This window comes from Microbacterium hatanonis, from assembly GCF_008017415.1.
GTDB lineage: Bacteria > Actinomycetota > Actinomycetes > Actinomycetales > Microbacteriaceae > Microbacterium > Microbacterium hatanonis.
Genome location: NZ_VRSV01000001.1, coordinates 112,931 through 168,313 on the forward strand (window position 1 = coordinate 112,931; position 55,383 = coordinate 168,313).

55 protein-coding genes and 1 pseudogene (2 of these 56 only partly in view) are annotated in these 55,383 nt (G+C 70.9%); 33 read left to right on the forward strand and 23 right to left on the reverse strand.

Going from position 1 to position 55,383, the window contains the following annotated elements; all coding sequences use genetic code 11:
• Positions 1–1,578, reverse strand: the 5' portion of a protein-coding gene (locus tag FVP77_RS00550) for an NAD(+) synthase (RefSeq protein ID WP_147892770.1). 477 nt of this gene lie to the left of the window's left edge; the window shows 1,578 of its 2,055 coding nt (coding positions 1–1,578); its start codon is at positions 1,576–1,578; its stop codon lies beyond the left edge, outside the window.
• A 98-nt stretch (positions 1,579–1,676) separates the two neighbouring features.
• Here FVP77_RS00550 and FVP77_RS00555 point away from each other — a divergent pair, with 98 nt between their 5' ends.
• On the forward strand, positions 1,677–5,216 hold the full coding sequence (locus FVP77_RS00555; protein WP_147892771.1) for a TM0106 family RecB-like putative nuclease: 3,540 nt from the start codon (positions 1,677–1,679) through the stop codon (positions 5,214–5,216).
• Between the two features lie 37 nt (positions 5,217–5,253).
• Here FVP77_RS00555 and upp read toward each other — a convergent pair whose 3' ends face one another.
• On the reverse strand, positions 5,254–5,886 hold the full coding sequence (upp, locus tag FVP77_RS00560) for a uracil phosphoribosyltransferase (protein ID WP_116647733.1): 633 nt from the start codon (positions 5,884–5,886) through the stop codon (positions 5,254–5,256).
• 42 nt (positions 5,887–5,928) lie between these two features.
• Between upp and FVP77_RS00565 the strand changes: the two genes are divergently transcribed.
• Positions 5,929–6,393 carry a nucleoside deaminase gene (locus tag FVP77_RS00565; RefSeq protein ID WP_187266760.1) on the forward strand — a complete coding sequence of 155 codons (465 nt, stop codon included), beginning with the start codon at positions 5,929–5,931 and terminating at the stop codon, positions 6,391–6,393.
• Between the two features lie 19 nt (positions 6,394–6,412).
• On the opposite strand, the gene FVP77_RS00570 is transcribed toward FVP77_RS00565, so the two are convergent.
• Entirely contained in the window at positions 6,413–6,754 is a 342-nt protein-coding gene (locus FVP77_RS00570) for a carboxymuconolactone decarboxylase family protein (RefSeq protein WP_147892772.1), read from the reverse strand.
• 299 nt (positions 6,755–7,053) lie between these two features.
• Between FVP77_RS00570 and FVP77_RS00575 the strand changes: the two genes are divergently transcribed.
• From FVP77_RS00575 to FVP77_RS00605, 8 genes are all read left to right on the forward strand, one after another.
• Positions 7,054–8,184, forward strand: coding sequence for an LLM class flavin-dependent oxidoreductase (locus FVP77_RS00575; RefSeq protein WP_147892773.1), 1,131 nt, complete (start codon positions 7,054–7,056; stop codon positions 8,182–8,184).
• Positions 8,181–9,368, forward strand: coding sequence for an amidohydrolase (locus FVP77_RS00580; protein ID WP_222707683.1), 1,188 nt, complete (start codon positions 8,181–8,183; stop codon positions 9,366–9,368). The genes FVP77_RS00575 and FVP77_RS00580 overlap by 4 nt, the downstream gene beginning before the upstream one ends.
• 72 nt (positions 9,369–9,440) lie before the next feature.
• Positions 9,441–11,018, forward strand: coding sequence for an ABC transporter substrate-binding protein (locus FVP77_RS00585; protein ID WP_147892774.1), 1,578 nt, complete (start codon positions 9,441–9,443; stop codon positions 11,016–11,018).
• A 10-nt stretch (positions 11,019–11,028) separates the two neighbouring features.
• Positions 11,029–11,988: an ABC transporter permease gene (locus FVP77_RS00590; RefSeq protein WP_147892775.1), complete on the forward strand. Its 960-nt coding sequence runs from the start codon at positions 11,029–11,031 to the stop codon at positions 11,986–11,988.
• Complete coding sequence (locus FVP77_RS00595; protein ID WP_147892776.1) at positions 11,985–12,869, forward strand: ABC transporter permease; 885 nt, start codon at positions 11,985–11,987, stop codon at positions 12,867–12,869. Before FVP77_RS00590 ends, FVP77_RS00595 begins: the two co-directional genes overlap by 4 nt.
• Positions 12,866–13,789, forward strand: a complete 924-nt coding sequence (locus FVP77_RS16970) for an ABC transporter ATP-binding protein (protein WP_246133921.1) — start codon at positions 12,866–12,868, stop codon at positions 13,787–13,789. The genes FVP77_RS00595 and FVP77_RS16970 overlap by 4 nt, the downstream gene beginning before the upstream one ends.
• The gene (locus tag FVP77_RS16975; RefSeq protein WP_246133922.1) at positions 13,773–14,489 is read left to right on the forward strand and encodes an ABC transporter ATP-binding protein; all 717 of its coding nucleotides are present in this window, start codon (positions 13,773–13,775) and stop codon (positions 14,487–14,489) included. The genes FVP77_RS16970 and FVP77_RS16975 overlap by 17 nt, the downstream gene beginning before the upstream one ends.
• A 4-nt stretch (positions 14,490–14,493) precedes the next feature.
• Positions 14,494–15,360 carry a LysR family transcriptional regulator gene (locus FVP77_RS00605; RefSeq protein ID WP_147892777.1) on the forward strand — a complete coding sequence of 289 codons (867 nt, stop codon included), beginning with the start codon at positions 14,494–14,496 and terminating at the stop codon, positions 15,358–15,360.
• Positions 15,361–15,375: 15 nt separating this feature from the next.
• On the opposite strand, the gene FVP77_RS00610 is transcribed toward FVP77_RS00605, so the two are convergent.
• The 3 genes from FVP77_RS00610 to FVP77_RS00620 are packed head-to-tail and all read right to left on the reverse strand — an operon-like array spanning position 15,376 to position 18,385.
• Positions 15,376–16,308, reverse strand: coding sequence for an LLM class F420-dependent oxidoreductase (locus tag FVP77_RS00610; protein ID WP_147892778.1), 933 nt, complete (start codon positions 16,306–16,308; stop codon positions 15,376–15,378).
• A gap of 12 nt (positions 16,309–16,320) precedes the next feature.
• Positions 16,321–17,250 carry a cation diffusion facilitator family transporter gene (locus tag FVP77_RS00615; RefSeq protein ID WP_147892779.1) on the reverse strand — a complete coding sequence of 310 codons (930 nt, stop codon included), beginning with the start codon at positions 17,248–17,250 and terminating at the stop codon, positions 16,321–16,323.
• 22 nt (positions 17,251–17,272) lie between these two features.
• On the reverse strand, positions 17,273–18,385 hold the full coding sequence (locus FVP77_RS00620; protein WP_147892780.1) for an alpha/beta hydrolase: 1,113 nt from the start codon (positions 18,383–18,385) through the stop codon (positions 17,273–17,275).
• A gap of 133 nt (positions 18,386–18,518) precedes the next feature.
• Between FVP77_RS00620 and proC the strand changes: the two genes are divergently transcribed.
• Positions 18,519–19,364 carry a pyrroline-5-carboxylate reductase gene (gene proC / locus FVP77_RS00625; protein ID WP_147892781.1) on the forward strand — a complete coding sequence of 282 codons (846 nt, stop codon included), beginning with the start codon at positions 18,519–18,521 and terminating at the stop codon, positions 19,362–19,364.
• A 3-nt stretch (positions 19,365–19,367) separates the two neighbouring features.
• Here proC and FVP77_RS00630 read toward each other — a convergent pair whose 3' ends face one another.
• The 3 genes from FVP77_RS00630 to FVP77_RS00640 form a co-directional block, all read right to left on the reverse strand.
• The gene (locus FVP77_RS00630; RefSeq protein WP_147892782.1) at positions 19,368–19,745 is read right to left on the reverse strand and encodes a nuclear transport factor 2 family protein; all 378 of its coding nucleotides are present in this window, start codon (positions 19,743–19,745) and stop codon (positions 19,368–19,370) included.
• Between the two features lie 79 nt (positions 19,746–19,824).
• On the reverse strand, positions 19,825–20,496 hold the full coding sequence (locus tag FVP77_RS00635) for a potassium channel family protein (RefSeq protein WP_116647738.1): 672 nt from the start codon (positions 20,494–20,496) through the stop codon (positions 19,825–19,827).
• Complete coding sequence (locus FVP77_RS00640; protein WP_147892783.1) at positions 20,489–21,931, reverse strand: TrkH family potassium uptake protein; 1,443 nt, start codon at positions 21,929–21,931, stop codon at positions 20,489–20,491. Before FVP77_RS00640 ends, FVP77_RS00635 begins: the two co-directional genes overlap by 8 nt.
• Positions 21,932–21,998: 67 nt before the next feature.
• On the opposite strand from FVP77_RS00640, the gene FVP77_RS00645 reads away from it, so the two are divergent.
• The 6 genes from FVP77_RS00645 (at position 21,999) to FVP77_RS00670 (ending at position 23,870) form a co-directional block, all read left to right on the forward strand.
• The gene (locus FVP77_RS00645; protein ID WP_116647740.1) at positions 21,999–22,391 is read left to right on the forward strand and encodes an ArsR/SmtB family transcription factor; all 393 of its coding nucleotides are present in this window, start codon (positions 21,999–22,001) and stop codon (positions 22,389–22,391) included.
• Between the two features lie 120 nt (positions 22,392–22,511).
• Positions 22,512–22,703: a helix-turn-helix domain-containing protein gene (locus tag FVP77_RS00650; protein WP_116647741.1), complete on the forward strand. Its 192-nt coding sequence runs from the start codon at positions 22,512–22,514 to the stop codon at positions 22,701–22,703.
• A gap of 83 nt (positions 22,704–22,786) precedes the next feature.
• On the forward strand, positions 22,787–22,885 hold the full coding sequence (locus tag FVP77_RS00655; protein ID WP_003792170.1) for a 30S ribosomal protein bS22: 99 nt from the start codon (positions 22,787–22,789) through the stop codon (positions 22,883–22,885).
• Positions 22,886–22,961: 76 nt separating this feature from the next.
• The gene (locus FVP77_RS00660) at positions 22,962–23,255 is read left to right on the forward strand and encodes a rhodanese-like domain-containing protein (protein WP_116647742.1); all 294 of its coding nucleotides are present in this window, start codon (positions 22,962–22,964) and stop codon (positions 23,253–23,255) included.
• Between the two features lie 37 nt (positions 23,256–23,292).
• The gene (locus FVP77_RS00665; protein ID WP_147892784.1) at positions 23,293–23,571 is read left to right on the forward strand and encodes a glutaredoxin family protein; all 279 of its coding nucleotides are present in this window, start codon (positions 23,293–23,295) and stop codon (positions 23,569–23,571) included.
• A complete protein-coding gene (locus FVP77_RS00670; protein WP_147892785.1) occupies positions 23,568–23,870 on the forward strand; it encodes a Dabb family protein in 303 nt (100 codons plus the stop codon). The genes FVP77_RS00665 and FVP77_RS00670 overlap by 4 nt, the downstream gene beginning before the upstream one ends.
• Here FVP77_RS00670 and FVP77_RS00675 read toward each other — a convergent pair.
• Positions 23,858–25,048: a mechanosensitive ion channel family protein gene (locus FVP77_RS00675; protein WP_147892786.1), complete on the reverse strand. Its 1,191-nt coding sequence runs from the start codon at positions 25,046–25,048 to the stop codon at positions 23,858–23,860. The two genes, FVP77_RS00670 and FVP77_RS00675, sit on opposite strands and share 13 nt — an antisense overlap.
• A 159-nt stretch (positions 25,049–25,207) precedes the next feature.
• On the opposite strand from FVP77_RS00675, the gene FVP77_RS00680 reads away from it, so the two are divergent.
• Positions 25,208–25,612 carry a hypothetical protein gene (locus tag FVP77_RS00680; protein WP_147892787.1) on the forward strand — a complete coding sequence of 135 codons (405 nt, stop codon included), beginning with the start codon at positions 25,208–25,210 and terminating at the stop codon, positions 25,610–25,612.
• A gap of 69 nt (positions 25,613–25,681) precedes the next feature.
• On the opposite strand, the gene aspS is transcribed toward FVP77_RS00680, so the two are convergent.
• From aspS to FVP77_RS00700, 4 genes are all read right to left on the reverse strand, one after another.
• Positions 25,682–27,025, reverse strand: coding sequence for an aspartate--tRNA(Asn) ligase (aspS, locus tag FVP77_RS00685; protein WP_147892788.1), 1,344 nt, complete (start codon positions 27,023–27,025; stop codon positions 25,682–25,684).
• Positions 27,026–27,096: 71 nt separating this feature from the next.
• Positions 27,097–27,945, reverse strand: coding sequence for a carbohydrate ABC transporter permease (locus tag FVP77_RS00690; protein WP_147892789.1), 849 nt, complete (start codon positions 27,943–27,945; stop codon positions 27,097–27,099).
• Positions 27,942–28,889, reverse strand: a complete 948-nt coding sequence (locus tag FVP77_RS00695; RefSeq protein ID WP_147892790.1) for a carbohydrate ABC transporter permease — start codon at positions 28,887–28,889, stop codon at positions 27,942–27,944. Before FVP77_RS00695 ends, FVP77_RS00690 begins: the two co-directional genes overlap by 4 nt.
• Positions 28,889–30,124 carry a sugar ABC transporter substrate-binding protein gene (locus tag FVP77_RS00700; RefSeq protein WP_147892791.1) on the reverse strand — a complete coding sequence of 412 codons (1,236 nt, stop codon included), beginning with the start codon at positions 30,122–30,124 and terminating at the stop codon, positions 28,889–28,891. Before FVP77_RS00700 ends, FVP77_RS00695 begins: the two co-directional genes overlap by 1 nt.
• 213 nt (positions 30,125–30,337) lie before the next feature.
• Here FVP77_RS00700 and FVP77_RS00705 point away from each other — a divergent pair, with 213 nt between their 5' ends.
• Entirely contained in the window at positions 30,338–31,399 is a 1,062-nt protein-coding gene (locus FVP77_RS00705; protein WP_187266761.1) for a nucleoside hydrolase, read from the forward strand.
• Between the two features lie 34 nt (positions 31,400–31,433).
• Here FVP77_RS00705 and FVP77_RS00710 read toward each other — a convergent pair whose 3' ends face one another.
• From FVP77_RS00710 to FVP77_RS00725, 4 genes are read right to left on the reverse strand one after another with little or no spacing between them, the layout of a single operon-like run.
• Positions 31,434–32,807, reverse strand: coding sequence for an NtaA/DmoA family FMN-dependent monooxygenase (locus tag FVP77_RS00710; protein WP_147892793.1), 1,374 nt, complete (start codon positions 32,805–32,807; stop codon positions 31,434–31,436).
• A complete protein-coding gene (locus FVP77_RS00715; RefSeq protein WP_147892794.1) occupies positions 32,794–34,110 on the reverse strand; it encodes an amidohydrolase family protein in 1,317 nt (438 codons plus the stop codon). The genes FVP77_RS00710 and FVP77_RS00715 overlap by 14 nt, the downstream gene beginning before the upstream one ends.
• A 32-nt stretch (positions 34,111–34,142) precedes the next feature.
• Positions 34,143–35,402: an adenosylhomocysteinase gene (locus tag FVP77_RS00720; protein ID WP_187266762.1), complete on the reverse strand. Its 1,260-nt coding sequence runs from the start codon at positions 35,400–35,402 to the stop codon at positions 34,143–34,145.
• Positions 35,399–36,190 carry a Rossmann-fold NAD(P)-binding domain-containing protein gene (locus FVP77_RS00725; protein ID WP_187266763.1) on the reverse strand — a complete coding sequence of 264 codons (792 nt, stop codon included), beginning with the start codon at positions 36,188–36,190 and terminating at the stop codon, positions 35,399–35,401. The genes FVP77_RS00720 and FVP77_RS00725 overlap by 4 nt, the downstream gene beginning before the upstream one ends.
• Before the next feature lie 80 nt (positions 36,191–36,270).
• Here FVP77_RS00725 and FVP77_RS00730 point away from each other — a divergent pair.
• The 7 genes and pseudogenes from FVP77_RS00730 to ccsB form a co-directional block, all read left to right on the forward strand.
• Positions 36,271–36,687, forward strand: a pseudogene (locus FVP77_RS00730) (DUF6264 family protein); the annotation flags it as partial.
• Between the two features lie 123 nt (positions 36,688–36,810).
• Positions 36,811–37,506 (forward strand): DedA family protein, encoded by a 696-nt coding sequence (locus FVP77_RS00735; RefSeq protein WP_147892798.1) that lies wholly within the window; start codon positions 36,811–36,813, stop codon positions 37,504–37,506.
• A gap of 71 nt (positions 37,507–37,577) precedes the next feature.
• Positions 37,578–38,222, forward strand: coding sequence for a histidine phosphatase family protein (locus FVP77_RS00740; RefSeq protein ID WP_147892799.1), 645 nt, complete (start codon positions 37,578–37,580; stop codon positions 38,220–38,222).
• A complete protein-coding gene (locus FVP77_RS00745; protein WP_147892800.1) occupies positions 38,222–38,812 on the forward strand; it encodes a TlpA family protein disulfide reductase in 591 nt (196 codons plus the stop codon). Before FVP77_RS00740 ends, FVP77_RS00745 begins: the two co-directional genes overlap by 1 nt.
• On the forward strand, positions 38,809–39,561 hold the full coding sequence (locus tag FVP77_RS00750; RefSeq protein WP_147892801.1) for a cytochrome c biogenesis CcdA family protein: 753 nt from the start codon (positions 38,809–38,811) through the stop codon (positions 39,559–39,561). Before FVP77_RS00745 ends, FVP77_RS00750 begins: the two co-directional genes overlap by 4 nt.
• Positions 39,542–41,278 (forward strand): cytochrome c biogenesis protein ResB, encoded by a 1,737-nt coding sequence (gene resB / locus FVP77_RS00755; protein WP_147892802.1) that lies wholly within the window; start codon positions 39,542–39,544, stop codon positions 41,276–41,278. Before FVP77_RS00750 ends, resB begins: the two co-directional genes overlap by 20 nt.
• Positions 41,275–42,312, forward strand: a complete 1,038-nt coding sequence (gene ccsB / locus FVP77_RS00760) for a c-type cytochrome biogenesis protein CcsB (protein ID WP_147892803.1) — start codon at positions 41,275–41,277, stop codon at positions 42,310–42,312. The genes resB and ccsB overlap by 4 nt, the downstream gene beginning before the upstream one ends.
• A gap of 84 nt (positions 42,313–42,396) precedes the next feature.
• Here ccsB and FVP77_RS00765 read toward each other — a convergent pair whose 3' ends face one another.
• The 3 genes from FVP77_RS00765 to FVP77_RS00775 all read right to left on the reverse strand — a co-directional run bounded on the left by FVP77_RS00765 (position 42,397) and on the right by FVP77_RS00775 (position 48,208).
• On the reverse strand, positions 42,397–43,299 hold the full coding sequence (locus FVP77_RS00765) for an endonuclease domain-containing protein (protein ID WP_147892804.1): 903 nt from the start codon (positions 43,297–43,299) through the stop codon (positions 42,397–42,399).
• Between the two features lie 173 nt (positions 43,300–43,472).
• Entirely contained in the window at positions 43,473–45,440 is a 1,968-nt protein-coding gene (locus FVP77_RS00770; protein ID WP_147892805.1) for a YhgE/Pip family protein, read from the reverse strand.
• Positions 45,437–48,208: an MMPL family transporter gene (locus FVP77_RS00775; RefSeq protein ID WP_147892806.1), complete on the reverse strand. Its 2,772-nt coding sequence runs from the start codon at positions 48,206–48,208 to the stop codon at positions 45,437–45,439. The genes FVP77_RS00770 and FVP77_RS00775 overlap by 4 nt, the downstream gene beginning before the upstream one ends.
• A gap of 116 nt (positions 48,209–48,324) precedes the next feature.
• Here FVP77_RS00775 and FVP77_RS00780 point away from each other — a divergent pair, with 116 nt between their 5' ends.
• On the forward strand, positions 48,325–48,963 hold the full coding sequence (locus tag FVP77_RS00780; RefSeq protein WP_147892807.1) for a TetR/AcrR family transcriptional regulator: 639 nt from the start codon (positions 48,325–48,327) through the stop codon (positions 48,961–48,963).
• On the opposite strand, the gene FVP77_RS00785 is transcribed toward FVP77_RS00780, so the two are convergent.
• Positions 48,944–49,939, reverse strand: a complete 996-nt coding sequence (locus tag FVP77_RS00785) for an o-succinylbenzoate synthase (protein WP_147892808.1) — start codon at positions 49,937–49,939, stop codon at positions 48,944–48,946. The two genes, FVP77_RS00780 and FVP77_RS00785, sit on opposite strands and share 20 nt — an antisense overlap.
• 33 nt (positions 49,940–49,972) lie before the next feature.
• Here FVP77_RS00785 and FVP77_RS00790 point away from each other — a divergent pair, with 33 nt between their 5' ends.
• The 4 genes from FVP77_RS00790 (at position 49,973) to FVP77_RS00805 (ending at position 53,922) form a co-directional block, all read left to right on the forward strand.
• Entirely contained in the window at positions 49,973–50,773 is an 801-nt protein-coding gene (locus FVP77_RS00790) for an LLM class F420-dependent oxidoreductase (protein ID WP_147892809.1), read from the forward strand.
• Positions 50,773–51,672, forward strand: coding sequence for a 1,4-dihydroxy-2-naphthoyl-CoA synthase (locus tag FVP77_RS00795; protein WP_147892810.1), 900 nt, complete (start codon positions 50,773–50,775; stop codon positions 51,670–51,672). The genes FVP77_RS00790 and FVP77_RS00795 overlap by 1 nt, the downstream gene beginning before the upstream one ends.
• Before the next feature lie 64 nt (positions 51,673–51,736).
• The gene (locus tag FVP77_RS00800) at positions 51,737–52,885 is read left to right on the forward strand and encodes an AMP-binding protein (protein ID WP_147892811.1); all 1,149 of its coding nucleotides are present in this window, start codon (positions 51,737–51,739) and stop codon (positions 52,883–52,885) included.
• Between the two features lie 65 nt (positions 52,886–52,950).
• Positions 52,951–53,922, forward strand: a complete 972-nt coding sequence (locus FVP77_RS00805; protein WP_147892812.1) for a 1,4-dihydroxy-2-naphthoate polyprenyltransferase — start codon at positions 52,951–52,953, stop codon at positions 53,920–53,922.
• A gap of 39 nt (positions 53,923–53,961) precedes the next feature.
• Here the strand turns inward: FVP77_RS00805 and FVP77_RS00810 are convergent, their stop codons facing one another.
• On the reverse strand, positions 53,962–54,255 hold the full coding sequence (locus FVP77_RS00810) for a DUF4229 domain-containing protein (RefSeq protein ID WP_147892813.1): 294 nt from the start codon (positions 54,253–54,255) through the stop codon (positions 53,962–53,964).
• Positions 54,256–54,319: 64 nt separating this feature from the next.
• On the opposite strand from FVP77_RS00810, the gene FVP77_RS00815 reads away from it, so the two are divergent.
• The gene (locus FVP77_RS00815; RefSeq protein ID WP_147892814.1) at positions 54,320–54,739 is read left to right on the forward strand and encodes a PLD nuclease N-terminal domain-containing protein; all 420 of its coding nucleotides are present in this window, start codon (positions 54,320–54,322) and stop codon (positions 54,737–54,739) included.
• 1 nt (position 54,740) lies between these two features.
• Positions 54,741–55,383 carry the start of a 2-succinyl-5-enolpyruvyl-6-hydroxy-3-cyclohexene-1-carboxylic-acid synthase gene (gene menD / locus FVP77_RS00820; protein WP_147892815.1) on the forward strand. 1,130 nt of this gene lie beyond the right edge of the window, so the window shows 643 of its 1,773 coding nt (coding positions 1–643); the start codon lies at positions 54,741–54,743; the stop codon falls past the right edge of the window.

Consider the following 55,383-nt stretch of genomic DNA (forward strand, 5'->3'; position numbering starts at 1 on the left):
TCCGGAGGAGACGACCCAGCGGATCACGTGCTGGATGAGCGTCTTGGGGATGCCGGGGTTCACCGCGTAATGGCTCATCTGGTCGCCGACGCCGTAGGTCGCCCAGCCCAGGGCGAGTTCGGACAGGTCGGAGGTGCCGATCACGATGCCACCGCGCTGGTTCGCGAGGCGGAAGAGGTAGTCGGTGCGCAGACCCGCCTGCACGTTCTCGAAGGTGACGTCGTGGACGGGCTGACCGTCGGCGAACGGGTGACCGATGCGGGCGAGCATCTCGGATGCTGCGGGCCTGATGTCGATCGTCTCGATCGAGGCGCCGACTGCCTCGGCCAGGGCGATGGCGTTGGCCTTCGTGCCCTCGCTGGTCGCGAATCCGGGAAGCGTGTAGGCGAGGATGTCGCTGCGCGGGCGGCCCATGCGATCCATCGCCCGGGCGATCACGAGCAACGCATGTGTGGAGTCGAGCCCGCCGCTGACGCCGATCACAGGCTTGGGCTGACCGATCGCGCGCAGACGCTGCTCGAGGCCCGACACCTGGATGTTGAAGGCCTCGTAGCAGTCCTGCGCGAGGCGCGCGGGGTCGTCGGGCACGAACGGGAAGCGGTCGAGCGCGCGGCGCAGGCCGACGTCGGTCGCCGGTGGGCTGAGCTCGAAGCGCACCGTGCGGAAAGCGCCGGAGTGCGTGCGGCGGTTGTCGTCGAACGTGCCCTGCCGCGCGCGGTCCTGACGGAGCCGGTCGAGGTCGACGTCCGCGACGCTCGAGCGAGGCCCGTCGGGGAACCGCTCGGTCTCGACGAGCAGCTGCCCGCCCTCGTAGATCATCGTCTGGCCGTCCCACGACAGGTCGTTCGACGACTCGCCCATGCCGGCGGCGGCATACGCGTACGCGGCGAGGCAGCGCAGCGACTGCGACTGGGCCAGGATCTTGCGATCGTCGGCCCGCGCGATCGTGATCGGGCTGCCCGAGAGGTTCAGCAGCACGGTCGCGCCGGCCAGGGCAGCGGTCGACGACGGCGGCACCGGCACCCACATGTCTTCGCAGACCTCGGCGTGGATCACGAGTCCGGGGATGTCGGAGGCCTCGAAGAGCAGGTCGGGGCCGAAGGGCGCATCGAACCCCGCAACGCGGATGGCCTCGCCGGAGCGATCGTCACCGGGCGCGTACCAGCGTCGCTCGTAGAACTCGCGGTACGTCGGCAGGTACGACTTCGGAGCGACGCCGAGGACGGTGCCGCGATGGATCACGATGGCGCAGTTGTACAGGCGGTTGCCGTGGCGGAGCGGCGCTCCGACGACGAGCACGGGCAGGAGGTCGGCGGATGCGGCGACCAGGCGCGCGATCGCGGCCTCGACGGCGTCGAGCACCGGGTCCTGCAGCACGAGGTCGTCGATCGCGTACCCGGTGAGGCACAGCTCCGGGAAGACGGCGACCGCGACGGCGTCGGCGTCGGCTCGACGCGCCGCCTCCAGCACCGTGTCGGCGTTCGTGGCCGGGTCGGCGATCGAGATCGGGATCGTGCACGCGGCCACGCGCGCGAACCCGTGGCGGTAGGCGCTCGAGAAGGGGAGAGCGGTGCTCATGGCCCCAGTCTCTCAGGTGCGGCGCGATCGTGGACGGGGCGGGTGGCGGGTCCCGTCCTGTCGGTGCCCCCGGCTAGCCTCGACAGCGGAAGGGCGACATGCGATACATCGAGAACGAGGGCCGTCTGGTCTGGAGTGCCAGTGACCTCAAGGCGGCCGCGGAATGCGAGTTCGCGTGGCTGCGCGCCATCGACGCGAAGCTCGGCCGCGTGCCGGCGGTGGAAGACCCCGAAGACGCGACCCTCGAGCGGGCGGGCCGACTGGGCACCGCGCACGAGCTGCGCGTTCTCGACGACTACCGCGCGCGCTACGGCGACCGCGTGGTCGAGATCGCCGAGACCCGCTCGTCGAACGCCGAGGGCATGGCCGAGGCGGTCGCCGCGACGAACGCCGCCCTCGCCTCCGACGCCGCGGTCGTCTACCAGGCGGCCTTCGCGACCGACGAGTTCGTGGGGTTCGCCGACTTCCTCGTGCGCGACGACGCGGAGGCCGCGCCGCGCTGGATCGTCCAGGACACGAAGCTCGCCCGCCGGGCTCGGGTGACCGCCCTCATGCAGCTCGCCGCATACGTCGACCAGCTCGACCGGCTCGGCGTCGCTCGGGCCGACACGGTCGAACTCCTGCTCGGTGACGGAACGACGAGCGTGCACCGGGTCGACGACATCCTTCCCGTGTTCGATCTGCGCCGGGCGCGGCTGAGGGCGCTGATCGCCGATCGCGATCTTCCCAGCGGCGCCGCCGGTGCTCCGATCGCGTGGGGCGACGGGCGCGGTGCGCTCGAGGTCGTCGCGTGCGGGCGATGCGCCACCTGCGAGCAGGAGGTCGTCGCATCCCGCGACCTGCTGCTCGTCGCAGGCATGCGGCCGTTGCAGCGGGAGCGCCTGCGCGCGGCGGGCATCGGAACGATCGATGCCCTGGCCGCCGCATCCGACGTTCCCGCGGGAATGAACCCGGAGGTGTTCGCGATGCTGCGCACGCAGGCCCGGCTGCAACTGGTCAGCCCCGCCGGCGTGCCGACGACCGAGTCGTCGTCCGTCACCGACCCGCATCCCGTCCCGCTCTACGAGGTGGTGCTCCCACCGGCTCTCGCCACGCTCCCGAGGCCCGATCGCGGCGACATGTTCTTCGACTTCGAGGGCGACCCGCTCTACACCGAGGGCGACGCGACAGGGGGTGGTAAGACGCAGTGGGGCATCGACTACCTCTTCGGGTGGGTCGACCTCGGCGACACGTACTCCTCGATCTGGGCGCACAGCTTCGCCGACGAGAAGCAGGCGCTCGAACGCTTCCTCGACATCGTCGCGCTGCGCCGGCGGCAGCACCCCGACATGCACATCTACCACTACGCCCCCTACGAGCCCACGCATCTGCTCGCCATGGCCGCGCGCTACGGCGTGCGCGAGGGCGACGTCGACCGGTTGCTGCGCGACGGCGTGTTCGTCGACCTCTACCCGGTCGTGCGCCGGGCCCTGCGGGTGGGGTCGCGGTCGTACTCGATCAAGAAGCTCGAGCCCCTCTACATGGGCGACGAGGTGCGCACGAGCGACGTGCAGCGCGGTGACGACTCCATCGTGCGCTACGTCGAGGCGCGGGCACTGGCCGCCGACGGCGACTCCGCCGCATCCGAGGCGGTCCTCGCCGACCTCGCCGACTACAACCGTTACGACTGCGTCTCGACCCGGCGCCTGCGCGACTGGCTCGTCGACCGGGCCCGTGAGGCGGGGCTCCGTCCGGCGGGCAACCCCGAGCCCGAAGAGGCGGGCTACGAGCCGTCGCCGCGGGCGACGGCGCTGCAACGGCTGTCGCTGGGTGCCGACGAGGTCGACGGTCAGGCGCTCCGCCTCGCCGCAGCCGCGATCGACTACTACCCGCGCGAGGCGAAGACCTTCTGGGCCGCGCACTTCCTGAGGCTGCGCGAACCGCTGTCGCTGTGGAACGACGATCGCGATGTGGTCATCGTCGACACGGCGCGGTCGCGCGTGATCGACGACTGGCACTTCCCCGAGTCCGGCCGCGGCAATGAACGCCGCGTCGTCGAGCTGCGCGGCGAGCTCGCCCCGGGCACGCGACTCAGCGCGGGCGGCTCGCCCTTCGCGGTCTACGAACTCCCGGCTCCGTTCCCGATGGAGGAGCGCCCCCGCTGGATCCACGGCGCCCGCAGCGTGCGCGTGGTCGAGGTGCTCGACGACGGCGCGATCATCGAAGAGACCGCGGTCGACGGCAACACCTGGGAGCGGCTTCCTCTGGCGCTGACCCCCGACTCGCCGCCGCGCGCGGGCAACCAGCAGTTGGCGATCGACGCCTGGGCCGATGCCCTGATCGAGGCCGCGCCGAAGCTCCCGGCCGACCCCGCGACCGACATCCTGCGCCGACGGCCCCCGCGCACCAGGTCGGGGGCGCTCGCGCCGCAGGAGGGCGACGACGTCGACGCGATCGTGCGCAGCATCCTCGACCTCGACCGCAGCTACCTCGCCGTGCAGGGCCCTCCCGGAACGGGCAAGACCTACGTCGGATCGCACGCGATCGCACGGCTCGTGCGCGAGCACGGCTACAAGGTGGGCGTCGTCGCGCAGTCGCACGCCGTGGTCGAGAACATGCTCGACCGCATCGTCGCAGCCGGTGTGCCTCCCCAGCAGGTGGGCAAGGCGCCGAAAGATCCGAACGCCGCCGGGCTGACCTTCACACCGATCCCCAAGAACGGCGTGCCCGCCTTCGCAGCCGAGAACGCCGCCGGCTTCGTCGTCGGGGGCACGGCGTGGGACTTCAGCCACGAGGGCCGCATCCCCCGAGCGAGCCTCGACCTGCTCGTCATCGATGAGGCGGGGCAGTTCTCGCTCGCCTCGACGATCGCGGTCTCGCTCGCCTCGTCGCGGCTGCTGCTGCTCGGCGACCCGCAGCAGCTTCCTCAGGTCAGCCAGGGTGCGCACCCCGAGCCCGTCGACACCTCGGCTCTCGGCTGGGTCATGGACGGCGCCGAGGTCGTGCCGCCCGAGGTCGGGTACTTCCTCTCGCGCACGTGGCGCATGCACCCGGCGGTGGCCGATCCGGTCTCGCGTCTGTCGTACGAGGGCCGGCTCGCCGCGCACCCTCTCACCGCGCTGCGCTCGCTCGACGGGGTGGACCCCGGGCTCCACGTCGTACCGGTGCACCACGTCGGCAACGCCACCCGCTCACCCGAAGAGGCGCAGGCGGTCGTCGAGATCGTCTCGGGTCTGGTCGGTCGCGCGTGGACATCGAGCGAGATCGACGACGCGGGGGAGCCGGTGACGTGCGAGCCCCGACCGCTGGCGGCCGCCGACGTCATCGTCGTCACCCCCTACAACGCGCAGCAGGTGCTGATCGAGGAGGCCCTCGCTGCGGCCGGCCTCGCGGAGGTGCGTGTCGGCACTGTCGACCGGTTCCAGGGGCAGGAGGCCGTGGTCGCGATCGTGTCGCTCGCCGCGTCGTCGGGGCGCGAGGCGCCGCGCGGTCTGGAGTTCCTCCTGCTGCGCAACCGGCTGAACGTCGGGCTCTCCCGCGCGATGCAGGCGGCCTACCTCGTCTACTCTCCGGGCGTGCTCGACGACCTGCCCCGCACGCCGGAGGGCGTCGCGCGTCTCAGCGGCTTCGCCCGTCTGGTGCGGGCCGTACCGGCGTGACGGGTCTGGCCGTCGGAGCCGAGCGGATGCGCCCCGGTCAGACGGTGCCGTAGAGGCGGTCGCCCGCGTCGCCGAGACCGGGCACGATGTAGCCCTTCTCGTTCAGGCGCTCGTCGAGGGCGCCCAGCACGAGGGTCACGTCGCGGCCGGCGATCTGCTTCTCGATCGCGGCGACCCCCTCCGGGGCGCCGAGCAGGCAGATCGCGGTGACGTCCTGCGCGCCGCGCGCGAAGAGGAACTCGATCGCCGCGCCGAGCGAGCCGCCGGTGGCGAGCATCGGGTCGAGCACGAAGCACTGGCGGTCGCTGAGATCGTCGGGGAGGCGCTCGGCGTACGTGGACGGCTCGAGGGTCTCCTCGTTGCGCACCATGCCGAGGAAGCCGACCTCTGCCGTCGGCAGCAGCTTCACCATGCCCTCGAGCATGCCGAGCCCGGCGCGCAGGATCGGCACGACAAGCGGCCGGGGCTCGCTGATGCGCACGCCCGTGGTCGTGGTGACCGGCGTCTGGATCTCGTAGGGCTCGACGCGCACACCGCGGGTCGCCTCGTAGGCGAGCAGGGTGACGAGCTCCTCCGTCAGCTGACGGAAGACCGGCGACGGGGTGCGCTTGTCGCGCAGCACCGTGAGCTTGTGGGTGATGAGGGGGTGGTCCGCGACGTGCACACGCATAGGGTGAATCTACCCGTCCCGCGCCCCGATCACGGAGTCCGCATGAACCCCGCGCCCGCCGACATCTCCGCGATGTGGCGCGCTCTGGTGCTGGCGCAGGCTGCGGGGACCGGCGGAGACGTGCCGGTCGGGGCGGTGGTGACGGATGCTGCGGGCACCGTCATCGGCGAAGGACGCAACCTCCGCGAGGTCGATCACGACCCCACCGCGCACGCCGAGATCGTCGCGATGCGGCGCGCGGCGGCGTCCCGGGGCTCCTGGAACCTCGCCGGCTGCACGCTCACCGTCACGCTCGAGCCGTGCGTGATGTGCGCGGGCGCGATGCTGCAGGCCCACGTGTCTCGGCTGGTGTTCGGCGCCTGGGACGACAAGGCGGGCGCGGTGGGCTCCGTGTACGACGTCGTCCGCGATCGGCGGCTGCCGTCGCGGGCCGAGGTCGTCGCGGGCGTGCTCGGTGACGAAGCATCCGCTCTGCTGCGGGAGTTCTTCGCCGCCCGCCGCGACTGACCTCGCCGGCCCGCCCCGGTCAGTGCTCGTGGTCGGCCGTGAACTTGAACCCGAGTCGGCCGTGGGCGAAGGCGCCGCCCGCCTTCAGCGCGGCGGCGACCCACGCGGCCTCCGCGAGTTCGCCCTGCGTCGCGCCGGCCGCCTGCGCCTTCGTCGAGTGCGCCTCGATGCAGTACACGCACTGCGTCGTGACACCGACGGCGAGGGCGATCAGCTCGCGGTACTTGAGGGGGATCTCGCGGCCCTCCGAGGCGAACACGGCGCCGTCGAAGGCGGCGAAGGCCGCCAGGATGTCGGGCGTCTGCTCCTTGTAGACACGGGTGTAGGCGCGATCATCGGGGTCGTAGAAGTGCTCGGCCATGCGTCCTTCGTCTCGTCGGTCCCGATGGCGGACGCTCGGCAGCGTCGCGGGACGAGGCGAGCATAGCCACAGGTTCGGCGTCGTCACGTCCCGTAACGAAAGCAGCCGTCACATGCGAGGCGGGAAGGCCCTGAAAATAACCTACGACCTGGGGTATATGCGCCACGCCTGACCAGAAGCAGGGCTTATCCGCCGCCCCAACCGCTGCTTATTGGATACCTCCGACACCCGCTGTCTACCGTGGGTCCGGACGTCGGCCGTTCCCCGCCCGCCGACTCCCTACCCGGACGGAGCCCTCCATGCCCATCGAACTTCGCTCCCGCCTCCAAGTGGCCACGGCGGCCATCGGCGACCCGGCGACGGTGGTGCAGCGCCGCGCCGCGGCCGGCGGCAACTGGTCGGTCCGCCACTCCACGACCCCCGAGACGGTCCTTCGCGCCGCGCGGGAGCAGGAGGAGCTCGGCTACGACGGTGTGCTCATCGCCGAGCGCAGCGGCTGGCCCGACGTCTACGCGCAATCGTCGTGGGTGCTCGCGAACACCACTCGCCTCAAGACGGTGTCGGCGCACCGCATCGGGCGCCAATCGCCGACGACGACCGCTCGTCTCGCACAGACGATCGATCTACTCTCGGGCGGGCGACTCGTGCACCACTTCATCACCGGGCACAACGAGGTCGACCAGCAACGCGACGGCGATTTCATCGGCAAGGAGGAGCGTTACGCGCGGGCGGCGGAGTTCCTCGAGATCTACGTGCGCGAGCTCACCTCGACCGAACCGTTCGATTTCGACGGCACGTACTACCGGGTCCGCGACGCGCTGTCGGGGATCGGCAACGCGTCGTCCCCCTACGCCGAGATCTCGTGGGCGGGGTCGTCGCCCGCCGCCCTCGACGTCGCCGCGCGGTGGGCGGACACCTTCTCGATCCCAGCGACATCGCTGGCCGACACCGTCGACGTGACGTCGCGGGTGAGGGCGCTCGCCGCCGCACACGGACGCACCCTGCGGTATTGGCACAACGCCAACCACATCGTCGCGGAGACCGACGAGACAGCGCGCGATATCGCGGAGGGCGTGGTGCGCGAACTCGAGAATCGAGAAGAGCTGCTGGCTCTCGACATCGGAAGCCCCGAGTCGGTGAGCCGCACGCGGATCTACGAGCAGTCCCTGGAGTCGGACTGGGTCGACGGCAGTCTCTTCCTCGGTCTCGCCCGCGTCACTGGCGTCGAGAGCGTGCCCGCCTTCGTCGGCTCGCCCGAGACGGTTGCCGAAGCGATGCTCGCGCACTACCGCAACGGGGTGGAGATCTTCGGGATGGACCCGACGGCCTACACCCAGGAGGAGCTCGAGCTCAAGAAGGAGCTCCTACGTCTCCTGCGCGAGGGCGCCGCCCGGATCGACGCCGAGACGCGTGCGGCGGTGCCGGTGTGAGCGCGGTGCTCGTTCGCGATGCGGTCGCGGAATGGGCCGCCGCCCACACCGACGACCTGGTGGCGTGGCGCCACCACCTGCACCGGAATCCCGAGCTGTCGCACCGGGAGGTGCGCACCACGGAGTTCGTCGTGGGGGTTCTGAGGGGCGCGGGTCTCGACCCCGTCGTGCTCCCGGGCGGGACGGGGCTGGTGGTAGACCTCGGACCGGTGAGTGGACCGACGGTCGCCCTGCGCGCCGATCTCGATGCGCTCCCTGTGCGCGAGGAGACCGGGCTGCCGTTCGCCTCCGAGACCGACGGTGTGATGCATGCGTGCGGTCATGACGTCCATACCGCGGCGCTCCTGGGCGCGACGCTCGCCCTGGCCGCTCTCCCCGAGCTGCCCGGCCGCATCCGCGTGCTGTTTCAGCCGGCGGAGGAGGTGATGACCGGGGCGCTCGCCGCTGTCGAGGCCGGGGTCATGACGGGCGTTGATCGGATCTTCATGCTCCATGTGTCACCGCAGCTGCGCACCGGCACGATCGGTGTCGCATCGGGCTCGGCGACGAGCTCGTCCGACGCGATCGGCATCCGCTTCACCGGGCCCGGCGGTCATTCGTCCCGGCCGCACGACACGGGTGATCTGGTCTACGCGATCGGACTCGTCGCGACGGGCCTGCCGGGTCTGCTCACGCGCCGGATCGATCCTCTGAACGCGGGGGTGCTGGTGTGGGGTCAGGTCGAAGCGGGTTACGCCGCCAACGTCATCCCCACCGCCGGGCTGCTGCGCGGAACTCTGCGCCTGGGCAACCGGCAGGCGTGGAACGACGCGCCCGATCTCGTGAACGAGCTGGTCGACGCGCTCCTTGCTCCGACCGGTGTGGGCCACGAGCTGGATTACGCCCGCGGTGTGCCGCCCGTTGTGAACGATGCCGAATCCGTCTCGATCGCCCGACACGTCGCCGACGAGGTGATCGGCGCGGACTCGTTCGTGCCCCTCACGCAGGCGGGCGCGGGGGAGGACTTCGCTTACTACCTGGACCACGCCCCCGGCGCGCTCGTCTCCCTCGGCGTCTGGGACGGCGAGGGAGAACCGACGGGCGTGCACCGCGGCACGTTCCGTGCAGACGATGCCGCACTCCCCGTGGGGGTACGCGTTTACGCCGGTCTCGCCCTGGAGGCCCTCGCGCGGCTGCGCGTCTGATCGACCGTCAGCTCCCGCCCCGAAACACTCGCTCGAATCCCGAACCCGTCTCACCTAGCCCAAGGACACCCCGTGCTCTCGATCCGACGACACCGCACCCGCTTCGCCGCCGCCGCGGCGGTGATCACGGCCGCCACGATTCTCGCCGGCTGCGCCGGCTCCGCGGGCGCCGACGACACCGCGGCCGCATACAGCGACACCATCCACTATCCGGTTGCCGCGACCATTCCCACGCTCGATCCGCACATCAGCCCATCGGGCGTGGTCGCCAACATCGACGCGCACATCTACGAGACCCTGGTCGCCCAGGACGCGTCGCTCGCACCCCAACCCGCGCTGGCGGAGTCGTGGACGACCAGCGAGGACGGTAGGTCGTGGACCTTCTCGATCCGGGAGGGGGTGCCCTTCCACAACGGGGACGAGCTCGACGCAGGCGACGTCGCGGCGTCGCTGAACCGATGGAAGACGACGACGGCGCGGGCTCAGACGCTTCTGGGCGACAGCGAGTTCGAGGTCGTCGACGACCGCACGGTCTCCCTCGACCTCGCGCAGCCGCAGGGCGACCTGCTCGCCCAGCTCGCGAACCCGCTGCAGTTCGCGGCGATCATGCCTGCGGAGATCGCGGCGTCGGCCCCGGCCGAGGGCGTGACGGAGTACGTCGGCACCGGCCCGTACCAGTTCGTCGAGTGGAACGTCGATCGCGACGTGCAGCTGACCCGTTTCGACGACTACGTCGGCGTCGATACCGAGCCCAGCGGATATGCCGGACGCAAGGGCGCCCCGACCGAAAATCTCTCCTTCGACTTCGTCGTCGACTCCACCACCCGGTTCTCCGCCTTCCTCAGCGGCGAGTACGACTTCGTCGACGTGACCGTCGACAATCTGCCGCAGGTCGAGTCGCAGGATGACGTGACCGTCACCCGCGAGTTGAGCTCGGGCTACGTCGTCGTGTTCAACCTGGACAGCGAGTTCGGGTCGATCCTGGACAACCGCGAGGCCGTCGCCGCAGCCATCGACGCCGACGACTTCATGACGGCGGTGGTCTCGGACCCCGAGCTCTACCGACTCAATCCCAGCTACGTCTACGAGGAGAACACCGCCTGGTGGTCCGACGCCGGATCGGAGACGTACTTCGACATCGCCGACCTCGACCTGGCGCGCGAGAAGCTCGCGGCATCCGGCTACGACGGGCGGGAGATCCGCATCCTCACCAGCCACGACTACGGCGAGGTGTACTACAAGTCGGCCGTGATCCTGCAGAGCCAGCTGCAGGCGATCGGGGTGAACGCGGTGCTCGACATCTACGACTACGCGACCCTCATCCAGAAGCGGAACAGCCTCGAAGGGTGGGACATCTACGCCGGCGCCTTCCTCGTGCCCTCGACCCCGTCGCAGCTGCTGTACCTCACTCCGAACTACGGCGGCGCCGACGATCCCGAGCTCGCCGCCCTACTCGATGCCACGGCGGCCGCCATCACCGCGGTGGAGCAGCAGGCCGCCAGCGCCGCGCTCGAGGAATACCTGTGGGAGCAGCTGCCGACGATCAACATCGGCGACTCCTACGGGTACCGAGCCGTGCGCGACGACGTCGAGGGGTACCAGACCCTGAACGGTGCACCCATCCTCTGGAACACCCGGATCGCCCAGTAGTGCCTTCCCGATGCTGAGGTACGCACTCGCGCGACTGCTCGCGCTGGCGCAGGTGGTCGTCGTCATGTCGGTCGTCGTCTACGCGCTGATCTACGCGATGCCGGGAGACCCCGCCACCGTCATCCTCGGAGACGATGCGACCGCCGAGCAGATCGCCGAGCTGCGCGCCCAGCTCGGGCTCGACCGACCTGCCTGGCTCGGATACCTCGATTGGCTCTCCGCCGTGCTCCGGGGGGATCTCGGATACTCGATCTTCCTCCGGGCCCCGGTGGCCGAGGTGCTCGGCGAACGGCTCGTGCCCACGGTGTCGATCGCGCTGCTCGCCGCGGTCGTGAGCCTGCTGGTCGCGGTTCCGCTGGCCGTCGCGGCGGCGCGCACGCGGGCCGGTGCGGCCGACACGACACTGTCGATCGTCGCCACTCTCGGCATGGCGGTGCCGGGATTCCTGCTCGCGCTGCTGCTCGTGCGCGTCTTCGCGGTGCAGCTGGGGTGGTTTCCGGTCGCGGGGTATGCGCCGCCCGAGAGGGGCATCCTCCCCTTCCTCAGCTACCTGGTGCTCCCGGCCGTGGCGCTCGGAGTCGTGCAGATCTCCCTCCTCGGGCGGATCACTCGTAGCTCGGTGGTCGACGTGCTCTCCACGTCGTTCGTCACCGTTGTCCGCGCCAAGGGAGTCTCATCGTCGGGCGTGCTCTACGGCCACGCGCTGCGCAACGCGCTCGTTCCGATCGTGACGGTGCTGGCAGGGTCGTTCGGTTCGCTCCTTGCCGGCGCCGCCGTGGTCGAGACGATCTTCAACATCCCCGGGATCGGGCAGCTCATCGTCACCGCGATCTCCCGCCGCGATTACCCGGTCATCCAAGCGACCGTGCTCGTGATCGCACTCATCTACGTGGTGCTCAACTTCGTGGTCGACCTCCTGTACCCCCTCCTCGACCCGCGCATCCGTCTTGCGGCGGGAGGGCGGCGATGAGCCCCCTGCGCCGCGGCATCGCCGCGCTCCGCGAGCGCCCCGGTGTCATCGGGGGCCTCATTCTGCTCGCCCTGTGCGCGGGCATCGCGCTCGTCGTGCCGCTCCTGGGCCCCTACGATCCGAACGCCGCCCAGGTGCAGGAGCGCATGCAGCCGCCTTCGGCGCCGCATCCGCTCGGTACCGACGACTTCGGGCGCGACCTGCTCGCCCGACTCGCCGTGGGTATAGGGATGTCGATGCAGGTCGCCCTCGCCACCACCGCCGTGGCCCTCGTCATCGGTGTCGTCCTCGGCCTGCTCGCCGTGTTCGTTCGCCCTCTCGACCAGCTCATCATGCGCATCTGCGACGGGCTCCTCGCGATACCGGGCGTGCTCCTCGCCCTGGCCGTCGTCGCAGCGACGGGTGCGAGCGTGGGCAGCCTCATCCTGTGTCTCATCGTCGTCGAGACGCCGGCGGTCGCCCGGCTCGTGCGGTCGTCGGCGCTGAGCGTGCGGGAAAGACGTTTCGTCGAGGCGGCAGCTGCCTCGGGGGTCCGGCCTCTCGGTGTGGTGACGCGTCACGTGCTGCCGAGCGTGCTCGTGCCGGTGGGGGTGCAGATGTCCGCAGTCTTCGGATCAGCGATCATCATCGAAGCGGCCCTCAGCTTCCTCGGCGCGGGAATCCCGGCGCCCACCGCGAGCCTCGGCAACCTGCTGAGCGAGGCCAAGGCGTTCGTCAACACGGGCTGGTGGCTCATGCTGTTCCCCGGTGTCGCCCTGGCCGCTCTCGTTCTGGGAGCGAACCTCATCGGCGACGGGATCGGCGGCCGTCTGCTGTCGCGGCGGCGTCGTGCGCTGCCCGGCGCAGCGGAACTCGAACGGGAGAGGATTCTGCTGCCGTGACCGCTCTCACGCCTCCAGCCGTCGAGCCGGCCCTGCTCGTGGAATCGCTGACCGTCGGCTACGACGGCGACGTCGTCGTCTCCGGGATCTCGTTCTCGGTGCAACGCGGCGAGGTCGTCGCCCTCGTGGGCGAGTCGGGATCGGGGAAGTCCACCACAGCCCACGCGATCCTCGGGCTCCTTCCGCCGGATGCGCGGGTCGCGGCGCGGGCGGTGCGTGTGGACGGCGACGAGCTGTCCCCCGACGACGACGAGCGGATGCGGGCCTTCCGCGGGGTGCGGCTCGCCTACGTGCCGCAAGATCCCGGTACGAGCCTCGACCCCGTGCGGCGTGTGCGCGATCAGGTGGCCGAGGTGCTCCGCGTGCATGGCATCGGCACGAGAGCCGACCGTCGCGACCGCGTCGACGACGCCCTCCGAGCTGCGGGCATCGACGACGTCGAGGGCATCGGACGCCGGTTCCCCCACGAGCTGTCGGGAGGGCTGCAGCAGCGTGTGCTCATCGCACAGGCGCTCGTGGGCGACCCCGGGGTCCTGATCGCCGACGAACCCACGAGCGCTCTCGACGTGACGGTCCAGAAGGCGGTGCTCGACGCGCTCGCCGCCGCCACGCGCGAGCGCGGTGTCGCCGTCCTCCTCATCACCCACGACCTCGCCATGGCTGCTGAGCGCGCCGATCGCGTGCTGGTGCTGCGCGACGGGAGCATCGTCGAAGACGGTGAGGCGACGCGCGTTCTCACCCGGCCCGAGCACGCCTACACCCGCGAACTCGTGGCGGCGACGCCCGCGGCGATCCCGGTTGTCGCTTCGCGACAGGCCCGTGCCCCACGACGACACCGGGGTGTCGGTGGTCGCGAGCGTCGAGCACCTCTCGAAGTCTTTCCGCGGTCGCGGCGCCCCCGTCGTGACGGCGGTCGATGACGTCTCGCTCGTCGTGTACGCCCGGCGCACGCTCGCCCTCGTCGGCGAGTCGGGGTCGGGCAAGACCACGACGGCCCGCATCCTCGCCCGGCTCGAATCGGCCGACGCGGGAACCGTGTCGCTCGAGGGCGTCGACGTCACCCGCCACCGCGGCGCCGAGCTGCGAGGTCTCCGCCGCCGCATCCAGTATGTGCATCAGAATCCGCGATCGGCGCTCGACCCCCGGTACACGGTCGCCGAGGCCGTCGCGGAGCCGCTGCGCGCCTTCAGCCTCGCCCCGGCGCCGGAGCGCCGCCGCCGGGTGGGCGAGCTGCTCGACCGTGTCGCCCTCCCGTCCTCGCTCCTGGACCGACCCACGGCCCGTCTGTCGGGCGGGCAGGCCCAACGGGTCGCGATCGCCCGTGCTCTGGCGCTCTCACCGTCGGTGCTCGTTCTCGACGAGGCGGTCTCGGCGCTCGACGTCTCGGTGCAGGCACGCATTCTCGCGCTCCTGGCCGAGCTTCAGGCCGACCTCGGCCTCGCGTACGTCTTCGTCTCCCACGACCTCTCGGTGGTCGCGCAGATCGCCGACGAGGTCGCCGTCATGCGCGCGGGCCGCGTCGTGGAGAGCGGTGCCGCGCACGATGTCCTGGAGAATCCGACCCATGATTACACCGTGCGTCTGCTCGACGCCGTACCGGGAGGGGCTCCCGTAGCGTGAGGGGATGAACGATCTGCTCGACCTCGTGGCTCTGCGGAGCCTCGTCGAGATCGCCGACGCCGGCACGTTCACCGGTGCCGCGCGAGCGCTCGGGGTGAGTCAACCCGCTGTATCCCAGCACGTGCGTGCGCTCGAGACGCGGTTCGACGCGACGCTGGTGACGCGATCGTCGCGGCGGATCGTCTTCACAGCGGCGGGCGAACGCGTGCTGGCCGAGGCCCGACGGCTCCTGGCGGTGCACGACGACGTCCTTCGCTCGCTCGAGACCCTGGAGGAGACCCCGATCGTCGTCGCCTGCATCGAGCACGCCGTGCCGAGCGTGCTGTCGTCCGTGCTCTCCGAGCTCGAGCGCTCCGTTCCGAACCGTCGTGTCGTGGTGCAGGTCGACAACGCCGAGCACATCGGGGCGGGTCTGAAGGCCGGGCTCATCGACGTCGCCGTCGTGCTGGGGCACGATTGGGACACTCCGGGCAACGAGATCGGCAGATTCGCACTGCGATGGGTCACGGGGCGGCCACTGGCGATCCAGGATCCGCGAGGCGTGCCTCTCGTCGTCAACCGCGAGCCGTGCCGGATCCGTCAGCACGCCCTCGGGCTGCTGGCGCGATCGGGAACCCCCGCGCACATCGCCGCCGAGTCGTCGAGCCTGGAGGGCGTCCTCGCCGCCGTGCGCGCAGGGCTCGGCACGGCGTTGCTCCCCATGCACGTCCGTTCGGCAGCGGGGCTTCACGAACGCCCCGATCTGCCCGGGGCAGGCGAGATCGCGGTGCGATTGGTCACCCGTCGCGGAGTCGACCCCGCCGTCGGGGCCGCAGCGACCGTGGGGGCGCGGAGGGCTTTCGCTCCTTCGAAGTCTCAGGTGTCGGCCTGAGCCCAGCGCCGTGCGTCAGCGCGGCAGGTGGGGGAGCACCTCCGTGCCGAGGAACTCCACCTGCTCCAGGTCGCGGATGTCGAGCAGCTGGAGGTAGACGCGCTCGGCGCCGAGGGCGCGCAGGCGCTCGACCTTCGCGACGATCTCGTCGCGGCCGCCGACGATGCCGCCGGGCGCGTCGCGGAACGCCTCGAGCGGACGCCCGAGGTTCGCGGCGCGGCGTTCGAGGTCGGCATCGGTCGCCCCCGCGAGCGTCGGCATCGCGACCGAGAGCTTCAGCGTCTCGGGATCGCGACCGGCGCTCTCGCACGCGTCACGGACGCCGGCGAACTTCTCGGCGACGACGTCCTCCGCGACGAATCCGATGTTGAACTCGGTCGCGAAGCGCGCGGCGATCGCCGGGGTACGGCTCGGGCCGCCGCCGCCCACGATCACGGGTACGCGCGACTGCACCGGCTTCGGCAGGGCCGGGGAGTCCTCGACGGTGTAGTGCCGTCCGGCGAAGTCGTAGCGCTCGCCGACGGGGGTCTGCCACAGACCCGTGATGATCTCCAGCTGCTCCTCGAGGATTCCGAACCGCTTCGCGGGGAACGGGATGCCGTAGGCGCGGTGCTCGCGCTCGAACCAACCCGTGCCGAGGCCGAACTCGACGCGTCCGCCCGACATGCGGTCGACCTGGGCGACCTGCACCGCGAGCACGCCCGGGATGCGATGGGTGGCCGACGAGACCAGCGTTCCGAGGCGGATCGTGCTCGTCTCCCGGGCGAGTCCGGCCAGCGTCGTCCACGCGTCCGTCCCGCCGGGACCGGGATCGCCGGGGGCCATCCGCAGGTAGTGGTCGGAGCGGAAGTAGGCGTCGAAGCCGAGGCGCTCGGCCGCGAGGGCGAAGGCGAGCTGGTCGTCGTAGTCGAAGCCCTCCTGGGGCTCGGTGAACAGGCAGTACTCCATCGCCTCAGTCTGTCAGCCGGGGGCCACCGGCGTCCGGTCGAGGTCGGGTTCGAGGTAGATCACGCGGGCGACGGGCACCGCGCTGCGGATGCGGCTCTCCACCGCATCGATCGCGGCCGCGACCTCCGGGAGGCCCAGGTCGCCGGCGAAGGCGATCTTGGCGGCGACGAGCAGTTCGTCGGGCCCGAGATAGAGGGTCTTCATGTGGATCAGGCGGGAGACCTCCGGGCCGTCGGTGATCGCCGCGACGATGCGGTCGTGGTCGCCCTCGGTCGCGCCCTCCCCGACGAGGAGGCTCTTCGTCTCGATGCCCAGCACGATCGCGACGACGATCAGCAGCGTGCCGATCATCAACGTGCCGATGGCGTCGAACACGGAGTCGCCGGTGATCACGGTCAGCCCGACGCCGAGCATCGCGAGGACGAGGCCGATGAGCGCGGCGACGTCTTCGAGCAGCACGACGGGGAGCTCGGGGGCCTTCGCGCGGCGGACGAACGACACCCACGACTGGCCCTTCTCGCGGGAATGGTTGCTCTCCTTGACCGCGGTGCGCAGCGAGAACGACTCCAGACCGATCGCGATGATCAGCACCACGATCGGGATCCAGACGTTCTCGAGCTCGTGCGGATTCGTGAGCTTCTCGACGCCCTCGTAGATGGAGAAGAGCCCGCCGACCGAGAACAGGATGATCGCCACGACGAACGCGTAGACGTACCTCTCGCGACCGTGGCCGAACGGATGCTCGCGATCGGCCGCGCGGCGCGCGCGCTTGCCGCCGAGGAGCAGGAGCAGCTGATTGCCCGAGTCGGCGACGGAGTGGATGCCCTCGGCGAGCATCGACGCCGAACCGGAGAAGATCCACGCGGTGAACTTCGCGAGCGCGATTCCGAGGTTCGCCGCGAAGGCGGCGATGATGGCGCGGTTGCCGCCGGAGGCGCTCATGTCGTTCGTGCTCCCGTGCGGCTCAGTCGGCGGAACGGATGATGATGGCCTCGGTCGGCGGGGCGGGGTCGAACGGGGTTCCGATGTAGCCGATCCCCGCGAGAAGCGCCTGACGGAACTGCGCCGGACGCTCGAGGTGCGGAGTGTGACCGACCCCCTCCAGCACGATCTGGGTGACCGCACCGCCCGCCGCCGCGTACGCCTCGAGCACGTCGCGCGTCTGCGACACCATCGGCTGCGCGGGCGCGGCGTCCTCTCCGGGCCAGTCGGCGACGATGCCCAGCGCCCCCAGGTGGTTCACGTCGGAGAACGAGGTGTCGGAGATCACCGCGTCGACGCTGCCGCGCACCCACAGCACGGGGGGCTTGTCGGCGAGGTCGACGATCGACGACACGTCGAAGTAGCGGGGCGCGACGGTGTTGAGCACACCGAGGGGTCCCGCGGCATAGCCCGGCCAGTTGCCGCTGGGGACGCCCTCGCCGGGGTAGTTGCCCACCGCGGTGGAGGTCGAGAGCATGCTCTGCACCCAGAGGTCTTCGTAGTCCGACGAGTAGTCGGATGCGACGTAGCTCGCGCGGAAGACGCTGCGGGGCGAGGTGATCGCGTCGTCGCTCGCGTCGCCGTCCGTCAGCCGCTGGACGAAGTCGGGGTTCGCGGTGGCTCCGCCGCATCCGGCGTCGTCGTCGGTCAGCCGCGAGCCGTCGCGCCGGGTGCCGCCGAAGCCGTAGGGCGAGACCGGGGCCTCGAGGGTGAGGGAAAGGGCGGGGTGATCGAGCGCGTACTGCAGCACCACGGCGCCGCCCAGTCCCCAGCCGACGAAGTGGGCGGTGTCGATGCCGACGACCTGGAGCGCGGCGAAGACATCGTCGCTGAAGTCGCGGACGCCGCGGGTGGCGTCGATCGGCATGTGCTCCGTGCCGCCGAATCCGCGGAGGTCGACCGCGATCGCGCGCAGCTCGGCGGGGAGGTCCTGCATGATCTCCTGCCAGAACAACGACGACGAGACGGTGTCGTGCACGAACACCACCGTGCGCTCCGCGGGGGTCTCGGTGTCGTCGTGCTCCCGCTCGAGGATGTTCACCGAAAGGCGGGCCGTCTCGATCGATCGAGAGACGATGCCGTCGAACAGGTTCATGCGGTCTTCTCCGTTCTCGCGGGAATACACCCTCGAAGGCCGATGATAGACCTCGCCGCTCTCCGACCGCCGAGTGCGCACCGCTCGCCGAGGCCGCCGGGAGAACCCGCGGGGCCCTCCGTAGGATGACGGCATGACGACCCCCGACTCAGCCTCGCTTCCGCCCGTCGCGTTCCTGGGGGCGGGGTCGATGGGCGGGGCCGTCCTGCGAGGACTCGTCGCCTCCGGCATCGCGCCGCGACTCCTCGCGACGAACCGCACGGCGGCGAAGGCCGCCGAGCTCGCCGAGCTCGCCGGCGTCGAGAGCATCGCGCTGGAGCAGCGGCCCGACGGCAACGCGGTGGCCGCCGCATCCGCCGACATCCTGCTCATCGGCGTGAAGCCGGCCATGGTCCCGGATCTGCTGCGTGAGATCGCCCCGCACGTCCGTCCGGGGGCGGTCGTGGTGAGTCTCGCGGCCGGGGTGACCCTCGCGACGTTCGCCGACATCCTGGGAGCGGATGCTGCGGTGTTCCGCTCGATGCCGAACACGCCCGCGCTCGTGGGCGAGGCGGTCACGGGCCTCGCGGCCGGGGCGGCGACCACCCCCGAGCAGACCGCGCTCGTACGGGCGCTGTTCGAGACCGTCGGCGCCGTCGTCGAGGTGCCCGAGGACCGCATCGACGCCCTGTCGACGATCTCCGGCTCCGGCCCCGCGTACGTCTTCCTGCTCGTGGAGGAGCTCACGAAGGCGGCGCGGGAGAAGGGCTTCGACGACGACCAGGCGCGCCTCCTGGCGGAGCAGACGTTCATCGGCGCCGCGGCGCTGCTGGCAGCATCCGACGTCGACCCGGCCGAACTGCGCCGACGCGTCACGAGCCCGAAGGGCACCACGGAGCGGGCGATCGCCGTGCTGCAGGAGGGCCGCCTCGCCGAACTCTTCGGTCGTGCCACCGACGCCGCGCTCGCCCGCGCCAAGGAGCTCGCCGCCGGGGGCTGAGCGTCAGCTCTCCGGTGTCTGCTTCATCCACCATTCGGTGAACGACGTCGCCCGCCCGTCGGCGGCGAGGTCGATGATCCACAGGTTGTTGTAGACCCGGCCGTCCGCGTACCGCGTCACTCCTTCGACGAACCCTCTCGCGCCGTCGATGCCGGCGGTGTCCCACTCGAACTCCCACGACCCCGGCGCGTCTGCGATCTCGACCCACTGCGCGATGACCGCGTCGATGCCGATCGTGGGGGACACCCACGGCTCGGTGCGGTACTCGCCGTCGTCGGTGAAGAGAGCGCGGATGTCGGCCGGTTCGTTCGACGTCCAAGCGGTGACGTAGGCCTCTACCCAGGAGCGGATGCGTCGTTCGGTGCTCTCGCGATCAGTCATGGGTCGAGCCTCTCGCCGCGCGACCGCGAAGGGAACCCCCGAATCCGCTCTGCCGGTGAGGAGAACGCGAGCAGGACCGTTAGCGGTCGAGTGCGGCGAAGCGCTCGATGTCGGAGTTCGTGCCCGAGACGATGATGAGGTCGTGGTTCGTCACGACGGTGTTCGCCTCGGCGTAGCGGAAGGCGCGGCCGGGGCTCTTGACTCCCACGACGGTGACGTTGTACTTCGAGCGCACGCCCGACTCGTTCAGTCCGATGCCGCGGATGAGCTTCGGCGGATACATCTTGGCGAGCACGAAGTCGTCGTCGAAGCGGATGAAGTCGAGCATCCGACCGCTCACGAGGTGCGCGACGCGCTCGCCGGCCTCGCGCTCGGGGTAGATGACGTGGTTCGCGCCGACGCGGGCGAGGATCTTGCCGTGCGACTGCGAGACCGCCTTCGCCCAGATCTGCGGCACCTTGAGGTCGACGAGATTGGCGGTGATGAGCACGGATGCTTCGATCAGCGACCCCACGGCGACGACGGCGACCTGGAAGTCCTGCGCGCCGATCTGCTTCAGCGCGTCGATGTTGCGGGCGTCGGCCTGCACCGTGTGGGTGACGCGCTCCGACCACTTCTGAACGAGCTCGAGGTTGCCGTCGATAGCGAGCACCTCGCGCTCGAGCCGGTCGAGTTCTCCGGCGCAGGCGGCTCCGAAGCGGCCGAGACCGATCACGAGGACGGGGGCGTCGCCCCTGAAGCGATCAACCAACGATGGGCCTTTCGACGGGTCGTGAGTACAGCTGCGACCGGGAGCTCGCGGCGACCGCCGCGGCGAGTGTCACTGTACCAATGCGCCCCATGAACATCGTCAGCGCCAGCACGTACACCGCCGGATCCGGCAGTTCGGCCGTCAGGCCCGTCGAGAGCCCGACCGTCGCGAAGCCCGAGATCACGTCGAAGAGCACTTCCTCGATCGGAGCCTGGGTGATCTGGCCGATCGTGATCGTCGACAGGGCGACGATCGTGGCGCCCCACGCGACGACCGACAGGGCGACCCGCTGCACGTCGCTGGGGATGCGGCGACCGAACGCCTCGACGGACTGGCGGCCCTTCGCCTCGGAGAACACGGCGAGGGCGAGCACGGCCAGCGTCGTGACCTTGATGCCGCCGGCGGTCGAGGCCGATCCTCCGCCGACGAACATGAGCATGGATCCGACGACGAGGGTCGAGCCGTGCAGGTCGCCGATGTCGATGATCGAGAAGCCGCCCGAGCGCGTCATCGCGGAGAGGAAGAACGCTTGGAAGGTCGTGTCCCACGCGTCGGAGCGCCCGAAGGTGAGCGGGTTGTTGAACTCCAGCAGCAGGATCGCCCCCGCCCCGGCGAAGAACAGGATCACCGTGGTGATGATCGTGAGCTTCGCGTGCAGCGACCAGCGGCGGAAGTGCCACGCGTGCCGCCACAGCGTGAAGATCACGGGGAAGCCGATCGAGCCGAGGAAGACGCCCGCCATGAGCACGGTGAGGAGGAAGTAGTCGTCGCCGAAGGGCACCAGGCCGTCGGCGTTGGGCACGAACCCGGTGTTCGTGAAGGCCATCGCCGCGTAGTAGGGGGCCTCCCACAGCGCGTTGATCGGGTCGACCCCGGCCATGATCAGCGAGGGGTAGATCAGTACGGTCAGACCCGCCTCGATCACGAGGGTCGACAGGGCGACGGTGGCCAGCAGCTGACCGACCTCGCCCAGACGCACGGTCTGCCCCTCGTTGATCGGGCCGCCGTGCGCACGCAGCGGGTTGCTGTCGCCGGCGGCGATGAGCTTCGCGCGCAGCCCGAGCCGCTTGGAGATGACCAGCCCGAGGATCGAGGCGAGCGTCAACACGCCGAGCGCGCCGACATTGACGCCGATGTAGGTGATGACGTGGCCGAACGGCGACCAGTGCGAGTACATGTCGACGGTCGACAGGCCCGTGACGCAGATGGTCGACACCGCGGTGAACAGCGCGTCGGCGAGAGGCGTCCGCTGTCCATCGGCGGCGGCGGCGGGCAGCGAGAAGAGCCCGGTGAACAGCAGGATCAGCGTCACGAACACCAGCACGGCGAATCGTGCCGGAGAGGCCGTCGTCAGGTCGCGCAGGGCGTCGAACCCCCGCCGGAGCGATCGGCCGAGATCGCGCTGGGCGCGGGGCCTCGCCGGCGATGCCGCCATGCGCCGCCCCCTTCGATCCGGACCGGGAATCATGGTATCCCGGTCGGGGCGCGGCTAACCTAAACCCATGGCGGACATCTTCGACGTGATCGCGGACGGCACTCGTCGCGACATCCTCCAGTTGTTGCTCGACCGTTCCACGCGCGGCGACAACGGCACGAGCGTCTCCCAGATCGTCCACGAGCTGGGTGTGAGCCAGCCCACCGTCTCCAAGCACCTCAAGGTGCTGCGCGACGCCGAGCTGGTCTCGGTGCGCGAAGAGGGCCAGCACCGGTACTACAGTCTCGCCACCGCCCCGCTCGACGAGGTCGACGACTGGCTGGTGCCGTTCTTCTCGGTCGACCCGGTCGCCGCTACGCTGCCGGAGCCCGCGGTGCACGCGGCCGAGGCGGTCGGACGTGCCGCCGCACAGGCGAAGTACGCCGTCGCGAACGCGTTCCGCAAGCTTCCCGGGCGCTGACCCGCACGTTCGGCCCGGATGCTGCGGCCGGGCCCCACGCGTCGCAGGAGCCCCTCGGGTTTACACGTGTCGCACGGGAGCCCTAGAGTGGCTCCAGCGCCACAGGACGAAGGGGAATCCATGGCAGAACTGCCGGATGTGCGTTTCCTCACCGTCGCTGAGGTCGCCGAAGTGATGCGAGTGTCGAAGATGACGGTCTACCGTCTCGTGCACGCGGGCGAACTGCCCGCGGTGCGCTTCGGACGCAGCTACCGAGTGCCCGAGTCTGCCGTCGTGGATGCCCTGCAACGGCCGGTCTCCGACGTCGGCTAGACTGATCCGAGGCATTTTTTCGCATCTGCCTCTACCCGGGCGCCGCAACCGGCACCCAGACCCCTGACGTAGTGAGGTTTTCCGTGGGTTCAGTCATCAAGAAGCGCCGCAAGCGCATGGCGAAGAAGAAGCACCGCAAGCTGCTTCGCAAGACTCGCCACCAGCGCCGCAACAAGAAGTAGCGGCCGCCGCACCGAGCGCCTGCCCTTCGTGGCGGGCGCTTCGTGTATCCGTCGCGCCCCAGACGAGGAGTTCGCCGTGCAGTCCATCACCGTTCACCAGCTCCGCGAACGCGAAGGCACGCCGCTGATCGACGTGCGCGAGGTCGACGAGTTCGCCGCCGGCCACGTGCCCGGCGCCGTCAACCTGCCCATGTCGACGATCGGCGACCACCTCGACGAGCTGCCCGACGGCCCGTTCGACGTGATCTGCCAGGCGGGCGGACGATCGGCCCGCGTGGTCGAGGCGCTCACCGCGCGCGGACACGACGCGACGAACGTCGAGGGCGGCACGGGGGAATGGATCCAGGCGGGCTTCGACGTCGAGAAGTGACGCGGCGACGCCGTGTCGCGGCCCCTAAGCTGGACACGTGACGACCCTCACACTGATCGGTAAGCCCGATTGCCATCTGTGCGACGTCGCAGATGAGATCGTCGACCTCGTGGTCGGGGACCTGCCCGCGCGCGTGGCCGACGGCATCGTGATCGAGCGCTCGTCGATCCTCGAAGACCCCGCCCTGTACGACCTCTGGTGGGAGAAGGTTCCCGTCGTGCTCGTCGACGGGGAGCTGCACGCGCACTGGCGCCTGTCGGCCGATCGCCTCCGCGCCGCCCTTCTCGCGGCCGACACCGAAGGAGCCCACTCGTGAGCATCCGGCACATCGTCCTGTGGAAACTGGCCGCGGAAGACGCCGACACGCGCGCTCTGCACGCCGAGCAGATCGTCGAGCGCCTGACCGCGCTCGTTCCCGTCATCGACGACATCCAGAGCCTCGAGGTCGGACGCAACGTCGCGTACCCCGCGACGAACTGGGACGTGGCGCTGGTATCGGAGTTCGCCGACACCGACGCGCTCGAGCGCTACCAGGTGCACCCCGCGCACCAGGAGGCAGCGGCCTTCGTTCGTTCGGTCGTCACCGAACGCGCAGTCGTCGACTACCCCTTCTGAGCGCGCTCCGGCGCGCCCCCTTCGTCGGCGATCACCGGGATCGACTGCGTGAAGTGAGCGGCGCGCTCCTCGGCCTCGATGCTGCCCGTGAACAGGCCGGTCGCCTCCGGGGTCTCGTGCTTCGCGGCAGGGAGTGCAGCATCCTGCTCGGTCATCATCACCCGCTGCACCGGTAGGGCGTCGGGCGCGACGCTCTGGATCCAGCCCACCATCGCCTCGCGCACGAAGCAGCGCAGGTCGAACAGGGTCGGCGCATCGGCGGCCGTCACCAGAATGCGGATGCGGACAAGCCCGCCCACCGCGTCGGTGACCTGCAGCACCGAGGCCCGGCCGTCCCACAGGTTCGTCTCGCCGAGCACCGAGGCCAGGTGAGCGCGCATGAGGCTCGGCGAGACGCGCCAGTCGACGTCGAGCTCGACCGCCCCGAGCAGCTCGCTGCCCTCGCGCGTCCAGTTCTCGAAGGGTTTCGTCGTGAAGTACGTGCAGGGGAGCACCAGGCGGCGGTCGTCCCAGAGGTCGACGACCACGTAGCTCAGTGTGATCTCGCCGATCCGGCCCCACTCGCCCTCGACCACGACCACGTCGTCGACCCTCAGCGCGTCGCTGAAGACGAGCTGCACGCCGGCGAACACGTTCGCGAGCACCGACTGGGCGGCCAGGCCCGCGACGATCGACGCGATACCGGCCGAGGCCAGGATGCTGGCGCCGAACGCCTGCACGGCGGGGAACGTGAGCAGCATCGCCGCGATCGCGATGATCGCGATGAGCACGATCGCGAGGCGGCGGACGATGAGCGTCTGGGTGCGGATGCGGCGGGCGACGCGATTGTCGGGGATGTCGATGCGGTAACGCCCCAGCGTGACATCGGTCGCGAACGCGACCAGCCCGCCCAGGAGCCACGCGGTCGCGCCGATGAGCACGATCGAGAACGCGTGGTCGATCAGCTCTCCCCAGTCGGTGTCGACGTCGAGGGGGAGTGCGAGGCTCACGGCGATCCAGAGCGCGATCACCAGCACCACGACCCGGAACGGCCTGCGCGCGTGGCGGACGAGGCCGCGCGGCCAGTCCTTCTTCTTCGCCGCGAGCCGGACGCTGAAGGCGACCACCGCCGTGAGGACGACGGCGATGACGAGCGCGACGACGACGGCGATGGCGAACTGCAGCCAGGAATCGATCATTGTTCTCCTCGGGTCGAGGTGCCCACGCTAGTCATCCCACATTTCCGTTGACTGCATCCGGTCGGCCTTTTCGGGGGAAACGCCTTGTCCTTGCTCGTTCGGAGGGGATTGTTCTTAGGGTGGGGAAGTGGGCCACCCGGTCTCGCACGAGGGAGAACGATGACGCAGACGAAGAAGAAGGCCACGAAGTCCGGCAAGAAGGCCGCCGAGGCCAAGGCTGCACAGGCCCTGGCGCGGGCCGAGAAGTCGGTGCGCAAGGCGCGCAAGGCCGTCAAGCACTCGAGCAAGAAGCTCCGCGCGAAGGCCTCCGATCTGAGGGCGAAGACCGAACGGCTGAGCGCGACCCACGCGGAGGCGGCGCGAGAACTCCAGTCGGCGAAGGCCGCGGTCGCCGTCACGGAGCCGGCCGCCGTGCTCGTCGCCCCACCGCTGCCGACCCCCGAGGCCGCCGCGCCCACCCTCATCGTGCTGCGTCGCCGCGCCAAGGATCTCGGCGTCGCCGGCTACTCGCGCATGAACAAGGCGGCGCTCACCGCCGCGGTCGAATCCGCGACGGAGCGCTGACCTCCCCGCTCAGATGCCGCGAAAAGGGGCCCCGCCGAACGGCGAGGCCCCTTTTCGCGGCATCTCGGACTACGGCGCGAGGCGCGTGGGCCCGCGGAACAGGTAGGTGACCTCGCGGATCGAGCTCTCGCCGAGCATCAGCATCAGGACGCGGGCCAGGCCCATGCCGAACCCGCCGTGCGGCGGGGCGCCGAAGCGGAAGAAGTCGAGGTAGAAGTCGAGGTGCTCGGGGTCGAGCCCCTTCTCCTTCGCCTGCTCGACGAGCACGTCGACGCGGTGCTCGCGCTGCGCGCCGGTGGTGATCTCCACGCCGTTGAAGAGGAGGTCGTAGCTCTTGGTGAGCCCGGTCTCCTCGTCGCGCATGTGGTAGAACGCGCGGATCGCGGGGTGGTAGTCGGTGATGAAGACGAACTGGTGTCCGTAGGTCTCCTGCACGTACGCGGCGATCTGACGTTCGCCCTCGGGGTCGAGGTCGCCGTCGGTGCGGGGCACCTCGTAGCCGCGGCTCTTGACGATCTCGAGCGCCTCGGCGAGGGGGATGCGCGGGAACGGGATCGACGGCACCTGCACCTCGACGTCGAACAGCTCCTTCACCTCGGCGCCGTGCTTGTCGGCGACCGCCTGGAAGGCGAACTGCAGGAGCTCCTCCTGCATGCGCGCGACGTCTTCGTGCGAGTCGATCCAGCTGATCTCGGCGTCGATCGAGGTGAACTCGGTCGCGTGACGCGAGGTGAACGAGGGGTCGGCGCGAAACGCGGGCGCGATCTCGAAGATCTTCCCGAAACCGGCGACCTGGGCCATCTGCTTGAAGAACTGCGGGCTCTGAGCGAGGTAGGCGGTCTGGTCGTTGAAGTACTCCAGCGCGAAGAGCTCGGCGTTCGACTCCGACGGGCTCGCCATGAGCTTGGGCGTGTGCACCTCGATGTAGTCGCGCTCGATCCAGTACGTGCGCAGCGCGTGCTCGAACGTGGTCTGCACGCGGAAGATGAGGTTGTTGCGGCGCTGGCGCAGGTCGATGAAGCGCCAGTCCATGCGCTTGTCGGCGCTGCTGTCGGCCGCGATCGGCGTCTCGGGGTTGGCGGCGGCCGCGATCTCGAGGGCGCCGACCTTGATCTCCACGCCGCCGAGCTTCACGCGCTCGTCGTGCTTGAGCTCGCCCGTGACGGTGAGGAAGGTGCCGGTCGCCAGCGCCGAGATCGTCTCGGTCAGGGCGAGGGCGGCCTCGCGCGCAGCATCCGCGTCGTCCCCGAGCTCGCGTGTCGCCGGGTTCACGAGCTGCACGGCGCCGGTCTCGTCGCGGAGGATGACGAACTGCACCTTCTTCTGATCGCGCACCGTCTCGACCCATCCCGACACCGAAACCGGGCCGTCGGGGGCGGACTGGAGCTGCTTGACCAAGACGCGTTCGTTCACGAGATGTCAGTCTACGTGCGGGTCGGCGCGCGCAATGCCCGCGGGCCTGGGCTTTCTCTCCGGCGGGAGGGTCAACGTCCGGCTCCCGCGGCCAGGCCCGCCTTCACGTGGCGCTGCGCGGCGAAGATCACCACGAGCGCCGGGAGGCTCGCGATGAGGGAGGCCGCCATCGTCGCCGCCCAGGTGTTCAGGTTCGAGTTCGAGAGGGCGAAGATGATCACCGATACCGGCTGCATGTCGTTGCGTGTGACGAGGGTGAGGCCGAACAGCAGGTCGCCCCAGCTGAAGAGGAACGTGAAGACCGCAGCGGTGATGATCGCGTTCCGCGAGAGCGGGACGACCATGCGCCACAGCGTTCCGAACGGTCCGAGCCCGTCGACGGTCGCGGCCTCCAGCACCTCGGGATCGAGGCGCAGCATGAAGGCGCGCATCACGATGATCGCGAACGGGATGCCCGCGGTCGAGTTCGCCAGGATCAGCCCGACGTAGGTGTTGAGCAGCCCCCAGTTGTTGAACATGGCGTAGAACGACGTGGCGAGCACGATGCTCGGGATCATCTGGGCGAGCAGCAGCAGGATCAGCGCGACGCCCACCGCGCGGGAGCGCAGGCGACTCAGAGCGTAGGCCGCGGGGATCCCGACGACGAGGCTCACCAGCACCGAGCCGAGGGCGACGATCACGCTGACGCGCAGGCCGCTCAGACCGCTGTCGGAGAGCGCCGTCTCGTACCCGCCGATGCCCGGCGACGACGGGAACCACTCGGTGTCGACGGAGTTCGCACCCGGCTGCAACGAGGCCGAGATCATCCAGTAGATCGGGAACAGGTACACCGCCAGGATGGCGACGGTCAGGATCGTCCACAACCAGCCGCTCTTGCGCAGGCGGGTCAGGCGAGTGGATGCGGCGGAGGCGGCGCTCATCGTTCGGCACGCTCCCTGCGCATGGCCAGCAGCGAGTACACGACCGCGAAGACGAGGCTGATGCCGAGCAGCAGCATGCCGTAGGCCCCGCCCTGGCCGAACTCGAACTGCTGGAAGGCCGCGCGATACGACAGGAGGCCGAGGGTGACGGTGCTGTCGGCGGGACCGCCCGCGGTCAGGACGAGCACGAGGTCGACGATGAGCAGGGTGTAGACCACGCTCATGATCACCAGCACCGAGATCACGGGCCAGATGGCCGGGACGATGATCGAGGTCAGTCGACGCCATCCGCCCGCGCCGTCGAGCTGTGCGGCTTCGAGCTGCTCGGCGGGCACCTGCTTGAGAGCGGCGCCCAGGATCGTCGACCAGTAGGGGAGGCTCGCCCAGACGGCGACGACGATCACGGCGGAGAGCGCGGTCGAGGGGTTCGCCAGCCACGCGTCTGTGGGGAGCCCGAGCGTTCCGAGCACGTCGTTGACGGCTCCGTTGCCCGAGAGCAGCGACTTCCAGATGGTCGCGACGACCACGGCGGGCAGGAGCCAGGGGATGAGGATCAGGGTCGGGAGCCACCGGCTGCCCGGGAAGCGGCGGGTGAACAGCAGAGCGAGGGCGAGCCCGAGGACGAGCTCGATCGCGACCGCGGCGACGGTGACGATGAGGGTGTTGGCGATCGCGCGACCCGTCACCGGCTGGGAGAGGATGTCGGCGAAGTTCTCACCGCCGACGAAGGGGGCGCGGCCCGTGATGAACGTGCCGGTGGTGAAGTCGGTCGTGCTCATGAACACGCCGTACCCGAGCGGGAAGAGGAAGAACACGCAGAAGAACGCGATGGCGGGGATGAGGAACACCCACAGCTCGATGTTCCGGCGCCGCGCGAGCGACAGCCACGACCGGCCGGAGGCGGGTGCCTCCGGCCGGTCGGCCGTCGAGAGGGACGAGGTCATCACCCCTGCGACGCCTGCTGCAGTGCTTCCTCGGCGCTCACGCCGTTGACGGTCGCGTTCTGCAGCGCGTCGACGTACTGCTGCTGCAGGGCGTTCCACTCGGTGCCGAGCGATGCGGAGTTGAACGCACCGGGGAGGGCGTCGACGAAGGCCTTGGCCGCGGGGACCTCGGCGACGAAGGCCTCCTGGGCGCTCGTCAGAGCCGGGACGTAGCCGCCCTGGACGGCGGTCTCGATCTGGTTCTCCTCCGACGCGCGGCACTCGACGAGCGCGGCGGCGGCGGCTTCGCGGTTGGGGTCGCTCGATGCGGCGACGCCGTAGGCGTAGCCCAGCACGCCGACCTGCGAGCTCTCGCCCGACTCCGGCGTCGGGAACGCGGCGGTGCCGTACTCGAACGGGATGCTGCTGTCGACGAGGTTCCACGGGCCCGAGACCGTGATGGCCGCTGCGCCCGAGGTCCACTGGTCGATGGCGTCCCAGCCCCAGTTCACGTACTCCTTCGACAGGCTGCCGTCGTCGACGAGCTGCTTGTAGAGGTCGACGGCCTCGGCCGCGCCCTCGCTCGTCGGATCGGCCGGGTCGCCGCCCGCGCTGAGGAGGAACGGCAGGAAGTAGACGGGGGTCGAGCCGTCGCCGCCGATGCCGGGGAGCACGATGCCCTTCTGGGTGTCGGTGGTGAGGGCCTTCGCCGTCGTGACGAGCTCGTCGAACGTGGTGGGCGGCTCGGTGATGCCGGCCGCGGCGAACGCGTCGGCGTTGTAGAAGATCGCGTAGCTCTCGGCCTGCACGGGCAGGGCGTAGAGCGTGCCGTCGTACTCGCCGAGCGAGGCGATGCTCTCCTCGATGCCGTCGGTGGTGATGCCCAGCGAGCCGAGGTCGGCGAGCACGCCCTGCGAGGCGAGCTGGGGCACCTGGGTGTCGGTGCTGAGGAGGGCGACGTCGGGGAGCGTCTTCGAGCTCGCCGCCTGCAGCAGGCTGGTGGTGTAGTCGCCCGACTGGGTCTGGACGTCGACCGTGATGCCGAGCTCGTCGGCGCAGGCTTCGAAGTAGCCCTTCTGCAGGCTCTGGTACGGATCGAAGTCGATGTTGTTCCACACCGTCAGCTCGAGCCCTTCGAATCCGGTGGCGGCAGGGTCGGGGGTTCCGCCGCCGGCGCAGGCGCTGAGGGCGAGGGCGGCGGTGAGGCCGACCGCGGGAACGGCGACGCGCAGAGCGCGCTTCGGGCTGGAGGTCATGGTGAGGGATCCTTGTCTCGACCGGTGCTGTGGGGCCGGCTTCTCGGGTGACGAGCGACGCGTCGCTCGAGAGCAGTCTCGGGCGCTGCCTCTACTCTCCGCCAGAGTGTGTAACACCCGGGGAAACACTGCGTCACGCTAAGTAACACGATCGGTTCGTGCGCGGCTCCGGCGGGCACGCTGGGGATGCATCGAACACAGAGGAGAACCATCATGGCATCGTCCCGACCGCCGCTGGATCCGCAGAAGCAGTGGGTGCTGGTCGACACCGACACGGGTCTCGACGACGCTCATTCGCTTCTCTATCTGCTCGCCCAGCCCGACGTCGAGATCGTCGGCATCACCACGATCTACGGCAACACCCCGGTGGAGGACTCCGCGCGGAACGTGCGTACCGTGCTGCGCCTCGCGGAGCGCGAGGACATCCCCGTGCACCTGGGGGAATATGCGCCGCTGGAGGGCGAGGCGAGCATCGCCGACTTCGTGCACGGCGTCGACGGGCTCGGCGACCGGTTCGAGCGGGCCGAGCTCCGCGTCGAGGACGAGACCGCCGTCGACTACATCGTGCGCATCGCGAACGAGCATCCGGGCAAGGTCGATCTTCACCCGCTCGGGCCGCTGACGAACATCGCGAAGGCGCTCGAGCGCGACCCGGAGCTGTTCCTGAAGTACCGGTCGGTCGTCATCATGGGGGGCGCGGGCCCCTACCCCGCACCGGGCGGCGCGACCCTGACCGACGCCAACACCGCGAACGACCGTCGCGCGGCCGAGATCGTCTTCGGGGCCGCGAACCGGGGCAACGTTGTGATGGTGGGGGTCAACGTCACCGCCACGGCGATCCTCGACGAGCACGTCTACGCCTCGCTGCGCGCGATCGACACCGCGTGGGCGCAGTTCTCGGCCGGGGTGCTCGACGCCTACAACGACTTCTACCAGTACAAGTGGGGGCGGCGGATCTCGTCGGCGCACGACGGCCTGTCGACCGTGATCCTCCATCGCCCCGAGATCGTCACGGGGTGGATCGAGGGCCCGGTCGACTTCACGCCGTACGGAGGATCGCTCGCCACGCGGGTCGCACTGACGAACGACGGCCTCCCGCTCGTGTGGGGAACCCCCGACGGTGCCGTGACCCGGGCCGTCACATCGTTCGATGCCGCCCAGTTCCGGCGCCGGTTCGTGCACGCCCTCGCGTACGGCACCTCGCGGGCCCCGCTCGACCCTGCAGGACGTGCTGCGCCCGCCGGCTGGGCGAACGGGCGCCCCGCCGGCGAGTGAGGGGCCGCCGCGGGCGCCGATCGCGCGCGGCGGCTCAGCGCACGCCCGATACGGCGGGGTGGTCGGCCGGGAGGCGATCGCGGCGGTCGCTGCGCAGGCGCGAGCGGAGCGTCCCCTCGGTGGGGAACCCGCCGTAGAGCCCGCGCGAGCGCAGCTCGGGGGCGAGGAGCGTCGCGAAGTCTTCGAGCGAGCCGGGCGAGACGAACTGGTGGAGGAGGAAGCCGTCGACGCCCGACTCCTCCACGAATCGGCCGATGTTGTCGGCCACCTCGCCGGGCGTGCCGATGAAGCGGTCGTCGGCGAACGCCGTGACCGCACCGAACCGACGGCGGACGTCGCCGGCGGTCAGCACCGGCGCATCGGCCCGCGTCTCCTTCGTCTGCGTGTGCGTGGTCGACTGCTTGATCAGCGGCTCGTCGTCGGCGTACTGCGAGAAGTCCACGCCGCCCCATCCGGCGTACGCCGCGAGCTGCGCCTCCGAGGAGTAGTGCGACTGGAAGCCGTCGAGCTTCTCCTGCACGGCGATGCGCGTCGGCGCCACGACGAGGTTCATCCCGACCACGGCGCGGATCTCCGACGGGTCGCGACCGATCTCGGCGGCGCGGGCGCGGATGCCGGCGAGCCCCTCGCGGACGGCGACCGGGTCGGAGTCGCCGACGAAGATCAGCTCCGCGTGCCGCGCGGCGAACTCCCGCCCTCGCGGTGACCATCCGGCCTGGATCAGCACGGGCGTGCGTTGGGGGGAGGGGATGCTGAGGTGAGGACCCGCCACGCGGAAGTGCTCGCCCACGTGGTCGACCCGGCGCACCCGGTCGGGGTGCGCGAACAGGCCCGTCTCCTTGCTTCCGACGAACGCGTCGTCGCTCCAGCTGTGCTCCCACAGCTTGTAGACGACGTCGAGGAACTCGTCGGCGCGGTCGTAGCGCTGGTCGTGCGCGAGCACATCGAGGCCGAAGTTCGCGGCCGCACCCGGAAGGTAGGACGTCACGATGTTCCACGCGATGCGTCCGGCGGTGAGGTGGTCGAGCGTGCTGAAGCGCCGCGCGTGAGCGAACGGGTGCTCGTAGGTCGTGGACACCGTGGCGCCGAAGGCGATCCGCTCGGTCACCGCGGCGAGGGCCGGGATGTGGAGCAGCGGGTCTTGGGCGGGGAGCTCGACGCCCCACTCGACGGCCGTCGCCTCCGACCCGCGATAGGTGTCGTACATGCCGAGCACGTCGCCGAAGAAGAACAGGTCGAACTCGGCCTCCTCCGCGCGGCGGGCGAGGTCGATCCAGTACCGCATGCCGGTCGCGGTGAGCCGCTCGTCGGCCGGATGGGTCCACAGGCTCACGGCACCGGAGCCGTTGCCGATGCATGCCTGCTCGTAGAGGCCGAACAGGAGCGGGCGGGGGTCAGCGAGCGACATGGGCGGTCTCCGTCTGTGCGTCGGGGGTGTCCGGCCGGTGACGCCGGCCGGCGATGATGGTGGCGAGCGAGCGCGGACTGCCGTGTTCGACGAGCTCGGCGAGTGCGTCGGCGGGCGTCCGCGCATCGACGGGGAACACCGCGAGGTCGGCGCGGGATCCGGCACGGATGCTTCCGGTCGGAACCGTCGCATCGGAGAGCCCCAGGGCGGTCGCGCCGCCGAGGGTCGCGGCGGCGAACAGCCGTTCGTGCAGGTCGGGCTCGGCGTACCCCTGCTGGCGGGCGAGCGAGTACAGCGCGGCCACGTCGTCGAGCACGTTCAGGCTGGGCGACGACGAGAGCGAGTCGGTGCCCACGGCGATCCGGTTCCCTTCGCGCAGGTAGTGCCCGATCGGCGGCGGGGCGAGCCCGATGACCGCGTTCGACCGGGGGCAGAGGGCCACCGAGACGCCGCGCTCGCGCAGCATCCGGCGGTCCTCGGCGTCGACGTAGATGACGTGCGCGAGGTGCGTCTGCGGAGTGAGGGCGCCGACCGAGTCGAGGTACGGGATCACCCCGTGGCCGGCGCCGCCGTCGCGGAGCAGCGCGAAGTCGCCCCGCCCGAGCGTGCGCCACCGGTTGGCGAGGTCGCCCGTGCCCGAACGGACGTAGGCGTCTTCCCAGGCCGACTCGGCCGCGTGGATGTGCTGACGCACTCCGAGCTCGGCGGCCAGGCCCGCGAGATCGCGGAGCACCCCGGTGTCGAGCGAGTAGATCGCGTGCGGCGACAGCCCGGCGTCGGGTGGTGTCGGCAGAACCCGCAGCTGCTCGACGACGGTGCTGCGCCCGTCGACGGCCCAGGCGGCGTCGGTCCAGCCCAGCACCTCCCAGTAGGCGACCCCGTGGAGGCCGGCCTCGTGCACGACCGCGGCCGCGTCGATGTCGGTGACGATCTCGGCGACGGCGGTCGTGCCCGACGCGATCGCGAGCCGGGCGCCCTCCGCGGCCGACGCCGCCCAGTCCCGCGGCAGCGGGTAGAGCTCCATGAACGCGTTCATCCACGACTCGAACCCGTCGTAGCGCCCCCGCCCCACCTCGGCCATGTCGGTGTACTGCAGGTGGGTGTGGGCGTTCACGAGCCCGGGTGTGAGCACGCCGTCCCATTCGAGACGCTCCACGTCGGGGCGGTCGCGCACGGCGGCCGAGAGCGCATCGTGGGTGCCGACGGCGGCGATGGTGTCGCCGTCGACCAGGACGGCTCCGTCGGCGATCGGAGGGGCGTCGACCGGGAGGACGACGCGTGCGCGATGAAGGGTCAGGGTCATCGAGGTCTTTCGGAGGAGGGGGCGGGTGCCGATCAGTCGGCGTCGAGACTCGGTCGCCAGGATGTCAGGAAGGCGAGCTGCTTCGCCGACGGCACGTCGACCGCGCCGCCGAACGATGCGAGGGCGTGGCGGGCCACCCGGTCGTCCACGTCGCGAGGGAGCGTGTGAACCGCCGGCGGGAGCGTGCCGCGCGAGGCGATCAGGTGATCGACCGCGGCGAGCTGCACCCCGAACGACAGGTCCATGATCTGCACCGGGTTGCCCTCGGCGGCGCTGACGTTGATGCAGTTGCCGTCGTCGAGAACTCGCACGGTGCGGCCGGAGGGCAGTCGCAGCCGCGAGACCTTGCGCGCGCGGGAGATCTCGACGGCGCCGGCGGCGCGGGCGTCGTCGAGGGCGATCTCCTGGCCGACGCCGCCCCCGACCGCGACGGCGGCGCCGTCGGGGAGCGCGGCCAGGTGCGCGACGTCGATCGTGCCGGCGACCCCGGTGGTGGAGATGAGCACGTCGGCGTGGGCGGCGGCCTCGATGAGGGGCTCGACGGCGAATCCGGCGAACGCGGCCTGCAGGGCGGCGACCGGGTCGACCTCCGACACCGTCACCCGCGCGCCCAGGGCGGCCGCGTGGCGGGCGACGCCGCTGCCGACCCGCCCGAATCCCGCGACGACCACCGATGCGCCGGCGAGCGACTCGTCGATGAGGTCGGCCACCGCGAGCACCACCGCCTGTCCCGTGCCGTGGGCGTTGTCGAAGAGCGACTTCGTGCGCGCGTCGTTGCCCGCGACCACGGGGATGCGCAGATCCCCCGTGCGCTGCATCTCGCGCAGCGGCCGCACACCGCTCGTCGTCTGCTCGGTGGCGCCGATCATCGCGTCGAGGATGCGGGGTCGGTCGGTGTGGGCGAGACGGATGGTGCCGGCACCGTCGTCGATGATCACCTCGGGGCGGTGATCGAGCAGCGACAGCACGTTCTCGCGGTCGTCCGCTGCGCGATCGGTCGACCGGGCGTAGACGGGCAGGCCCGCGTGGGCCAGTGCGGCGGCGACCGCGTCGTCGGTGTTGCGACCGACGCACGAGACCGAGACGTCGGCCCCGGCTTCGGCGAGCACGAGCGCGACCGTCGCGGTCTTCGGCTCGAGCACGTCGGAGATCGCGATGCGCACGCCGGAGACGATTCCGGATGCGGTCAGCTCGGCCGCCAGCGAGGCGGTGGCCGGCATGAACCCGCGTGCCCAGTCGATGCGGTCCTGGCCCTCGCGCCACAGGGAGGGATCGGCGATCCGGCCGTTCACGCGATCACCTCGCGGGCGAGGAGGGCGTCGGCGGCGGCGAGGTCGCCGCCGTTCGCGGTGACGAGGAGGCTCAGGGCGACGACGAGGTCGGCGAGGCGCCACGCGAGGCCGTCTCCGGTGTCGAGGTCGTCGGGGAACGGCGGGGGAGCGTCGACGAGGGTCGCCCCTCGATCACCGGCGCGACGCACGTGAGGTCGCAGCGCGGGGCCGTCGGTGGGGACGATGCCGGTGCCGCCGAGCGAGGCGTCGATGAGCACGGCCTCCACGCCGGCCGGGTCGATCGGCTCGTGCCCCTCGGCGGTGGCCACGACGTAGTGCGCGCGACGGGTCGCCTCGGGGAGCGCGCCGACGTCGGCGATCCCGATCCCGGCGAGGTGGGCACGCAGCCGTGTCACGGGATCGTCGGAGACTCGGACGACCCTGCTGCCGATGCGGATGAGGGCCGCCGCCAGCGCGTCGGAGATCGGCCCGGCGCCCACGACAGCGGTCGTCGCCCCGGCGAGCACGAGATTCGTGCGGCGCGAGAACGCCCGCACGACCTGGTCGGCCCGCGCCTGCGCGAACGCGGCGCCGAACCCCGGGAGCGCGAGCGGATCGGCGCCGCCGGCATCGACGGTGATCGTCGCCCCCCATGTCCCCGCGACGGCGTCGGCGAGGGCCCGGGGGAGTGCGGGCAGCGAACCGCCCCACACGGCCGACCCGGCGGGCGCGCCGGCGGAGAGGCGAGCGGAGATCGGCAGCCGCACGCCGAGCGCATCGGGCGGCGCGGGGGGAAGGGTGATCGACACGCTCCAGACGCTAGGCCCTCCGGCCCCGCGGCCGCCATTCGGGCGTCTCACTTCGTCAGCGAGGCCACCGCGCAGCATCCGCCGAGGTCGTCCCTACAATGTCGCACGTGACCTTCTCCATGCCCCCGTCGTCGTATCGCACGCTCTCGCCCGAGCGCGCGTCGCGGCGGGCACCCCGCGTGTGGGACGTCGCCCTGACCGTCGTGCTCCTCGTGCTGCTCACCCTCTTCGCGCTCGCCGCCTCGTACGCGGGATTCCTGCTCGCGATGGCCTCCGACGCCTGCGCGACCGTCTCGTGCGACGTCGAGACCATGAACGTCGGTCTGTGGTTCGGCGTCATCTCGCCGTGGGCCGTGCTCCTCCTCTCCGTCGTCGCCGCCGTCGTGCTGCTGGTGAGGCAGCGTCTCGCGTTCTGGGTTCCGCTCACGGGCGCGGCGCTCATGGTGGCGCTGTGGTTCGTCGCCGCGGCGATCGTGGGCTCCGCCGTACGCCAGTGAGCGGATGCTTCGGGATGACCCGATCGCGCACGGGGGCCAGCACCCAGGATTCCCCGATCCGACCGGCCTAGGCTGGGCGAGGCGCCCGGTCGGGCAGCCGATCACCGAGCGCGAAGGCACCCGATGACCGACACCACCCTCCTCGTGACCGCTGCCGCGCAATCCGGCGGCGACGGTTCGTGGCTGTCCGCCCTCGCCGACTGGACCGTCTCGCTGATGGAGGTCATCGGACCGGCGGGAGCCGGTGCGGCGATCGCCCTCGAGAACCTCTTCCCCCCGCTCCCGAGCGAGGTCGTGCTGCCGATGGCCGGTCTCACCGCCAGCCGGGGGTCGTTCACCCTCGCCGAAGCGCTCATCTGGACGACGCTCGGCTCGGTCGTCGGGGCGTTCGTGCTCTACGGCATCGGAGCGTGGCTCGGAGCGGCGCGCCTGCGCCGCATCGCCGAGTGGATGCCGCTGATGAAGGGCGACGACGTCGACCGCACGGTCGCGTGGTTCCAGAAGCACGGCTGGGCGGCGGTGTTCTTCGGCCGGATGATCCCGATCTTCCGCAGCCTCATCTCCATCCCCGCCGGGGTCTCGCGCATGCCGCTGTGGAAGTTCGGCCTGCTCACGGCGGCTGGAAGCGCTGTCTGGAACACCATCTTCGTGATGGCCGGGTTCCTCCTCGGGGAGAACTGGCACGTCATCGAGCAGTACGCGGACATCCTCCAGTACGTCGTGATCGCCGTCGCCGTCGCGGCCGTGGTCTGGTTCGTCGTCGTGCGCGTGCGCACCATCGTGCGCGATCGCCGCGAGCGCCAGCTCGACGGTGTCTGAGACCGTTCGGCGTCGAGCGATCTGCCCCGCCCTCAGCGGGCTCGCAGAACCCGCCGCCGTAGACTGAGCGGGTGCCTGCCGACCGTCTCCACCTCGTCCGTCATGGCGAGGTGCACAATCCGCGTCGCGTGCTCTACGGCCGTCTCCCCGGTTTCGGGTTGAGCGCCGAGGGGCGTCGCATGGCGCGCCAGGCCGCCGACTACGTCCACGGGCTCGAGCGGCCGATCGGCGCGCTCGTCGTCTCGCCCCTCCAGCGCACCCGGGAGTCGGCCGAGCCGTTCGAGGAGACCTTCGGTATCGACCCCTACATCGACGAACGCGTCATCGAGCCGACGAACGTGTTCGAGGGGCGTCAGATGCGGCGCGCCCTCGCCAATCCCCTGAACTGGCGGCACCTCACCCGCCCCGCCGTCCCGACCTGGGGAGAGCCCTACCACCGGGTCGTCGAGCGGATGCTGGAGGCGATGGACGATGCGTGGAACCGCACCGATCGCGGCGACGTCGTCGTCGTCTCGCACCAGCTCCCCATCTGGGTCACGCACCTCGCCGTCGCGGGCCTGCCCATGAAGCACGACCCCCGCAACCGGCGGTGCGCGCTCTCGAGCGTCACCACCTTCGAGCGGCGCGGTGACCCCGCGACCGGCCAGCGCTGGGTCGAGATCGCCTACGCCGAGCCGGCGACCACCGCCGGCGCCATCGATGTCGGAGCCGTGTGATGCGCCGTCTTCTCGCGGCCGCCGCGGCCGCCGCCCTCATCGTGGGCCTCGCCGCCTGCACCAGCGACCCCCTCGCCTCTCAGTACCGCGAGGGTGACAACAAGGGGTTCATCGCCGGAGACTTCCGCGTCGATGAGATCCCCGCCGACGAGCGCGGTGAGCCGGTCGACTTCGCCGGCACGACCGAGCACGGCGACGAGGTGACCAGCGCCGACTACGTCGGCGACGTGCTCGTCGTCAACTTCTGGTACGCCGCGTGCGGTCCCTGCATCGTCGAGGCGCCGCGGCTGGAGGCCGCCTATACGTCGTTCGAGGGTCAGGACGTGTCGTTCCTCGGCGTGAACACCTACGACCAGGCCGAGACGGCCGCCTCGTTCGCCCGCGACAACAACGTGTCGTACCCGAGCGTGATCGACGTGAACTCCGGGTCGGTCAAGCTCGCCTTCGCCGACAAGACGCCGATCAACGCGACGCCCACCACGCTCGTGATCGACAAGCAGGGGCGCGTGGCCGCCCGCATCATCGGGGAGCTGCAGGAGTCCTCGATCCTCGAGACCCTCGTGCGCGACGCGCTGGCGGAGACCACGTGAACCCGGGCGCGGTCGTCTTCGACGGCGCCCTCTGGCTCGCGGTCCCCATCGCCCTGGCCGCGGGCCTCGTCTCCTTCCTCTCGCCGTGCGTGCTGCCGCTCGTTCCGGGCTACCTCGGTTTCATCGGCGGCACCGTCGCACCCCGTCGGGGCGCAGCATCCGCATCGCCCGGGAGGGGTCGCCTCGTCGGAGGCGTGCTGCTGTTCATCGCCGGGTTCACCCTCGTCTTCATGACGGTGAACGTGCTGGGCGGCACCGTCGGGCGCTTCTTCCTGCAGTACGCCGACGTGATCACCCGCATCATGGGCGTCGTCGTCATCCTCATGGGTCTCGTCTTCATCGGGCTGTTCGGGCTCGCCCAGCGCACCATGCGCGTGCAGGCCAAGAGCAGTGTCGGACTCATCGGCGCGCCCCTCCTGGGCATCGCGCTCGGCATCGGGTGGACCCCGTGCATCGGCCCGACGCTGGCCGCGATCTTCTCGGTGTCGTACAACCTGGGAGACCCGGGCCGCGCCGCCCTGCTGGGCCTGGCGTACTCGCTCGGTCTCGGCATCCCCTTCCTCCTCCTCGCGCTCGGCTTCGGCTGGGCGACGCGGTCGGTGTCGTTCGTCCGCAGGCACATCCGCGTCGTCAACATCGTCGGCGGGCTGTTCCTGATCGTGCTCGGCCTCCTCATGGTCACGGGCGTCTGGGGTTCGCTCATGTCGCAGCTGCAGGGGGTGATGGGAAATGTCCCGCTCCCGCTCTGATTCGTCCGTTCCCGAAGACGGCCCCGACGACGGGTCCGGCTCCGCCGATCCGCTGCGCCCGTCCGACCACGCCGACGGCGACGTGATCACCTCGCCCTCGCTCGGGTTCGTCGGGTGGCTGCGGTGGGGGTGGCGTCAGCTCACGAGCATGCGCACCGCGCTCGTGCTGCTGCTCCTCCTCGCGATCGCCGCGGTGCCCGGGTCGATCGTGCCCCAGCGCAGCGCCGACCCGAACGGCGTCACGCAGTACTTCGCCGACAATCCTGACCTCGCACCGATCCTCGACAACCTGAGCCTGTTCGACGTCTACACCTCGCCCTGGTTCTCGGCGATCTACCTCCTGCTGTTCATCTCGCTGGTCGGCTGCGTGCTGCCGCGCACCAGGCACCACTGGAAGGCGCTGCGCACCCGTCCGCCGCGCACCCCGGCGCGTCTGGCCCGCCTCGACGACTACCGCGAGACGCGCGTCGAGCTGCGCGAGGGCGAGGACGCCGCATCCGTCGCCTCCTCCGCCGTGGAGGCCGCCCAGGAGCAGCTGCGCAAGAGCGGCTACCGCGTCGAGCGGTACGACGCGCGCGGCGCGCTGTCGGTGTCGGCCGAGCGCGGCTACCTCCGAGAGACGGGCAACCTCGTCTTCCACGCTGCGCTCGTGGGCGTGCTCATCGCCGTCGGGGTCGGCGGCGGTTTCACCTACACCGGACAGCGCGTCATCGTGCAGGGCACGACCTTCACGAACACGCTGCTCGACTACTCGTCGTTCAACCCCGGGCGCTTCGTCAACGCCGACAATCTCGTTCCGTACTCGATGACGCTCGACCAGTTCGACATCTCCTACGTGCCGTTCGGGGAGCAGGGAGCGGGGCAGGCCGGCGACTTCGTGGCGCACATGACCACGCGCCTGGCGGGCGAGGAGCCGCAGGAGGGCGAGGTGCGCGTCAACCACCCCCTCAATGTCGCCGGAGACCGCGTGTACCTGCTCGGCAACGGGTACGCCCCCACGATCACGATCCGCAACGCGGAGGGCACGGCCGTCTACACCGACTCGGTGCCGTTCCTGCCCCAGGACAGCAACATGACCTCGCTCGGCGTCATCAAGGTCCCCGACGGCTTCCCCGAGCAGCTCGGCCTCATCGGCTTCTTCTACCCGACGCAGGCCCCGCTCGAGTCGGGGGCGTTCACCTCGGCCTACCCGTCGCTGGCGAACCCGGTGCTGACACTCAACGTCTACAGCGGCGACCTCGGCATCGACGGCGGAACCCCGCGTTCGGTGTACACGCTCGACGTCAACGACATGGAGCAGCTGACCGGCGGAGACACCGGCATCGACTCGATCGAACTCGCCCCGGGCGAGACGCAGGACCTCCCGAACGGTCTCGGCACCATCACCTTCGACGATGCCTCGCCGGAGGGGGCGGCGAACCTCGACCAGTCGGTGAAGCGGTTCGTGTCCCTCTCGATCCACCGCGACATCGCCGCACCGTGGGTGCTCGGCTTCGCTCTGCTCGCGCTGGCGGGACTGCTCGCCGCCCTGTTCGTCCCCCGGCGCCGCATGTGGGTCAAGGTCACCCCCGACGGCGACGCCGTCCGCATCGAGTACGCCGGACTCGCCCGCGGCGAGGACCCCACCCTTGCCGAAGCCGTCACCGCTCTCGAGGCCCGTCATTCCCTCGCCTTCGAGGCCCGCCGCCACACCCCCGGAAGTAGAATCACCACATGACCGGAACCGAAGACGCGCTCTCGTTCGACGCGGTCTCGCTGCTGCTCGTCTGGACATCGATCGCGGTCTACGTGCTCGCGTTCATCGCCTACGCGGTCGACCTCGCGCGCCGCTCCGACCTCGCCGTGAAGGCGCAGGATGCTGCGGAGGCCCGCGAACTGGTCGCCGCGGGAGGCGGGTCGGTCTCGGGTTCGGCCACCGCCTTCCGTCAGGGTGCCGAGCTCCCGGGCAAGCCCCGGTTCGTCTGGGCGCGCATCGGCACGACGCTCACGGTGCTGGCGTTCCTCTTCCACTTCGCCGGCACGGTGCTGCGCGGTCTCGCGGCCGAGCGCGTGCCGTGGTCGAACATGTACGAGTTCGCCCTGACCGGCACGCTCATCATCGTGTCGGTCTACCTGGTGACCCTGTTCCGTTACGACCTGCGGTTCCTCGGGTCGTTCATCACGGGCATGACGGTGGTGCTCCTCGGCGGCACTCTCCTCAGTTTCTACGTCGAGGTGACCCCTCTCGCCGATCCGCTGAAGTCGGTCTGGCTCGTGGTGCACGTCTTCGTCGCGGCCTTCGCCACCGGCCTGTTCGCGCTGGCCTTCGGACTGTCGGTCCTCCAGCTGCTGCAGGCCCGCCGAGAGGCTCGCGTCGCAGCATCCGCCGAGCTCGCGGCGACCGAGGGCGCCGCGGCCCCGAAGCGGATCGGACTGCCGTTCCTGCGGACGATCCCCACCGCCGACGCGTTGGAGTCGCTCGCCTACCGCTTCGCGATCGTCGGCTTCATCTTCTGGACCTTCACCCTGATCGCCGGCTCCATCTGGGCCAACGACGCGTGGGGCCGCTACTGGGGCTTCGACACGAAGGAAGTCTGGACCTTCGTGATCTGGGTGCTCTACGCCGGATACATCCACGCCCGCGCGACACGCGGCTGGCGCGGAACCCGCTCGGCCTGGCTGTCGATCATCGGGTTCACCGCGGTGCTGTTCAACTTCACCATCGTGAACATGTTCTTCAAGGGCCTGCACGTCTACTCCGGCCTCACGTGAACCCCGGCGGCTCGCGCTCGCTTTCTTTCTGAGAGTCCACAACACCCGGACGCACCGAGCCCGTCGTCCGGGTGTTGTGGACTCTCAGGCGGCGTTCGGCCAGCCGCGCGAGCGCAACGCGCGTTCGACGCGGGCGACGAGGGCGCGCGGATCGGCGAGGTGGTGCGCGAGCACCCGGACGATGATCCACCCCTCGGCTTCGATCGCCGCCCAGCGATCGGCGTCGCGGACGAACTGCGCGTGCTCGGCGTGCTGGCGGCCGTCGTACTCGACGCACACGCGGTAGCGCCGATAGGCGATGTCGAGACGCGCGATGAATCGACCGTCCGCCGAGCGCAGGTCCTGGTTCAGCTCCGGCTCGGGGAGTCCGGCGCGCGACAGCACGAGGCGCGTTCTCGTCTCCGGCCGAGATTCCGAGCCGATGCGCATCTCCGACAGTGCCCGAGCGAGATCGTGGGCTCCTCTCCTGCGCAGCCGCGCGACGGCCGCGGCGAGATCCTCGGCCGTGGCCGAGCCCGTGGTCAGGATGCCGTCTGCTGCGGCGACGAGGTCGTCGAGGGTGAGGATGCTGCCGAGCTGGGCCCATGTCTCGGCGACCGAGGGCACCGGCAAGCCCTGGGCGAGAGTGAGCATCTCGGCGGTGAGGTCGGTGCGATGGCCGATGACTCCGGTCGTCCGCGGCGCCCGCGCGGGCGGGCAGGCGGCCACGTGCAGGGGTCCGACCTCGGCGGATCGGGGGAGCGGCATCTGCCAGAGCGCGGCGGCGGTGCTGTGGCTGAAGAACTGCAGTCCACCGAGCCGCGGCAGCAGGAGACGGCACCGGTCGGGGACGGAGTCGCGGAGCGCATCGACCGGCGCACGCACGCCGTGGAACGGCGCGAAGAGGTCCGAGGCATCGAGCCGGTCGCGGGCTACGCCCTCAGCCCTCGCCGCGGCGGTTCGGAAGGAGGAGCCCTGCAACGAGGGAGGGAGCGCGGCGCGTTTCATCCGCCCAGGGTGCGAGCCTTCCCGCGTCCGATCCCGGCGCCGAGGGAGGTCTGTGCACAGTCCGCTCCCTCGGGCGCCCTGGGGAGGAACGCCGAAAGTCCAAGACACCCGGGCCGCCCGGGGGCGGCGTCCGGGTGTCTTGGACTTTCGAGGCGGGTGCGGGGCCGCGCGCGTCAGGCGGGCGACGCGGCGAGGAGGGCGCGGGTCGAGACCGATCGGCGGCGGGCGACCGCGAGGGTCGTCGCGATGAAGGCGAGCACCGCCCAGACCGCCAGCCCCGCGATCGCGGCGCCGAGGTTGCCGCTCGAGGTGAGTGCGTCGACCGCGCCCTGGTAGGCCGGTGCCGTGGGGAGGAGTCCCGCGACCGACGCGAGCACGCCGGGAACCGTCGAGACGATCCCGGTCGCGACGGCGACCACGCCGACGAGCGCGGCGATCCAGCGTCCGGCGCCGCCGAACACCGCGACGAGCGCCTGGTTCACGGCGGCGAACGCGATGCCGGTGAGCACCGACACCACCGCGAACAGCGACCACTGGCCCCAGTCGTACGAGGCGGCCAGCTGAACGACGCCCGCGACGAGCAGGCCCTGCACCGCGCCGATGATCGCGGCGGGGAGCAGCGCCCGGCCCGCGAGGAGGGCGGAGGGTCGACGCGAGCTGATCGTCCGCGCGGTGACGGCGCGGAGAGCGACGAAGGTGCCGAGCCCGCCGAACCAGAGGGCCACGCTCGCCAGGAGCGGGATCGCGGTCGAGCCGAACAGGTTCGAGCCGATGCCCTCCGCGGCGACCGGATCGGCGACGACCGAGGCGAGATCCTTCGCCTGCGTCTCGGTGTAGGTCGGAACCTGTTCCACGGCGGTGGTCAACCCGTTCGCCAGGTCGTCGACGCCGGTGGCGAGCTGGGCGACACCGTCGGCGAGGGTCTGAGACCCGGTCGCCAGCTGCCCGGCGCCGTCCGACACCTGCGTCGCGCCCGTCGAGAGCGCCCGCGCTCCGGTGGCCGACTGCGCGGTTCCCGCGGCCAGCTGGTTGAGGCCCGACTGCAGCGCACGGGTCTGCGTGGCCGCCTCGTTCAGGCCGGCCGACGACTGCGCCGTCAGCTGTGCGATCCCGTCGGCGGTGGGGGCGGTGTAGCCCGCGGCGTAGCCGGCGCTGGTCGCCGCTTCCACCGCGCTCTGGGCCGCCCCGCCGACCTGCGCGCACAGGGTGGGATCGAGCGTTCCCGTCGCGCACTGCTGCGCGAGGGCGCCGAGAGTCGCCGCCAACTGCGCCGTCTGCGCGGCGGCGGTCTGCGCGTAGCCGTTCGCGGATGCGGCGGCACCCACGAGCTGCTGGTTGTTCACCCCGGCCGCCGCGGCGTCCAGTCCGGCGGCCAGCTGCCCGGCGCCGTCGGCGGACTGCCCGATGCCGCCCGCGATCTGGTCGAGGCCCCCGGCGAGCTGGGTCGCCCCCGAGGCCACCTGCCCGGCCCCGTCTCCCAGCGCGGTCGCTCCGGACGGCAGCTGGGCAGCACCGTCGGAGGCCTGCTGAGCGCCGTCGGCGAGCTGGTGCGCGCCGTCGGCCGCGGTGCCCAGCTGGTCGCCGAGCGTGGTGAATCCGAGGAAGACGTTCTGCAGGTAGGTCTCGCTCAGCATGGTGCCGGTGAGGGATGCGGCGGCCTGGGTCACCTGCGCCGAGATGGCGTCGTCGACCACCAGGCTGTCGGGCGGCGTGCTGACGCTGATCGTCGCCTGTTCGGGAGTCGACCCGGGCGCGGTGGAGGTCGCGGCGGCCGAGAAGTTCGAGGGGATCGTCACGACGGCGGCGTAGGTGCCGTCGGCGAGTCCGTCCGACGCATCCTGCTCGTTCGTGATCGTCCAGTCGAAGTTGCTCTCCACCTCGTCGGAACCGTCGACGAGGCCGGCGGTGAGCTGGCGTCCGAGCGGCACGAGCTGTCCGTCGATCGTGACGGCCTGGTCGTCGTTCACGATGGCGGCCGAGATCGAGTCGAGGCGTTCGGCGGGGTTGTAGAGCGCGGCCACGAGGATGCCGCCGATGACGGCGGGCAGGAGCAGCGCCCCGATGACGGTGAGCCAGGTGATCGGACGACGGGAGTTCGCGCGCTCGATCGCCCGCCCCGTGATCGTCGTGGAAGCGGTCATGCGTTCACCTCGGGGAGTTCGGCGGAGCGGGAGGAGTGGGTCTCGACGCGGACGGTCTGCACGTCGCGCCAGCCGGCGTCGTCGAGCAGTCCCCGGGCGGCGTGAGGATCGGCGGCCGAGACGGCGAGCGTCCAGGTGCCTTCGGCGGCAGCGTCGCGGAGCGTCGCCGCGGCCTGATCGCGCAGGGCGCCGTGGGCCAGCGCATCGAGCCCCTGCAGGGCGACGAGCCCCGGGCTCCCCGCGAGCACGCCTCGGAGCTCGGCGAGCGGGTCGGTCGTGTCGTCGAGGAGGGCGATGGCGACGTGCCCGCGCACCCAGGCGGCTCGGCCGGGGAGCAGGTGCCCGGCCACGCGCAGCAGTCCCGACGTCGTCGACACGCGACCCGCGACCGCGAGCAGGGCGGCCCGCGATGCACGGACGTCGGGGGAGGTCAGCACGATCGCGCCGCCGGGTTCGACCGAGGCGGTGAGGCCGGCGAAGACGTCGACGTCGCGCACCTCGAGTCCGGCGCCGTCGGCGGCGATGACCGCGGTCGACCCCGGTGCGGGCCAGTCCCGCAGCGCCAGCTCGCGTTCGACGGCCTCGCCCTCGACGTCGAACGACGGCAGGAGTCGGTCGAGCCACCGGGGGATCCACCACGCCTTGGCGCCGAGAAGAGTCATGAGTGCGGGGATGAGGGTCATGCGCACGAGGAACGCGTCGACGGCGATGCCGACGGCGAGGCCCAGCGCGATCGGTTTGATCGACGAGTCGCCCTCGGGCACGAACGCGGCGAAGACGGCGAACATGATCAGCGCGGCCGCGGTGACCACGCGAGCGGTGGCCGAGAAGCCGGTTCGCACCGCCTCGATGGCGGTCGCCCGTGCGTCATCGGCGGCGGCGCCCCGGGCGCGGGCGTGCACGTAGTCCTCCCGCATCCGCGTGACGAGGAACACCTGGTAGTCCATCGCGAGTCCGAACAGCACGCCCATCAGCACGATCGGCATGAAGCTGATCACCGGGCCCACGCGGGTCACGTGCAGCAGGTCGGCGAACCATCCCCACTCGAACACGGCGGCGACCACCCCGAAGGCGGCGGCCACCGACAGCAGGTAGCCGAGCGCGGCGGTCAGCGGCACCGCGATCGAGCGGAAGACGATCATCAGCAGGATGAACGACAGTCCGACGACGAAGATCGCGAACGGCACGAGGGCGTCGGAGAGGCGGTCGGAGATGTCGATCGCCACCGCCGTGTAGCCGGTCACCTTGAGATCGATCCCGTACTCGTCGAGCAGCCGGTCGTGCTGCGCGCGCAGCTCGCGCACGAGGTCGGCGGTGGCCGGGTCGTCGGGGGCCGTGGACGGCACGATCTGGACGATCCCCGTGTCGGCCGTCTCGTTCGGGGTGGCCAGGGCGATCCGCTCGACGCCGGGGAGGTCTTCGATCTCGCCGGCGATGTCGTTCATCAGCGTGACCGGGTCGTTCGAGGTGACGATGGTGCCCGTCATGACGAGCGGGCCGTTGACCCCGGGGCCGAAGTACTCGGCGGCGAGATCGTAGTTCTGCCTCGCCTGGTTCGACTCGGGCAGCATGCCCGCGTTCGGCAGTGCGAGGGCGAGGCTCGACGCCGGGATCGCGAGCACGCCGAGCACGGCGACCACCGAGACGGTTGCGGCGATCGGATGCTTCGACACGACCCGCACCCACGGATTGATCCGCTTCGGGGCGTGCCTCGCCGCATCCGTCCCCTTCTTCCGTCGGCGCGGGCGCCCGACGATCCGGCCCTTGACGAGACCGAGCATCGCGGGGGTGAGGGTGACGGCCACGAGGACGGCGATCGCCACGGCGACGGATGCGGCGATGCCCATCGTCGTCAGGAACGGGATGCCCGCGAACGACAGGCCGATGAGGGCGATGAGCACCGTCACGCCGGCGAAGACGACGGCCGACCCGGCAGTGCCGGTGGCGCGGGCGGCGGATTCTTCGGGATCGACGCCGTCGCGCACCTGATCCTGATGTCGTGCGGCGATGAACAGCGCGTAGTCGATGCCGACCGCAAGACCCAGCATGAGCGCCAGGAGCGGGGTCGTCGACGAGATCGAGGCGAAGGCGGTCGCCACGAAGATGAGCGCCATCGACAGCCCGACGCCGATCACCGCGGTCAGAAGAGGGAGTCCGGCGACGACGAACGAGCGGAACGTGACGATGAGCACGAGCAGGGCGATGATGAGCCCGACCGCCTCGGTGATCGTCACTCCGGGGATCGAGGTGCCGAAGAGGTCGCCGCCGAGGGCGACCTGCGAGCCCTCGGGCAGCTCGGCGCCCAGGGAGGTCGACACGTCGGTGAGCGAGGCCTTGGCCTCGGGTGAGACGTCGCCGGACTGCCCGTCGAACTGCAGACGGATGATGGCGGCGTCCCCGTCGTCGCTGACCAGGCCCGCGACGGTCTGGTCGAACGGGTCGGTCACGGCCAGCACTCCGTCGACCGCTTCGAGCTCGTCGATCGCGGTGGCGATGTCGCCCGTGTACGGCGCTTCGTCGACGCGGTCGCCGGGCGCGGCGACGACGATGATCTGCGCGCTCGTGCCGCTCACCTGGGGGAACGTCCGCGAGAGCTGCTGCAGCCCCTCCTGCGACTCGGTGCCGGGGATCGAGAACGAGTTGTCGGTGCCCTGGCTGAACAGCGCCGCGCCGCCGCCGGCGGCCGCCAGGATGATGATCCAGGCCAGCAGTACGCGGACACCGTGCCGGTACGACCAGCGTCCGAGCGAGTACAGCAGTGTGGACACGGATGCTCCGTTTCGATCAGGAAAGTTCGATACGTCACTGTATCCAATACACAGATGTATCGTAGAACGGGATCGGCCAGCCGAGGCTGAGCGATCCGTGTGAACCGGAGGAACACATGACCGACACCGAGGGTGCCGTTCCGCGACGACGCGAGAACACCCGCCAGCGACTGCTCGACGCCGCAGCGCAGGTCTTCGCCGAGGTCGGTCTCGACGCGGCCTCCGTCGAGGCGGTCTGCGAGGCCGCGGGCTACACGCGCGGCGCGTTCTACTCGAACTTCGAGAGCAAGGAGCAGCTTTTCCTCGAGCTGTGCGCGCGCGCCGCCGCCCATCAGATCGCCGCCGTCCGCGCCAAGGTGGCCGACCTCGAGACCGAGGGCCTCGCGGGTGCCCCCGGCGATTCGCTGACCCTCGTGCAGCAGGTGCTGGAGGCATCGGGAGCCGACCGCACCGCGGTGCTGCTCATGGGCGAGATCCGCATCCGGGCGCTGCGCGACCCGGTCGTCGCTGCGGCCTACCGGTCGCAGGGGGCGCAGCTGCGCGCCGAGGTCGCGCAGATCATCGTCGACATCGCCCGCGCGAAAGACCTCTCACTGCGTCTTCCGGCTGCCCAGGCCTCGGATCTCTTCATGACTGCCTGGTCGACCGCCGCCGAAGACGCCGTCATGGATGGCGACGATCAGGCGGGCATCACCCGGCGCATCGGCGAGGCGCTCGCGATCGTCGCCGATCTCGTCATCGATCACTCGCGCTGAGGATCGCGTGGCAGCGGGAGAGCCGCTCGCGCCACCACCCGTCGCGCTCCGGTGAGACCTGCAGGGCATCGAGGCGTTCCGCGGACGGCGACACGCGCCCGACCCGGAGCTCGCCGCCGCGCGGGGAGAGCGCGGGATCGCACACGTCGCTCGTGAACAGCGCCGAGGTGCCGAGCCCGCAGTCGTAGTCGTGGTCGGGGAGGGCGGCGGCCAGCGCGGTTCCCATCGACAGCCCGATCGAGGTGTCGAGGGCGCTGGAGACGACGGCCGGGAGCCCCGCCTGTGCGACGATCTCGAGCGCGCGGTGCACGCCGCCGAGCGGCTGCGCCTTCACGATCAGGATGTCGGCGGCCCCGGCCCGGGCCACCCGCAGCGGGTCGTCGGCCTTGCGCACGCTCTCGTCGGCGGCGATCGGGATGCCCATGTACTTCACGCGCGCGCGGAGTTCGGCCAGCTCGTCGATGCTCGCGCACGGCTGCTCCGCGTACTCGAGGTCGAACTCGGCCAGTGCGTGGATCGCGTGCTCGGCCTCGTCGACGTTCCACGCACCGTTGGCGTCGACCCGGATGCGACCCTCGGGGCCGAGGGCCGCGCGCACCGCGGCCACCCGGGCGATGTCGTCGGCGAGGGCCTGTCCGGGCTCGGCGACCTTGATCTTCGCCGTCCGGCAGCCGTCGAACCGCGCGAGCACTCCGGCCACCGCGTCGGCGGCGACGGCCGGCACGGTCGCGTTGACCCGCACCTCGCCGCGGCGCGCGGGCGCAGCATCCGCCCAGCCGAAGTCGACGGCGCCGGCGAGCCACACGGATGCTTCGGCATCGCCGTACTCGGTGAACGGCGAGAACTCGGTCCACCCGTTCGGTCCTTCGATGAGCATCGCCTCGCGGACGTCGATGCCGCGGAACCGGGTGGCGAGGGGAAGCGCCACGACGCGCGCGGTCGTGAGGAGTTCGTCGAGAGACGGCAGTGTGCTCATCCCCTCATCATGACGCGGGAATAGGCTGACGGCATGCTTCTCGACACTCCCGTGCGCCTCGGCGTGCAGATCGAACCCCAGCACGCGACCTACCCCCAGATCCGCGAAGCGGCCGCGCGGCTGGAGGACCTCGGCGTCGACATCCTCTTCAACTGGGACCACTTCTTCCCCCTTCACGGCGACCCCGACGGCCCCCACTTCGAGTCGTGGACGATGCTGGCCGCGTGGGCCGAGCAGACGGAGCGCGTCGAGTTCGGCGCGCTGGTCAACTGCAACAGCTACCGCAACGCCGACCTGCAGGCCGACATGGCCCGAACGATCGACCACATCAGCGCTCGCGGCGGCGACACGGGGCGCTTCATCTTCGGCACCGGTTCGGGGTGGTTCGAGCGCGACTACGACGAGTACGGGTACGAGTTCGGCACCGCCGGCTCCCGCCTGACGGCGCTCGGACGCGATCTCGACCGCGTCGTCTCGCGCTGGGAGAAGCTCAACCCGCCGCCCACGCGCCGCATCCCGATAATGATCGGCGGAGCGGGCGAGCAGAAGACGCTGCGCTTCGTCGCCCGGCACGCCGACATCTGGCACAGCTTCGTGCCGGCCGAGGGCCTCGCGCACAAGATCTCCGTCATCGAGAACTGGGCCGAGACCGAGGGGCGCGACCTCTCGGGCCTCATCGTCTCGAACGAGCTGAAGAACCGCGGCGAGAGCGACGCCGACGCTCTGTTCGATGCGGGCACTCGGCTGTTCACGCTCGGCTGGGCGCCGGGGTCTCCCGACTACGACGTCGTGAAGCGGTGGCTCCGCTGGCGCGACGGCAAGAACGCGGTCTGATGGTCTCGGAGCTGTTCGACGCCGCGGTGTGGCAGCCGACCACCGCCGACGCGCGCTACACGGACATCACGGCCCACACGAGCCTCGACGGACGCATCGCCCGCATCGCGTTCGACCGGCCGGAGGTGCGCAACGCCTTCCGCCCCCACACGGTGGACGAGCTGCACCACGCGCTCGACGTCGCGCGGCAGGATCCCCGCATCGGCGTGGTGCTGCTCACGGGCAACGGCCCGAGCGCGAAGGACGGCGGCTGGGCGTTCTGCTCGGGCGGCGACCAGCGCATCCGCGGTCGCGACGGGTACAAGTACTCCGACGATCACGCGTCGGTCGACGACGGCGCACGCGCGGGTCGGCTGCACATCCTCGAGGTGCAGCGGCTGATCCGCTTCATGCCCAAGGTCGTCATCGCGGTCGTACCGGGGTGGGCCGCGGGCGGCGGGCACTCGCTGAACGTCGTGTGCGACCTGTCGATCGCGAGCCGCGAGCACGGGCGCTTCAAGCAGACGGATGCCGACGTCGGATCGTTCGACGCCGGGTACGGCTCGGCCTACTTCGCCCGCCAGATCGGGCAGAAGCTCGCCCGCGAGGTGTTCTTCCTCGCCGAGGAGTACTCCGCCGACCGCGCATACGAGATGGGTGCGGTCAACCGCGTCGTGCCGCATGCCGAGCTCGAGGTCGAGGCGATCGCGATGGCTCGCACGATCCTCACGAAGAGCCCGACCGCGATCCGCATGTTGAAGTTCGCGTTCAACGCGGTCGACGACGGTCTGGTCGGCCAGCAGGTCTTCGCCGGCGAGGCCACGCGCCTGGCCTACGGAACCGACGAGGCGGTGGAGGGGCGCGATGCGTTCCTCGAGAAGCGCGATCCCGACTGGTCCGACTACCCCTACCACTACTGAGGCGCCGCGAACCGGGTCATCCGGCGTGGGCGAGAACACGGTGTGCGGCACCTGACGAGGAGACATGCGGCTCGAAGCGATCAGCGGCGACGAACCCCGGGCGGTTCTGCGGGCGCTCCGGGGCGCGGTGCTCGGAGCCGGTCCGGCGATCGCCCTCGGGGCGACGGATGCTGCGCTCCCGGTCGAGGTGCCGCCGGGCACGGCGGTCGTCGTCACCACCTCCGGGTCGACGGGCGTGCCGAAGTCGGTGGCGCTCAGCCGCAGCGCCCTGACCGCCAGCGCGCTCGCGACCGCGGCGCGCCTCGGGGAGGGCGCGTGGCTGCTCGCCCTGCCGGCCGGCTACGTGGCGGGCCTGCAGGTGCTCGTACGCTCGCTCGTGTCGGGGCGGGAACCCGCCATCCTCGCCGGACGTTTCTCCCCCGAGGCGTTCGCTGCGGCGGCCCGCTCGATGGCGTCGAGCGTCGGGGGAGTGCGCGTTCCCACCTACACCTCGCTCGTGCCGACGCAGGTGCAGCGGCTCCTCGACGCTGCCGACCACGACCCCGACGTGCTCGGGGCGGTGCGCTCGTTCGAGCGCATCCTCGTCGGCGGCCAGGCGCTGCCGCCCGCCGTGCGCGAGCGGGCGGAGGGCCTGGGCGTGCGGCTGGCCCGCACCTACGGCTCGACCGAGACCAGCGGCGGGTGCGTGTACGACGGCGTCGCCCTCGACGGCGTCGCGCTGCGCGTGGAGGGCGGCGAGGTGCGGGTGTCGGGCCCGACGCTCGCGGACGGCTATCTCGGCGACCCCGAGAGGACGGATGCCGCCTTCCTCCGCGACCCCGACGGCACGCGCTGGTACCGCACGGGCGACTCGGGACGCATCGACGACGGGGTGCTGAGCATCCACGGGCGGATCGACAACGTGCTCGTCTCGGGCGGGGTGAACATCTCCCTGGACCGCGTCGAGCAGGCGGTGCGCGGGGTCCGCGGTCTCGAGTCGGCCGTCGTCGTCGCGGTGCCCGACGAGCAGTGGGGCGAGGCATCGGTCATCGTCGCGGCCCGCGATGCCGATACCGACGGCGTGCTCGAACGCGCCCGCGACGCGGTGGAGGCGCGGGTCGGACGCCCCGCCCGTCCGTCGAGGGTGTGCTTCGTCGACGAGCTCCCCCTGCTCCCCTCCGGAAAGCCCGACCGCGCGGCGGCGCGACGACTCGCGGTGGACTCGGCCACGTAGCATCCGCCCCGTGCTCCGAGCCCGCGACCCGCGACGGGACGGTCGCCGCCGTAGGATCTCTCCTCATGGCAGGCAAGACGCGAAAGACCCGAACGAGCACCGCCAAGCGGCAGCAGCCGCGCGGAAACCCGCGCAAGGCGCAAGGTGCACCGCCGCCGCCCCCGAAGGCGACGGCGCGCGACTGGATCGGCGCGGCACGGCTGCGCACGCTTCCCCTGGCGATCACCCCGGTGCTCATCGGAACCGGCGCCGCCCGGCTCGTCGACAACCAGTTTCACTGGGTCATCGCGCTCACCTGTCTCGCGGTGGCGGTGTTCCTGCAGATCGGCGTGAACTACGCCAACGACTACAGCGACGGCATCCGCGGCACCGACGACTTCCGCGTCGGCCCCGCGCGTCTCACGGCCTCGCGCCGCGCGAAGCCGCGCACCGTGCTGATCGTGGCGCTGGTGTTCTTCGCCCTGGCCGGACTCGCCGGTGTCGCGCTGGTGATCCGCAGCCAGCAGTGGTGGCTGCTCCTGGTGGGCGCCGCCTGCATCGCCGCGGCCTGGTTCTACACCGGCGGCAAGCGCCCCTACGGCTACGCCGGACTGGGCGAGCTGTTCGTCTTCGTCTTCTTCGGGCTCGTCGCCACCGTCGGCACCACGTGGGTGCAGGTGCTCTCGATCCCGCAGGAGGCCTGGTTCGGGGCGGTCGCGGCAGGGTTCCTCGCCGTCGCGGTGCTGCTGGCCAACAACCTGCGCGACATCGACCAGGACAAGGTGGCGGGCAAGAAGACCCTCAGCGTCCGCATCGGCAAACGGGCGACCCAGGTGCTGTTCACCGCGCTGGTGCTGCTGCCCTTCGCGATCGCGGTGTTCCTCGCGCAGTTCTACCCCGGCGCGTGGCTGACCCTCATGGCGCTGCTCGCGGCGCTCCCGGCGATCCTGATCGTCTGGACCTACCGGGCGCCGCGCGAACTGGTCACCGCACTCGCGCTGACGTCGCTCACGTCGGTGGCGTACGGCGCTTTCCTCTTCTGGGCCTTCATCGGCTGACGCGGCGTCCGCGATCGAGCGGATGCGGCGCGTCAGCCGTCAGGCGTCGGAGTCGCGGCGCGCGTCGTCGACGGCGTCTTCGCTGTCGGCGTCCACCTGGGCGCCGCGGGCCTCGGCGCGCGCGGCTCGGCGTTCGGCGAGGCCCCCCGAGACGGACTCGAGCGGGCGGCGCAGGAACAGTAAGGACAGGCTGAGACCGATCAACGCCGCGAAGATCGCGGCGAGCCAGTACAGCCCGTTCTGGAAGGCGGGGAACAGCATCAGCACCGAGAACGGCACGAGGAACGCGAGCAACCGCAGCACGGTGTAGAGGAAAGCGGAGCGGACGCGCATCGGGCCATTCTAGATCCGCCCCGGCGCAAGGCCGACGTTCAGGCGGCGCACCTAGGATGGGGGGATGACAAGGGTGCTGCTCATCGGGGCGCTCGTGGCGACCGCATTCTGGGTGTACACGATCGTCGACTGCGCCCTTCAACCTCCCCAGCGTCACCGCGGTGTGAGCAAGGGCATCTGGATCGTCATCACGATCCTCCTCCCCGTTCTCGGCGGTGTGCTCTGGTTCGCCGTGGGCCGCGGTCGCGCATCGTCGGCGCGCAAGCACCGTGCCCCCGACGACGATCCCGAGTTCCTCGGCAGCATCGGCACGATCAGCGACCAGGACGAACGCATCCGCCGTCTCGAAGAAGAGCTCGCGATGCTCGATTCCGAGGCAGCCGACCCCCAGACCCCTCCGGCCGCGCCGGGCAGCATCCCTCCCACCGAGAAGCCGACCGACGACGGCGACGACTCGCGCGGTCAGCGCGGCGCCGTCGGCTGACGTGAGCGCGCCCGAGCACGGGGCGGCCTCGCCCGCGACGGATGCCGCCGCCGCTCTCCTCGGTGCGTTGATCGCCCGTGGCGTGGAGCACGTCGTGCTCAGCCCGGGCTCGCGCTCCCAGGCGCTCGCCCTCGTCGCCGCCGACCTCGAACGAGCGGGTCTTCTGCGTCTGCACGTGCGGATCGACGAACGCGTCGCCGGGTTCACCGCGCTGGGCATCGGGCGTGAGACCGGGGTGCCCGCAGCCGTGATCTGCACGTCGGGCACGGCCGTGGCGAACCTCCTCCCTGCGGTGCTCGAAGCGCACCACTCCGGTGTGCCGCTCCTCCTGCTCACCGCCGACCGGCCGCCGGAGCTGCGCGGCATCGGCGCCAACCAGACCACGCGGCAGCCCGGCATGTTCACGCAGGCGGTGCGGCTCGAGCTCGACGTCGCTGTACCCGACGAGACCGACGCCGACGGCACCGGCGAGGGCACGCGGATGCTGCGCGACCTGGCAGCCGAGGCGCTCGCAGCCTCCCTCGGCGACGGCCGGCCCGCCGGGCCCGTGCACCTGAACCTGCCGTACCGCGAGCCCCTCGGGGGCGCGGTGCCTGTGTGGGTCGCCGAGCCGACGTCGACCGTGGCCGCCGCCGTCGACGAGG

Bases quoted from the DNA above. Each gene is read 5' to 3' on its own strand.
- FVP77_RS00555 (WP_147892771.1), top strand. From the start codon at position 1,677: ATGCGATACATCGAGAACGAGGGCCGTCTGGTCTGGAGTGCCAGTGAC.
- FVP77_RS00610 (WP_147892778.1), bottom strand. From the start codon at position 16,308: ATGGAGTACTGCCTGTTCACCGAGCCCCAGGAGGGCTTCGACTACGAC.
- FVP77_RS00630 (WP_147892782.1), bottom strand. From the start codon at position 19,745: ATGACTGATCGCGAGAGCACCGAACGACGCATCCGCTCCTGGGTAGAG.
- FVP77_RS00705 (WP_187266761.1), top strand. From the start codon at position 30,338: ATGGCATCGTCCCGACCGCCGCTGGATCCGCAGAAGCAGTGGGTGCTG.
- FVP77_RS00810 (WP_147892813.1), bottom strand. From the start codon at position 54,255: ATGCGCGTCCGCTCCGCTTTCCTCTACACCGTGCTGCGGTTGCTCGCG.
- FVP77_RS00675 (WP_147892786.1), bottom strand. From the start codon at position 25,048: ATGATCGATTCCTGGCTGCAGTTCGCCATCGCCGTCGTCGTCGCGCTC.
- FVP77_RS00745 (WP_147892800.1), top strand. From the start codon at position 38,222: ATGCGCCGTCTTCTCGCGGCCGCCGCGGCCGCCGCCCTCATCGTGGGC.
- FVP77_RS00785 (WP_147892808.1), bottom strand. From the start codon at position 49,939: ATGAGCACACTGCCGTCTCTCGACGAACTCCTCACGACCGCGCGCGTC.
- proC (WP_147892781.1), top strand. From the start codon at position 18,519: ATGACGACCCCCGACTCAGCCTCGCTTCCGCCCGTCGCGTTCCTGGGG.
- FVP77_RS00715 (WP_147892794.1), bottom strand. From the start codon at position 34,110: ATGACCCTGACCCTTCATCGCGCACGCGTCGTCCTCCCGGTCGACGCC.
- FVP77_RS00815 (WP_147892814.1), top strand. From the start codon at position 54,320: ATGACAAGGGTGCTGCTCATCGGGGCGCTCGTGGCGACCGCATTCTGG.
- FVP77_RS00605 (WP_147892777.1), top strand. From the start codon at position 14,494: ATGAACGATCTGCTCGACCTCGTGGCTCTGCGGAGCCTCGTCGAGATC.
- FVP77_RS00615 (WP_147892779.1), bottom strand. From the start codon at position 17,250: ATGAGCGCCTCCGGCGGCAACCGCGCCATCATCGCCGCCTTCGCGGCG.
- FVP77_RS00805 (WP_147892812.1), top strand. From the start codon at position 52,951: ATGGCAGGCAAGACGCGAAAGACCCGAACGAGCACCGCCAAGCGGCAG.
- FVP77_RS00690 (WP_147892789.1), bottom strand. From the start codon at position 27,945: ATGAGCGCCGCCTCCGCCGCATCCACTCGCCTGACCCGCCTGCGCAAG.
- FVP77_RS00770 (WP_147892805.1), bottom strand. From the start codon at position 45,440: ATGACCGCTTCCACGACGATCACGGGGCGGGCGATCGAGCGCGCGAAC.
- FVP77_RS00795 (WP_147892810.1), top strand. From the start codon at position 50,773: ATGGTCTCGGAGCTGTTCGACGCCGCGGTGTGGCAGCCGACCACCGCC.
- FVP77_RS00735 (WP_147892798.1), top strand. From the start codon at position 36,811: ATGACCGACACCACCCTCCTCGTGACCGCTGCCGCGCAATCCGGCGGC.
- FVP77_RS00780 (WP_147892807.1), top strand. From the start codon at position 48,325: ATGACCGACACCGAGGGTGCCGTTCCGCGACGACGCGAGAACACCCGC.
- FVP77_RS00700 (WP_147892791.1), bottom strand. From the start codon at position 30,124: ATGACCTCCAGCCCGAAGCGCGCTCTGCGCGTCGCCGTTCCCGCGGTC.
- FVP77_RS00640 (WP_147892783.1), bottom strand. From the start codon at position 21,931: ATGGCGGCATCGCCGGCGAGGCCCCGCGCCCAGCGCGATCTCGGCCGA.
- FVP77_RS00570 (WP_147892772.1), bottom strand. From the start codon at position 6,754: ATGGCCGAGCACTTCTACGACCCCGATGATCGCGCCTACACCCGTGTC.
- FVP77_RS00650 (WP_116647741.1), top strand. From the start codon at position 22,512: ATGGCAGAACTGCCGGATGTGCGTTTCCTCACCGTCGCTGAGGTCGCC.
- FVP77_RS00645 (WP_116647740.1), top strand. From the start codon at position 21,999: ATGGCGGACATCTTCGACGTGATCGCGGACGGCACTCGTCGCGACATC.
- upp (WP_116647733.1), bottom strand. From the start codon at position 5,886: ATGCGTGTGCACGTCGCGGACCACCCCCTCATCACCCACAAGCTCACG.
- FVP77_RS00590 (WP_147892775.1), top strand. From the start codon at position 11,029: ATGCTGAGGTACGCACTCGCGCGACTGCTCGCGCTGGCGCAGGTGGTC.
- FVP77_RS00575 (WP_147892773.1), top strand. From the start codon at position 7,054: ATGCCCATCGAACTTCGCTCCCGCCTCCAAGTGGCCACGGCGGCCATC.
- FVP77_RS00680 (WP_147892787.1), top strand. From the start codon at position 25,208: ATGACGCAGACGAAGAAGAAGGCCACGAAGTCCGGCAAGAAGGCCGCC.
- FVP77_RS00800 (WP_147892811.1), top strand. From the start codon at position 51,737: ATGCGGCTCGAAGCGATCAGCGGCGACGAACCCCGGGCGGTTCTGCGG.
- FVP77_RS00765 (WP_147892804.1), bottom strand. From the start codon at position 43,299: ATGAAACGCGCCGCGCTCCCTCCCTCGTTGCAGGGCTCCTCCTTCCGA.
- FVP77_RS00710 (WP_147892793.1), bottom strand. From the start codon at position 32,807: ATGTCGCTCGCTGACCCCCGCCCGCTCCTGTTCGGCCTCTACGAGCAG.
- ccsB (WP_147892803.1), top strand. From the start codon at position 41,275: ATGACCGGAACCGAAGACGCGCTCTCGTTCGACGCGGTCTCGCTGCTG.
- FVP77_RS00565 (WP_187266760.1), top strand. From the start codon at position 5,929: ATGAACCCCGCGCCCGCCGACATCTCCGCGATGTGGCGCGCTCTGGTG.
- FVP77_RS00620 (WP_147892780.1), bottom strand. From the start codon at position 18,385: ATGAACCTGTTCGACGGCATCGTCTCTCGATCGATCGAGACGGCCCGC.
- FVP77_RS00595 (WP_147892776.1), top strand. From the start codon at position 11,985: ATGAGCCCCCTGCGCCGCGGCATCGCCGCGCTCCGCGAGCGCCCCGGT.
- resB (WP_147892802.1), top strand. From the start codon at position 39,542: ATGTCCCGCTCCCGCTCTGATTCGTCCGTTCCCGAAGACGGCCCCGAC.
- FVP77_RS00695 (WP_147892790.1), bottom strand. From the start codon at position 28,889: ATGACCTCGTCCCTCTCGACGGCCGACCGGCCGGAGGCACCCGCCTCC.
- FVP77_RS00790 (WP_147892809.1), top strand. From the start codon at position 49,973: ATGCTTCTCGACACTCCCGTGCGCCTCGGCGTGCAGATCGAACCCCAG.